Source organism: Kitasatospora sp. NPDC058478 (assembly GCF_042720345.1).
Classification (GTDB): Bacteria; Actinomycetota; Actinomycetes; order Streptomycetales; family Streptomycetaceae; genus Kitasatospora.
The window spans coordinates 1-56,675 of record NZ_JBHXML010000030.1 but is presented as its reverse complement, the minus strand read 5'-3'; the positions used below and the strand labels follow the sequence as shown (position 1 = coordinate 56,675).

The 56,675-nt window shown below is 71.8% G+C and carries 45 protein-coding genes and 2 pseudogenes (1 of these 47 running past the window's edge); 19 read left to right on the top strand and 28 right to left on the bottom strand.

Annotated elements, in window-relative coordinates; all coding sequences use genetic code 11:
* Nucleotides 1–304, bottom strand: the 5' portion of a protein-coding gene (locus ACFWPT_RS18505; RefSeq protein ID WP_380482804.1) for an alkyl/aryl-sulfatase. The gene continues 1,742 nt to the left of window position 1, outside the view; the window shows 304 of its 2,046 coding nt (coding positions 1–304); its start codon is at nt 302–304; its stop codon lies off the left edge, out of view.
* 772 nt (nt 305–1,076) lie between these two features.
* On the opposite strand from ACFWPT_RS18505, the gene ACFWPT_RS18500 reads away from it, so the two are divergent.
* Entirely contained in the window at nt 1,077–2,186 is a 1,110-nt protein-coding gene (locus ACFWPT_RS18500; RefSeq protein WP_380482802.1) for a hypothetical protein, read from the top strand.
* Between the two features lie 205 nt (nt 2,187–2,391).
* Nucleotides 2,392–2,901 carry a hypothetical protein gene (locus tag ACFWPT_RS18495; protein WP_380482800.1) on the top strand — a complete coding sequence of 170 codons (510 nt, stop codon included), beginning with the start codon at nt 2,392–2,394 and terminating at the stop codon, nt 2,899–2,901.
* A gap of 78 nt (nt 2,902–2,979) precedes the next feature.
* On the opposite strand, the gene ACFWPT_RS18490 is transcribed toward ACFWPT_RS18495, so the two are convergent.
* The 6 genes from ACFWPT_RS18490 to ACFWPT_RS18465 form a co-directional block, all read right to left on the bottom strand.
* Nucleotides 2,980–3,879, bottom strand: coding sequence for a Gfo/Idh/MocA family protein (locus ACFWPT_RS18490; RefSeq protein WP_380371513.1), 900 nt, complete (start codon nt 3,877–3,879; stop codon nt 2,980–2,982).
* A 33-nt stretch (nt 3,880–3,912) separates the two neighbouring features.
* Complete coding sequence (locus ACFWPT_RS18485) at nt 3,913–4,581, bottom strand: O-methyltransferase (protein WP_380371515.1); 669 nt, start codon at nt 4,579–4,581, stop codon at nt 3,913–3,915.
* Between the two features lie 108 nt (nt 4,582–4,689).
* Nucleotides 4,690–5,355 carry a DedA family protein gene (locus tag ACFWPT_RS18480; RefSeq protein ID WP_363584801.1) on the bottom strand — a complete coding sequence of 222 codons (666 nt, stop codon included), beginning with the start codon at nt 5,353–5,355 and terminating at the stop codon, nt 4,690–4,692.
* A gap of 202 nt (nt 5,356–5,557) precedes the next feature.
* Nucleotides 5,558–6,370: a class I SAM-dependent methyltransferase gene (locus tag ACFWPT_RS18475; RefSeq protein WP_380482798.1), complete on the bottom strand. Its 813-nt coding sequence runs from the start codon at nt 6,368–6,370 to the stop codon at nt 5,558–5,560.
* Between the two features lie 154 nt (nt 6,371–6,524).
* On the bottom strand, nt 6,525–7,319 hold the full coding sequence (locus ACFWPT_RS18470; protein ID WP_363373491.1) for a fused MFS/spermidine synthase: 795 nt from the start codon (nt 7,317–7,319) through the stop codon (nt 6,525–6,527).
* Between the two features lie 83 nt (nt 7,320–7,402).
* The gene (locus tag ACFWPT_RS18465) at nt 7,403–8,419 is read right to left on the bottom strand and encodes an alpha/beta hydrolase (RefSeq protein WP_380482796.1); all 1,017 of its coding nucleotides are present in this window, start codon (nt 8,417–8,419) and stop codon (nt 7,403–7,405) included.
* A gap of 247 nt (nt 8,420–8,666) precedes the next feature.
* Here ACFWPT_RS18465 and ACFWPT_RS18460 point away from each other — a divergent pair, with 247 nt between their 5' ends.
* Entirely contained in the window at nt 8,667–10,073 is a 1,407-nt protein-coding gene (locus tag ACFWPT_RS18460) for a selenium-binding protein SBP56-related protein (protein WP_063346144.1), read from the top strand.
* Nucleotides 10,074–10,130: 57 nt separating this feature from the next.
* Here the strand turns inward: ACFWPT_RS18460 and ACFWPT_RS18455 are convergent, their stop codons facing one another.
* Nucleotides 10,131–11,408, bottom strand: a complete 1,278-nt coding sequence (locus ACFWPT_RS18455) for a globin domain-containing protein (protein WP_380482793.1) — start codon at nt 11,406–11,408, stop codon at nt 10,131–10,133.
* Between the two features lie 116 nt (nt 11,409–11,524).
* Complete coding sequence (locus ACFWPT_RS18450; RefSeq protein WP_380482791.1) at nt 11,525–12,421, bottom strand: helix-turn-helix domain-containing protein; 897 nt, start codon at nt 12,419–12,421, stop codon at nt 11,525–11,527.
* A gap of 158 nt (nt 12,422–12,579) precedes the next feature.
* Between ACFWPT_RS18450 and ACFWPT_RS18445 the strand changes: the two genes are divergently transcribed.
* A complete protein-coding gene (locus ACFWPT_RS18445; protein ID WP_380482789.1) occupies nt 12,580–13,674 on the top strand; it encodes an NAD(P)-dependent alcohol dehydrogenase in 1,095 nt (364 codons plus the stop codon).
* A 152-nt stretch (nt 13,675–13,826) separates the two neighbouring features.
* Here the strand turns inward: ACFWPT_RS18445 and ACFWPT_RS18440 are convergent, their stop codons facing one another.
* The 3 genes from ACFWPT_RS18440 to ACFWPT_RS18430 all read right to left on the bottom strand — a co-directional run bounded on the left by ACFWPT_RS18440 (nt 13,827) and on the right by ACFWPT_RS18430 (nt 15,905).
* Entirely contained in the window at nt 13,827–14,351 is a 525-nt protein-coding gene (locus ACFWPT_RS18440) for a DUF6114 domain-containing protein (RefSeq protein WP_380371536.1), read from the bottom strand.
* A gap of 2 nt (nt 14,352–14,353) precedes the next feature.
* Entirely contained in the window at nt 14,354–15,010 is a 657-nt protein-coding gene (locus tag ACFWPT_RS18435; protein ID WP_363373305.1) for a DUF6230 family protein, read from the bottom strand.
* A gap of 142 nt (nt 15,011–15,152) precedes the next feature.
* Nucleotides 15,153–15,905: a TetR/AcrR family transcriptional regulator gene (locus ACFWPT_RS18430; RefSeq protein WP_063346149.1), complete on the bottom strand. Its 753-nt coding sequence runs from the start codon at nt 15,903–15,905 to the stop codon at nt 15,153–15,155.
* A 387-nt stretch (nt 15,906–16,292) separates the two neighbouring features.
* Here ACFWPT_RS18430 and ACFWPT_RS18425 point away from each other — a divergent pair, with 387 nt between their 5' ends.
* From ACFWPT_RS18425 to ACFWPT_RS18415, 3 genes are all read left to right on the top strand, one after another.
* Nucleotides 16,293–16,964 (top strand): hypothetical protein, encoded by a 672-nt coding sequence (locus ACFWPT_RS18425; RefSeq protein WP_063346150.1) that lies wholly within the window; start codon nt 16,293–16,295, stop codon nt 16,962–16,964.
* A gap of 263 nt (nt 16,965–17,227) precedes the next feature.
* The gene (locus ACFWPT_RS18420; RefSeq protein WP_380482787.1) at nt 17,228–18,100 is read left to right on the top strand and encodes an AAA family ATPase; all 873 of its coding nucleotides are present in this window, start codon (nt 17,228–17,230) and stop codon (nt 18,098–18,100) included.
* Complete coding sequence (locus ACFWPT_RS18415) at nt 18,097–19,527, top strand: VWA domain-containing protein (RefSeq protein WP_380482785.1); 1,431 nt, start codon at nt 18,097–18,099, stop codon at nt 19,525–19,527. The genes ACFWPT_RS18420 and ACFWPT_RS18415 overlap by 4 nt, the downstream gene beginning before the upstream one ends.
* Nucleotides 19,528–19,568: 41 nt before the next feature.
* Here ACFWPT_RS18415 and ACFWPT_RS18410 read toward each other — a convergent pair whose 3' ends face one another.
* Nucleotides 19,569–20,399: a DUF4328 domain-containing protein gene (locus ACFWPT_RS18410; RefSeq protein WP_380482783.1), complete on the bottom strand. Its 831-nt coding sequence runs from the start codon at nt 20,397–20,399 to the stop codon at nt 19,569–19,571.
* 307 nt (nt 20,400–20,706) lie between these two features.
* A complete protein-coding gene (locus ACFWPT_RS18405; RefSeq protein WP_380482781.1) occupies nt 20,707–21,609 on the bottom strand; it encodes an MBL fold metallo-hydrolase in 903 nt (300 codons plus the stop codon).
* 213 nt (nt 21,610–21,822) lie between these two features.
* Here ACFWPT_RS18405 and ACFWPT_RS18400 point away from each other — a divergent pair.
* The 4 genes and pseudogenes from ACFWPT_RS18400 to ACFWPT_RS18385 all read left to right on the top strand — a co-directional run.
* Nucleotides 21,823–22,038, top strand: a pseudogene (locus ACFWPT_RS18400) (hypothetical protein); the annotation flags it as partial.
* Entirely contained in the window at nt 22,025–23,416 is a 1,392-nt protein-coding gene (locus ACFWPT_RS18395; RefSeq protein WP_380482779.1) for an amidase, read from the top strand. The pseudogene ACFWPT_RS18400 and the gene ACFWPT_RS18395, both read left to right, overlap by 14 nt.
* A gap of 105 nt (nt 23,417–23,521) precedes the next feature.
* Nucleotides 23,522–24,103, top strand: coding sequence for a TetR/AcrR family transcriptional regulator (locus ACFWPT_RS18390; protein WP_380371556.1), 582 nt, complete (start codon nt 23,522–23,524; stop codon nt 24,101–24,103).
* Nucleotides 24,104–24,220: 117 nt separating this feature from the next.
* Nucleotides 24,221–24,421: a hypothetical protein gene (locus tag ACFWPT_RS18385; RefSeq protein ID WP_063346158.1), complete on the top strand. Its 201-nt coding sequence runs from the start codon at nt 24,221–24,223 to the stop codon at nt 24,419–24,421.
* Nucleotides 24,422–24,484: 63 nt separating this feature from the next.
* Here the strand turns inward: ACFWPT_RS18385 and ACFWPT_RS18380 are convergent, their stop codons facing one another.
* From ACFWPT_RS18380 to ACFWPT_RS18370, 3 genes are all read right to left on the bottom strand, one after another.
* Nucleotides 24,485–25,453, bottom strand: coding sequence for an alpha/beta fold hydrolase (locus ACFWPT_RS18380; protein WP_380371559.1), 969 nt, complete (start codon nt 25,451–25,453; stop codon nt 24,485–24,487).
* Nucleotides 25,454–25,609: 156 nt separating this feature from the next.
* The gene (locus tag ACFWPT_RS18375) at nt 25,610–28,990 is read right to left on the bottom strand and encodes a S8 family serine peptidase (protein ID WP_380482777.1); all 3,381 of its coding nucleotides are present in this window, start codon (nt 28,988–28,990) and stop codon (nt 25,610–25,612) included.
* A 558-nt stretch (nt 28,991–29,548) separates the two neighbouring features.
* The gene (locus tag ACFWPT_RS18370; protein WP_380482775.1) at nt 29,549–30,400 is read right to left on the bottom strand and encodes a siderophore-interacting protein; all 852 of its coding nucleotides are present in this window, start codon (nt 30,398–30,400) and stop codon (nt 29,549–29,551) included.
* A gap of 82 nt (nt 30,401–30,482) precedes the next feature.
* Here ACFWPT_RS18370 and ACFWPT_RS18365 point away from each other — a divergent pair, with 82 nt between their 5' ends.
* On the top strand, nt 30,483–31,286 hold the full coding sequence (locus ACFWPT_RS18365; protein ID WP_380482773.1) for a TetR/AcrR family transcriptional regulator: 804 nt from the start codon (nt 30,483–30,485) through the stop codon (nt 31,284–31,286).
* Between the two features lie 31 nt (nt 31,287–31,317).
* Here the strand turns inward: ACFWPT_RS18365 and ACFWPT_RS18360 are convergent, their stop codons facing one another.
* Nucleotides 31,318–31,515 (bottom strand): hypothetical protein, encoded by a 198-nt coding sequence (locus tag ACFWPT_RS18360; protein WP_363373336.1) that lies wholly within the window; start codon nt 31,513–31,515, stop codon nt 31,318–31,320.
* 212 nt (nt 31,516–31,727) lie between these two features.
* Between ACFWPT_RS18360 and ACFWPT_RS18355 the strand changes: the two genes are divergently transcribed.
* The 3 genes from ACFWPT_RS18355 to ACFWPT_RS18345 all read left to right on the top strand — a co-directional run bounded on the left by ACFWPT_RS18355 (nt 31,728) and on the right by ACFWPT_RS18345 (nt 33,986).
* Complete coding sequence (locus tag ACFWPT_RS18355; protein ID WP_380482849.1) at nt 31,728–33,023, top strand: D-alanyl-D-alanine carboxypeptidase family protein; 1,296 nt, start codon at nt 31,728–31,730, stop codon at nt 33,021–33,023.
* Nucleotides 33,024–33,048: 25 nt separating this feature from the next.
* Nucleotides 33,049–33,459: a PPOX class F420-dependent oxidoreductase gene (locus ACFWPT_RS18350; protein ID WP_380482771.1), complete on the top strand. Its 411-nt coding sequence runs from the start codon at nt 33,049–33,051 to the stop codon at nt 33,457–33,459.
* 113 nt (nt 33,460–33,572) lie between these two features.
* Nucleotides 33,573–33,986, top strand: a complete 414-nt coding sequence (locus ACFWPT_RS18345; protein ID WP_380482769.1) for an NTP pyrophosphohydrolase — start codon at nt 33,573–33,575, stop codon at nt 33,984–33,986.
* Between the two features lie 102 nt (nt 33,987–34,088).
* Here ACFWPT_RS18345 and ACFWPT_RS18340 read toward each other — a convergent pair whose 3' ends face one another.
* Nucleotides 34,089–34,526 (bottom strand): hypothetical protein, encoded by a 438-nt coding sequence (locus ACFWPT_RS18340; RefSeq protein WP_380371572.1) that lies wholly within the window; start codon nt 34,524–34,526, stop codon nt 34,089–34,091.
* A 611-nt stretch (nt 34,527–35,137) separates the two neighbouring features.
* Between ACFWPT_RS18340 and ACFWPT_RS18335 the strand changes: the two genes are divergently transcribed.
* On the top strand, nt 35,138–37,477 hold the full coding sequence (locus ACFWPT_RS18335; RefSeq protein WP_380482767.1) for a heavy metal translocating P-type ATPase: 2,340 nt from the start codon (nt 35,138–35,140) through the stop codon (nt 37,475–37,477).
* Between the two features lie 8 nt (nt 37,478–37,485).
* Nucleotides 37,486–37,992, top strand: coding sequence for a copper chaperone PCu(A)C (locus ACFWPT_RS18330; RefSeq protein WP_380482765.1), 507 nt, complete (start codon nt 37,486–37,488; stop codon nt 37,990–37,992).
* 210 nt (nt 37,993–38,202) lie between these two features.
* On the opposite strand, the pseudogene ACFWPT_RS18325 reads toward ACFWPT_RS18330, so the two are convergent.
* The 7 genes and pseudogenes from ACFWPT_RS18325 to ACFWPT_RS18295 all read right to left on the bottom strand — a co-directional run bounded on the left by ACFWPT_RS18325 (nt 38,203) and on the right by ACFWPT_RS18295 (nt 50,140).
* Nucleotides 38,203–38,602, bottom strand: a pseudogene (locus ACFWPT_RS18325) (PIN domain nuclease).
* On the bottom strand, nt 38,599–38,814 hold the full coding sequence (locus ACFWPT_RS18320) for a type II toxin-antitoxin system VapB family antitoxin (protein ID WP_380482763.1): 216 nt from the start codon (nt 38,812–38,814) through the stop codon (nt 38,599–38,601). Before ACFWPT_RS18320 ends, ACFWPT_RS18325 begins: the two are co-directional and overlap by 4 nt.
* Nucleotides 38,815–39,312: 498 nt before the next feature.
* Nucleotides 39,313–40,692, bottom strand: coding sequence for a hypothetical protein (locus ACFWPT_RS18315; protein ID WP_380482847.1), 1,380 nt, complete (start codon nt 40,690–40,692; stop codon nt 39,313–39,315).
* Nucleotides 40,693–40,697: 5 nt separating this feature from the next.
* On the bottom strand, nt 40,698–43,637 hold the full coding sequence (locus ACFWPT_RS18310) for a pPIWI_RE module domain-containing protein (RefSeq protein ID WP_380482761.1): 2,940 nt from the start codon (nt 43,635–43,637) through the stop codon (nt 40,698–40,700).
* On the bottom strand, nt 43,627–47,205 hold the full coding sequence (locus ACFWPT_RS18305; protein ID WP_380482759.1) for a hypothetical protein: 3,579 nt from the start codon (nt 47,203–47,205) through the stop codon (nt 43,627–43,629). Before ACFWPT_RS18305 ends, ACFWPT_RS18310 begins: the two co-directional genes overlap by 11 nt.
* Nucleotides 47,205–48,440: a hypothetical protein gene (locus ACFWPT_RS18300; protein ID WP_380482757.1), complete on the bottom strand. Its 1,236-nt coding sequence runs from the start codon at nt 48,438–48,440 to the stop codon at nt 47,205–47,207. Before ACFWPT_RS18300 ends, ACFWPT_RS18305 begins: the two co-directional genes overlap by 1 nt.
* A complete protein-coding gene (locus tag ACFWPT_RS18295) occupies nt 48,437–50,140 on the bottom strand; it encodes a PD-(D/E)XK nuclease family protein (protein WP_380482755.1) in 1,704 nt (567 codons plus the stop codon). Before ACFWPT_RS18295 ends, ACFWPT_RS18300 begins: the two co-directional genes overlap by 4 nt.
* 137 nt (nt 50,141–50,277) lie before the next feature.
* Between ACFWPT_RS18295 and ACFWPT_RS18290 the strand changes: the two genes are divergently transcribed.
* Together ACFWPT_RS18290 and ACFWPT_RS18285 are read left to right on the top strand one after the other, a co-directional pair.
* On the top strand, nt 50,278–52,242 hold the full coding sequence (locus ACFWPT_RS18290; RefSeq protein WP_380482753.1) for an N-6 DNA methylase: 1,965 nt from the start codon (nt 50,278–50,280) through the stop codon (nt 52,240–52,242).
* Between the two features lie 72 nt (nt 52,243–52,314).
* Complete coding sequence (locus ACFWPT_RS18285; protein ID WP_380482751.1) at nt 52,315–53,604, top strand: serine/threonine protein kinase; 1,290 nt, start codon at nt 52,315–52,317, stop codon at nt 53,602–53,604.
* Between the two features lie 34 nt (nt 53,605–53,638).
* Here ACFWPT_RS18285 and ACFWPT_RS18280 read toward each other — a convergent pair whose 3' ends face one another.
* Entirely contained in the window at nt 53,639–55,618 is a 1,980-nt protein-coding gene (locus tag ACFWPT_RS18280) for a hypothetical protein (protein WP_380482749.1), read from the bottom strand.
* The gene (locus tag ACFWPT_RS18275; RefSeq protein ID WP_380482747.1) at nt 55,608–56,009 is read right to left on the bottom strand and encodes a hypothetical protein; all 402 of its coding nucleotides are present in this window, start codon (nt 56,007–56,009) and stop codon (nt 55,608–55,610) included. Before ACFWPT_RS18275 ends, ACFWPT_RS18280 begins: the two co-directional genes overlap by 11 nt.
* Between the last annotated feature and the right edge of the window lie 666 nt (nt 56,010–56,675).

Below are 56,675 nucleotides of genomic sequence, written 5' to 3'. Positions count from 1 at the left end.
GGCCGACGTTCATGTTCAGCACGGCATTGCGCCACAGGCTCGGATTGGCCGTGTCCGGCGCGGGGGTCTGCTCCGACAGGAACGCCGCGTAGGGGGCCAGGTTCCAGGCATAGGGCTGACCGCTGGGGCTGGGGCCGGGAACGGGGTCGTTCGGGTCCAGGGCCACCAGCAGGCCCTGCTTCGCGAAGTCCGCCTCGGCGTCCTGGCCGGGCGGCGGGAGCGCGACGCCGGCGTTCAGCTGTGCGGTCAGCGGGGTCGCCGGCTGCGGTTCGTCGTACGGGGCGGGAAGAGCGGAGTCGGGCATGGACGCTTCCTCTCGGTGGTGGGGCGGAGCAGCGGCCGGCGGGCGAGCGCGCACGGCGCATCGCCCGCCGGGGGCCGCGGAATCCCGGGACGGTGGAAGACCAGGGGTCGCGACGACTCCCCCAGCGCGTCCCGGCAGGGTTCAGAAAGTACGCAGCCCTCCCCCGCACCGGCAGGGAATCGCCAAGAGCCGGCACCTGCGCCTCCCAGAACCGGACAACCCGTCAGACCGGGGTTTCGGAGAGCTCCGGGCAAGCGCCGCACGGGGCTTACGTCACCACCGCCCCGCGGCCGGACACCACACGGGAGGTCGGGACGAGCGGACGCGCCGGCGAACGGAATCGAACACGAGCGTGTGGGATCACGGGGCCGCGAGCGGAGCACGGTCCACGCAGCCCATCCGGCCGGATCCCGCCGGTGGCCTGATCAGGTACGGCGCCCGGTAGCGACAGCACGCGACCGAGTGACAGTCCGTAGCAGTCTGATCACGACTTTCACGATCACGGACCGGCGCAGCCTCGTCGCCGGACGTGACCGCGACATGGCCGAAGACGTCCCCCGCACTCACCCGCGGGTCCGAGGACATCTCCAGCGACGCGAGCCGCGCGCCGGCCTCGACAACCGCGCAGAGAACAGTCCCGCGCCCGTCTGCGCCGACCCGGCCACAGCGCCCCTCGGATATGGCCCGATCAAAGACCCGGCCGGCACCGGACCCGGCCACCGGGCGCCCGCCCCGTGCCGCAGCCGCTCCGCCGGACCGCCACAATGGCGCCATGAGGATGATCCACACCCTGGCCGGCGCCCTGCTGCTCCTGCTCATCGTCGGCAGCATCCTGCGCACGCTGGTCGTCCCGCGCGGGCTGTACTCGGCGCTGGTCAGCCGGCTCTGGCGGGTGCTGCGGACCGTGCTCCGGCTCTACGCGACGCCGTTCCGCACCTATTACGCGCAGGACCGGGCGCTGACCTGGCTGGCGCCGCTGATCCTGCTCGGCATGCTCGGGGTGTGGCTCAGCGGCATGCTGCTCGCCTACACCCTGCTGCTGCACGGCACGTCCGACCTCAGCTGGTCGGTGGCCATCCGGGAGTCCGGGTCCAGCCTCTTCACCCTCGGCTACGCCAGCGGCGAGCGCCTGCAACTGTCGGCGATCGACTTCATGGCCGCCGCCAGCGGGCCGCTGGTGATCGCCCTCCAGATCGCCTACCTGCCCACCCTCTACGCCGCCTACCAGCGGCGGGAGACCGAGGTGACCCTGCTCCAGTCCCGGGCCGGCGAGCCCGCCTGGGGCCCGGAACTGCTGGCCCGGCAGTCCCTCGTCGACACCGAGACCGCCCTCCCCCAGCTCTACCGGGACTGGGAGCGGCTCGCCGCCGACATCGGCGAGAGCCACTCCAACTACCCGGTGCTGCTGTCCTTCCGCTCCCCGCAGCCGAACCGCAGCTGGGTGGTCGGCCTGATCGCGGTGCTCGACGCGGCCGCCCTCCACCTGGCACTCTGCCCGCGCTCGGCCCCGCCCGAGGCCCGCCTGGTCCTGCGCGCGGGCTTCACCGCGCTGCGCGACATCGGCCGCTCGGTACGGATCGACTTCGACCCGGACCCGGACCCGGACGTCCCGATCCGCCTGACCTACACCGAGTACATCGGCGCCGTCGCCATGATCACGAGCGCCGGTTTCCCCCGTGAGCGCCCGGTCGACGAGGCCTGGCAGCACTTCCACGGCTGGCGCGTCAACTACGAGGCGCTGGCCTACGAACTCGCCCGCCGCGGCGACGCCGTCCCCGCCCTGTGGACCGGCCCGCGCGACTTCCACGCCCCCGTCATCCCCCCGGCCCGCCCCACCGACCGCCGCCCGGGCCCGACCGGCCCCACCCTCCCCGCGGCCTGACCCCACGACCGCGTGGCACCGCACAGCCGTATGGCACCGCGACCGAGACGGATCGAACCATCAGAAGCGCCACCAGGACGGAGTTCACCGAGTGACACCATCGCGAGTACCCGCGTGGTCGGCCGCCGTGCTGACGGCAGCGGGGTTGCTGTGTGGCTGCGGTACCAGTGCGTCGGCCGGTGGCGGCCCTGCTGGTCCCGGGGCCGTGGTCTCCTCGCCGGCGCAGCAGGTGGACGCGCTCTCGCTCGCAGCGCTGCAGGACTTGGCGTCGGCGCTCGGAGAGCAGGGGCGCGGCGGGTTCAAGGACACCTTCGGCGCGCTGAAGCTGGACCCGGCGGCAGGCCGGGTCGTGCTGTTCGCGACGGACGAGCCGCGGGCCAGAGCCCTCGTCTCGGCCGCCGCCCAGGCGCATCCCGGCGTCGAGACGGGACGCGCCGAGATCCGGCACGCGTCCTACGCGCGGGCGACCGTCGACCCTGTCCTCAAGAGGATCGGCGATGCGGCACAGGCCGATTCGCTGCCGTTCCCGGTCTATACGGCGGCCCTGCTGCCGGACGCGTCGGGTATCACGGTCACCACGTCGCATGAAGGCGCAGCGTCGTCAGCACTCAAGAAGGCCGTGGCCGAGCTCGCGGGTACCGTCCCGGTGTCGTACGAGGAGGGCAAACCGGTCCGCAACCTGGACGCCACCGCTCAGATGGTGCCTCCGCCGTGAGCGGGCGCTGGCTCGTCACGTCATGACCCGGGCGGGCCCGTTGCGATGGTCCGCAGCGGGCCCGCCCGGGTGTCACAGCTACACCGCGACCGGTGCGCCCGTGGTCAGGGAGTGTTCGGCGCCGGCCAGGATTTCGACCACGCGCAGGCCGAACTCCGCGTCGCAGGGGTGTGGTTGGCCGGTGGCGGCCGAGGCCTGGAGGGCGTCCAGGGCGCGGTGCAGGGCTGCGGTCGGGCCCTCGCCGCGCTCGGGCAGGTGGGCGATGCCGTGCTCGCCGCGCAGTTCCAGGCCTGCGCCGCCGGCGCCGACCGGCGCGGTGAGGCTGAGCGCCAGGGTGCTGGAGGCGCCGGCGGCGTGCCGCAGCACCAGGTGGACGGTGTCCAGCGGGCCGGCCACCGCCGTGACCTGCGTCGCGTCGCCGAGCACCGGCAGCAGCACCGACAGCGCGTGCGGGCCGACGTCCCACAGCGCGCCCTTCTCCTCGCGCCACGGCGAGGCCGCGTACGGGCTGGTGCTGCCGGGGGCGAACACCGAGCCGAGCCAGTCCGAGCGGCCGGTGAACCAGCCGCCCAGGCCTGCCTGTTGCTCGATCCACGGGATCTGCTCCCCGCCGAAGCGGACGGTGAAGAAGACCACGGAGGCGACCTCGTGGGCCCGGACGGCCTCGGCCACGGCCTGCGCGTCCGGCACGGTCAGCGCGACCGGCTTGTCCAGCAGCAGGTGGCAGCCGGCCTCGGCGGCCCGTACCGCGAGGCCCGCCTGCACGGTCGGCGGCAGCGCGATCGAGACCGCGTCCACCTCGGCGAGCAGCTGGTCGAGGTCCGCGTAGCCGGGGACGCCGTACGCCCCGCCGAGGGCCGTGGCCGCCTCAGGCCGGCGGGCCCAGACGCCGGTGAACTCCAGCCCGGGGTGCTCGGCGAGGACGGGTGCGTGCACCCGCTCCGCCCAGGGGCCGGCGCCCAGCAGTCCGATCCGCACGATGTCTCCGTTCCTCCGTGGTACCTGAAAAATTCAGTTCTGCACGCGGGCCAGCGTGAAGCCGTCGTAGCCCTTGCTGCCGACCGTCTGCACCGACGTCGCGGTGACCCTCGGCTCGGCGGCGATCAGGTCGTGCAGCGCCCGGGTGCCGACCACCGCCGGGTTGGTGCTGTCCGCGTCGGCGACGGCGCCGCCGCGCACCACGTTGTCGACGATGATCAGCGAGCCGGGCCTGGTCAGCTGGAGCGCCCGCCGGAAGTACTCGGGGTTGCTGGGCTTGTCCGCGTCGATGAAGACCAGGTCGAAGGGCTCCACGCCCTGCTCCACCAGCGCGGCCAGCGAGTCGGCAGCCCGGCCGAGCCGCACCTCGGCGACCTTCTCCAGCCCTGCGCGCGCAATGTTCCCCTGGGCGACCTCGGCGTGCTTCGGATCGATCTCCAGGGTGATCAGGGTGCCGTCCGCGGGCAGCGCCCGGGCCAGCCAGATCGCGCTGTACCCGCCGAGCGTGCCGACCTCCAGGATCCGCCGCGCGCCCTGGGTCAGCGCCAGCAGGTGCAGCAGCTTGCCCTGGTTGGGGGCGACGGCGATCTCCGGCAGCCCGGCCGCGTCGGCGGCGGCGGCCGCGGCCTCCAGCGCCGGGTCGTGCCCCACCAACTGCTCGGAGAAGTACGCGTCCACGGCATCCCACGTCGACTGGGTCATCGGGCCCTCCAGTTGTGCATGATCGGCAGGTACCCGCCGATGCTACTCCGAGGGCTCGACAGCCCCGCCGTGCTCAGTGCAGACGCCTCGTCACTGCGCTTACTGCGCTTATTCCGCGACGGGCGCCTTGGCGGCGGTCGCTGCGGCGGCCGCCTCTTCCGCCTCGATCTTGGCGTGGGTCTTGGCGGCCCGGCGCTTCATGAACCAGGCCGAGGCGCCGCCGATCAGCACCGCCGCGGCCAGGCCCGCCCAGGAGAACCGGGACAGCCAGGGCTCGATGCTCTTGCCGACCTTGTAGACCAGCAGCGTCGTGCCGCCGGCCCAGACGATGCCGCCGAGCACGTTGGCGATCAGGAACTTCCAGTACGGCATCTTCAGCGCGCCGGCGAGCGGCCCGGCGAAGATGCGCAGCAGGGCGATGAAGCGGCCGAAGAAGACCGCCCACATCCCCCACTTCTGGAAGGAGCGCTCGGCGGTGGCCAGGTGGGACGGTCCGAAGTGCTTGGGGAACTTCCGTCCGAGCTTCTCGAACAGCGGCTTGCCGCCCTTGCGGCCGATCGAGTAGCCGATCGAGTCGCCGATGATCGCCCCGAGGATCGCGACCACCGCGATCCATTCCGGGCTCACCACACCCTTGACCGCCATCAGGGTGGCCGTGACCAGGGCGATCTCGCCGGGCAGCGGGATGCCCAGCGACTCCAGGCCGATGATCAGGCCGACCAGGGCGTACACCGCGGTCGGTGGGACGCTCTCGATCCAGGCGTCGATGTGCAAGGCCAGTACCTCCGTGGCAGGTCGGAGCCGGCGCGGCCCTCAGCGGTGCCGCACGCCGATTCCGGCAGTTGTCCGATGGCGGCAACGCGGCCGCTTCCCCATAAGGGCAGCCTAACGTGCCGGGCGGCCTGTCCCCCCGGCCGATCACCCGTGGTTACGACGTGCGGTGGTTCCTCATGGTTCCCGCTTGACCAGCCGTTCTTCAAGATCCGGCAAAGCGAAGTGCGACCACGGACGGCCGCGCGTTCACCCGGCGCACGAGCGGCAGCAGGGCGCGGAGCAGGCCCCGCCCGCCCTCCGGGTAGACCTCGCGCACGTCGGTCACCGCCGGGTGCGCGCCGGCCAGCTTGCCGCGCTCGTCCGCGTCCATGCCGAACGGCATCGGCGGCGCCTGGTAGTGCCGGTTCCGCAGCTTGCCCTGGACGGACCGGGCGCTGAACCAGCGCGGCACCGCGTCCAGCACCATCGACCCGCCGGGGAAGCGCTCGGCGCAGGCCGCGATCAGTGCCCGCACCTCCTCCGGCCGCAGGTACATCAGCAGGCCCTCGGCGCAGATCATCACTCCGCGTGCCGGATCCACCTCGTCCATCCAGCCCGGGTCGGTGACCGGGCAGGCGAGGATCCGGCGCCGGTCGTCCGGCGGCAGCAGCCGCTCCCGCAGCGCGGCCGCCTCCGGCAGGTCCACCGACAGCCAGTCCGCCCGGCCGTTGTCGACCCGCCACGATTGGGTCTCCAGGCCGTCCCCGAGGCCGACCACGGTGCCGCGCGGGCAGCGGGTCAGGAAGTCCGCCACCTCACGGTCGAAGCAGGCCGCCCGCAGCGCCTGCAACTGGCTGACCAGCGCGCCCTCCCCGAAGCGCTCCGCGAACGGGAAGTCGATCCGGTCGACCAGCTCGACCGCCTTCGGGTCCTCCAGGACCGTGTCCGGCCGACGCGCCTCCACCGCGCGGTGCCACAGCGTCCACAACGCCGTCTCCGGCACCTCCGCCAACTCCGGCCGCTCCCCGCCGCTCATCGCTCACTCCTTCGGACGTGCTCCGCGCTGGACCTGCTCCGCGCCGGACGTGTTGCGCGCTCGGCGTGCTCCACGATCGACGTGCTCCACGCTCCGGCCTGAACCCGCCGATTCTGACACCCCGGACGCGGGGACGCTCGGGCCGCCGCGCCGCTCAGCCGATGCTGAACGCTCCGTCCGGCGGGGGCGGGGAGTCGGTGGCGTCGGCGTCCGTGACCGGGGCGGTGCGGCCGACCAGGGCGGCCAGGTCGGCGCCGTCGGTGAGGCGGGCCGGGAAGATGTCGCCGGCCAGCAACCGGGTGAGCTCGGCGGCCGGGAGCGGGGCCGTCGAACCGGCGAGCAGGATGTTGCCGTACCGGCGGCCGCGCAGCACCGGGGCCTCGGCGACCAGGCAGGTGTACGGGAACACCGCGCCGACCGTCGCGGCCTGGGCCCGGGCGAAGGCCAGCGGCGGGCCGTCGGCCAGGTTGGCGGCGTAGCAGCCGCCGGGGCGCAGGGCGGCGGCGGCCAGCCGCAGGAACTCCACCGAGGTGAGGTGGGCGGGGGTGCGCGAGCCGTGGAAGACGTCCGCGATCACCAGGTCCCGGGTGCCGGGCGGGGTCTCGGCGAGGGCCGCGCGGGCGTCGCCGACGGTCGCGGTGATGTCCGCGCCGGGCCCCTGCCAGGGCAGGTGCTCGGCGACCAGGTCGAGCAGCGGCCCGTCCACCTCGACCACCCGCTGGCGCGAGCCGGGGCGGGTGGCGGCGAGGTAGCGGGGCAGGGTGAGCGCGCCGCCGCCCAGGTGCAGCACGTCCAGCGGCCGCCCGGCGGGGGCCAGGGCGTCGGCGAGGTGGCCGAGCCTCCGGGTGTACTCGAACTCCAGGTGGGTCGGGTCGGCGAGGTCGACGTAGGACTGCGGGGTGCCGTCCAGGGTGAGCAGCCAGCCGCCGTCCCGGTCGAGGTCCGGCATGAGCTTGGCGAAGCCGAGGTCGGTGTGGCGCCCGACCGGCACCGGCTCGTCCGCCGCCGCCTCGTGCGTCACCGACTCGTCCGTCACGCGCTCTCCCCCACGGCCTGAGCGTCCACGGCCTGGGCGTCCACCGACCGGACGTCCGCCGGCCGGACGTCGAGGTAGGCGGCGAGCCAGCGGTCCAGTTCGGCGAAGGCCCGGGTGCGGGCGGCCTCGCCCGAGAGCACCAGGTCGTGCATGCCGCCCTCGATCCGGACGATGGTGACGTGCCGGCCCAGTCGCGGGCCCTGGCCGGCGATGTCGTCGGCGCGCAGCACGGCGTCCGCGTGGTGCAGGGCGTTGTGCCACTTGGTGGTCGTGATCGACCTGGTCGACGCCATCAGCAGCACCGGCACGTCGATCCCGAGCCCGTGCCGCAGCTGCCGGTGGCCCTGGTGGATGGCGGACAGCCAACCCGCGTACAGCGGGAAGCCCTCGGCGCGCTTGAGGGTGAGGTCGAAGTCCCACTCGCCCTCGTGGTCCTTGTGCAGGCTGTGCGTGTAGTGCGGGTTGAGCGTCGACGGCAGCACGCGGGTGGGCGCCAGCCGTCCGATCGCGGTGACGGCCGGGCCGCCGACGGTCCGCACGGCGGGCGCGGCCGGCATCGACAGGAACGGACTGTTCAGGAACAGCCCCTCCACCAGGCCGCGCCCCGAGCGCCGCCCCGCCCACAGCGCACCGATCAGCCCGCCGGTGGAGTGCCCGTTCAGCAGCAGCCGCCGGTGCCCGTCCACCTCGCGGATGATCCGCACCGCCTCGTCGATCTCCTCGTCGTACTCTGCGAGGTCGCGCACGAAGTTCGGCGACTGGTGCGGGCGCAGGGAGCGGCCGTACTTGCGCAGGTCCAGGGCGTAGAAGGAGAAGCCGAGCGCGGCGAAGTGGTCGGCGAGGTTGGTCTGGAAGAAGTAGTCGTTGTACCCGTGGATGTACAGCACGGCCCGCTCCGCCCCCGGCACCAGCCGGCGCACCAGCGTCGCGCAGACCTCCCCCTCGGCGTCCGGCCGCAGTGTCAGCTCGGCCGTCTCGTAGGGGGCACCCAGGATGTCTTCCCGAAACTCCATCTGCGCCGCACCCGTCCTCATGCTCGACCTGCCGTCCGTCGCAGGTGTTCTTGATCCAGGACCCCGACAATACCGGCCGGTAGCCCGGGGCTGCCTGCCGGGCGCCGCTCTGCCGGGCATCGGTGTGACCCGGCCGTCCGCGCCTCCTGATCGCTCCCCGTGCGCCTGCTGTGCGCCGGTGGTCGTGTGGAACGCTACCCGGACAGATCCAACTCCGGTTGTCACGCAGGCGAGTTGAGGAGAACACATGCCGCAGGCCGGCCACACCGATCCGTCGCTGTACCGTTCGGCCGCCGAGGCGATCGCCGCGCCACCGGAGACGCTGGCGTACGTCGCCGGGTTCGACCGGGCCGGGGAGCGGCCGGACGCGCTGCTCACCGTGGACACCGATCCGGCGTCGGCGAGCTACGGGAAGGTCCTGAACTTCGCCGAACTGCCGACGCTGGGCGACGAGTTGCACCATTTCGGGTGGAACGCCTGCTCCAGCGCGCTGGCACACGCCTGCCACGAGAACCCCGAGCGGCGCTACCTCCTCCTCCCGGGCCTGCGCTCCTCGCGGCTGCACGTGATGGACACCCGGCCCGACCCCGTCCGGCCGCGCCTCGTCAAGACCGTCGAGGCGGCGGAACTCGCCGCCAAGGCCGGCTACTCGCGCCCGCACACCCTGCACTGCGGGCCGGACGGGGTGTTCCTGTCCTGCCTGGGCAGCGGGGACGGGAACGACGGGCCCGGCGGGGTGGCGCTGCTGGACCACACCACCTTCGAGGTGCTGCGCGCCTGGGAGACGGAGCGCGGGCCGCAGCACTTCGCGTACGACGTCTGGTGGCACCTGGGGACGAACGTGGGGGTGACCAGTGAGTGGGGCACGCCCTGGATGGTGGAGGGCGGGGTCGTCCCGGAGCTGCTGCTGGGCCGCAAGTACGGGCACGCGCTGCACTTCTGGGAGCTGGACTCGGGGCGGCACCTGCAACGGATCGACCTCGGCGACCAGTACCAGATGGTGCTGGAGCTGCGCCCGGCGCACGATCCGCAGGCCGAGTGGGGCTTCGCCGGGGTGGTGACCAACGTCGAGGACCTGTCCGCCTCGGTCTGGCTCTGGTACCGGGAGGGCCCGGCGTTCACCGCGCGCAAGGTGATCGAGATCCCCGCCGAGCCCGCCAAGACGGAGGACCTGCCGCCCGCGCTGCAACCGTTCGGCGCGGTGCCGCCGCTGATCACGGACATCAACCTGTCGGTGGACGACCGCTGGCTGTACGTGTCCGCGTGGGGCACCGGCGAGCTGTTCCAGTACGACGTGTCGGACCCGTTCCACCCGCGGCTCGCCGACTCGGTGCGGCTGGGCGGGGTCGTCGCCCGCACCCCGCACCCGGCCGCGCCGGGGCGCCCGCTGAGCGGCGCCCCGCAGATGGTCGAGATCAGCCGGGACGGGCGCCGGCTCTACCTCACCAACTCCCTCTACGGCGCCTGGGACGACCAGTTCTACCCGGACGGCATCGAGCCGTGGATCGTCAAGCTGGACGCCGACACCGAGGCGGGCGGACTGAGCGTCGACGAGCGCTTCTTCCCGCACGGCGCCGACTTCCGGGGCCTGCGGGTGCACCAGACCCACCTCGCGGGCGGCGACGCCTCCTCGGACTCCTACTGCTACCGGTAGGACGTCCGGCAGCGGGGACCCAGCGGCAGGACGTACGACTGCCGGCAGGCCGTACGGCTAGCGGGCGAGCGCCTGGTCGTAGCGGACCTGGGCCAGGGGCAGCCCGGCGGCGAGCAGTTCGGAGCGGACGGAGGCGACCATGCCGGCCGGGCCGCTGACGCAGGCGAGGTGCTCGCGCCAGTCCCCGGCGCCCGCGACGACGTCGGCGAGCCGGCCGGCGGTGACCGGCGTGAGCGCCAACCAGGGTTTGTGCAGGCCGAGTTCGGCGAGGGCGGACCAGTCGTAGAGGTCGCCACGGTCCCGGGCGCCGACGAACAGGTGGACGCGGCGGCCGCGCGGGCGCTGGGCAGCCTGCTGCTCGACGATGGCCTTCATCGGGGCCAGGCCGGTGCCGCCGGCGACCAGCAGCAGGTCGCGGGTGTCGTCCTCGGGCAGCAGGCCGCCGCGCGGCGGGCCGAGGCGCAGCCGGTCGCCGACGGCGGTGCGTTCGACGAGGGCCGCGCTGACCCCGTCCGGCCCGGTGCGCCGGACGTGGAACTCCAACTCGTTGTCGGTGCGCGGCGCGCAGCCCATCGAGTACTGCCGCCAGGTGTGCGGGAGCGTCGGGTGCTCGACCGTGCCGTACTGTCCGGCCCGGTACGGGTAGGGCTCGCCGGTGCGCACGCGCAGGACGGCGAGGTCGGGGCGGCGGCGCTCGTGGCCGGTCACCACGGCGTGCCAGTACGGGGGTTCGGTGAGCACGGAGTCGGCGCCGGCGGTCATCGCCGCGACGGCGAAGCGCAGCATCCGGACCCAGGCCGCTTCCATCTCCTCGGTCCACCGGGCGCCCGCCCGGTGCCGAATCGCCGCACACAGGGCCTCCTCGAAGGCCTCGTAGTGGACCGGCCGGACGCCCAGTTTGCGGTGGTCGCGCCCGAGTTGGCGCAGGGTCGCGGCCAGTTCGGCCGGGTGGTGGAGGTGGTCCACCAGGTGGCGGAGGATCCGTTCCAGGTGGGCCTGCTGGAACTCCATCGAGGCGGGGAAGAGCGGGCGCAGGTAGGGGCGGCGGCGGAACATCACCGCGTAGAGGTGGTCGATCAGTTCGGAGAGCGGGTCGAGCAGGCCGAGGTCGCGCCGGATCAGCCGTTGGTCGGCGGCGCCGTCGTAGCCGTCGTAGCCGTCCGGTCCGCCGGTGCCGCCGTACGCGTCGGCACCGGAGCCGGCCGGGTCGGGCCCGAAGGGCGAGGCGGGGATGAGGAGTTGGCGCCGGAGCCGCATCGCGTGGTGGCGGGCGATCAGCCGGTCGTACTCGGCGGTGGTGCCGCTGGTGGTGTTTCCGCTGGTGGTGGTGTCCATGACCCGCCCAGTCAATCGCCGCCCGGTTACCGGCGAGAAGGGCCGATGGCCCCGATCGGACCCGGGACCATCGACCCCTTGACGGGAGGGTCTGGCCGGAAGGCCTACCAGGGGCGCTACCGGACGGGATCGACCGGGGTCGCCTCGGCAGGCTCGGCGGGCTCCGGGTGGAAGTCGGTGGCCGCCCAACTGGCCAGCAGGCGGAGGGACTCGGCGGAGCTGGAGCCGGGCTCGGCGTGGTAGGTGACGAGCACCTGGTCGACGTCCCCGGCCGGGCGCAGCGTCTCGTACTGGAGGTTGAGCCGGCCGACCACCGGGTGGTGCAGCCGCTTGGTGCCGTGGCCCTTGTCCTGGATGCTGTGGGCGGCCCAGAGGCGGCGGAAGTCGGCGCTCTTGAGGGAGAGTTCGCCGATCAGCGAGGCGAGCCTGGGGTCGTCCGGATCCCGTCCGGCGTCCAGCCGCAGCATGCCGACGACGTCGGTGGCCTTGCCGTCCCAGTCCTCGTAGAGCTCGCGGGAGGCCGGGTCGAGGAAGAGCTGCCAGGCCATGTTGCGCTGCTCGGGCGGCATCGCGGCGAAGTCGCCGAGCAGGGCGGTGCCGAGCCGGTTCCAGCCGATGATGTCCAGGCGCCGGCCGAGGACGTACGCGGGCACGCACTCCATCGCGTCCAGGAGCTGCTGGAGCGCGGGCCGGACCCGCTGCGGGCGGGCGGCGGCCCGGCCGGGGCGGCGGCGGGCGGGCCTGGTGAGCCGGCCGAGGTGCTCGCGCTCGGCGGGGCTGAGCCGCAGCACGCGGGCGATGGCGTCCAGGACGGCGGCGGAGACGCTCTCGCCGTGGCCCTGTTCGAGCCGGGTGTAGTAGGCGGTGCTGACTCCGGCGAGCAGGGCCAGCTCCTCGCGGCGCAGGCCGGGCACCCGCCGCCGGGTGGTGCTGTCCGGCAGGCCCACGTCCTCGGGCCGCAGCCGGGCGCGGCGGGATCGGAGGAACTCGCTGAGTTCGGTGCGCTGGTCCATGCCTGCAGTATGCGGGGGATCCGGGCCGCAGGGGCGGGGGCAAGGGTGATACTGCCGTGCGTACGTTCCGCGGTCGTACGTCCGGGGTCCCTACGTGTGGCCTGCGTACGAAGAGCTCTGGTCTGGCTGGTCGCACCGCACCGGCGCAGGCTGGAAGCATGACGAACTCGACGAACGCAACGACGACGAGCACCACCGAGGGCACCACCCGCACGGTCGCCGCCTACGCCGCGGCGCGGCCCGACTCCCCGCTGGAGAAGACCACCGTCACCCGCCGGGCGGTGGGCGAGCACGACATCGTGATCGACATCAAGTTCTGCGGCATCTGCCACTCCGACATCCACCAGGTCGGCGAGGACTGGGGCACCGGCATCTTCCCGATGGTCCCGGGCCACGAGATCGCCGGCGTGGTCACCGAGGTCGGCCCGGGCGTCACCCGCTGGCAGGCCGGCGACCGGGTCGGCGTGGGCTGCATCGTCGACTCCTGCCGGGAGTGCGACAACTGCCGGGCCGGCCTCCAGCAGTACTGCACCGGCCAGGGCGGCACCGTCTTCACCTACAACAGCGTCGGCCACGACGGCCTGCCGACCCACGGCGGCTACTCCTCGAAGCTGGTCGTCGACGAGGCGTACGCGCTGCGCATCCCCGACAACCTGCCGCTGGACGCCGCCGCGCCGCTGCTGTGCGCCGGCATCACGCTGTACTCGCCGCTCGCGCACTGGGGTGCCGGGCCGGGCAAGAAGGTCGCGATCGTGGGCCTCGGCGGGCTCGGCCACATGGGCGTGAAGCTCGCCCACGCCATGGGCGCGGAGGTCACCGTGCTCAGCCAGTCGCTGCGCAAGCGCGAGGACGGGCTGAAGCTCGGCGCCGACCACTACCGGGCCACCTCCGACCCGGCCACCTTCACCGAGCTCGCGGGCACCTTCGACCTGATCGTCAACACGGTCTCCGCCGACCTCGACCTGAGCGCCTACCTCGGCCTGCTGCGCACCGACGGCACCATGGTGCAGGTCGGCGCGCCGGAGAAGCCGGTCACGGTGAACGCGCACGCGCTGCTCTCCGGCCGCCGTTCGCTGGCCGGCTCGATGATCGGCGGGCTGCCGGCCACCCAGGAGATGCTGGACTTCTGCGGCGAGCACGGCATCACCGCGGAGATCGAGCTGATCCGCGCCGAGCAGGTCAACGAGGCCTACCAGCGGGTGCTGGCCGACGACGTCCGGTTCCGCTTCGTGATCGACGCCGCGACGATCTGACCGTCACGATCTGGCCGTCACGGCCCGACCCCGCACTCCCCCGTGCCCCGACGCCCCGCCCCCTGGTGCTCTCCCATCACCAGGGGGCGGGCGCCGTCGGGGCGCGGGGCGCCGCGGGTCGGACCCCGGCCGGGTCGGCCCCGGGCTGCGGGTCAGACCCCGGCCGGGTCGGCCCCGGCCGTGCCCGCTCGGGACGACCGGCGTTCCTGGCGCCGGTCCTCCCGCCGTTGCCGCCCCCGGCGCAGCGGCTGATCGGGCAGCCAGCCGAAGGTGAGGCAGGCGCCCACCAGTCCGAGCAGCATCCCGATCACGAAGCCGCCCAGGTTGGAGGTGAGCCAGCTCGCCAGCGCGGCGAGCACGGCGAGGACGGAGTAGAACAGCCGCTGAGCCGGGTTGAACAGGATCAGCAGGCCGCACAGCACCATCACCGCCGGCACCAGGTAGCCCGCCAGCCCCTGCATCCCGATGTGCAGGACGACGGGCAGCGGGGCACGCAGGGTGAACAGGATCTCGGCGCCGCCGAACAGCACCAGCAGCCCGCCCCAGAACGGCCGTTGGCCCCGCCAGTCGCGTTTGACCGGTCGGGTGGTGGCGGGAGCGGGGGCGGGAGCCGTCCCCACGGCCCCCTCCGCGACGCCCTCGCCGGAACCGGCCGGCTCCGGTACGGACTCCGTCATGGTCAGCAGCCCTGGGAGCTGAAGCTCAGCCGCAGGTTGGGCAGTTTGAACCCGACGGCGGTGCTCGCGTAGTTGTGCTGCTTGAGGTGCGTCAGCACGACGGTGTCGGCCTGCTGCCCGAAGACGCCCGGGTTGCCCTTGCCCGCGTTGCCGGCCTTGGTGTACGTGCTGGCGTCGCCGCCGATCTCGATGTTGGTGAACTCCGCGTCACCGGACAGCATGTCGGAGTCGGTGGTGAGGTCGGTGGCGGAGACGGGGGTGCCGGCGTCGCCGGCGTGGATCACCAGGTTGACGCCACCGAGGTCCACGCTCTGGCACAGGTTGGTGATCTCGGCCTTCTTGATCGCCGAGACCGCGACCAGTACCTGACCGCCGGTGGAGCCCTGGTTGGGGCTGTCGGGGATCATCGAGTCCAGGCTGCCGAACTGGGCGAAGCCCTTGCCGTCGAGCTTGTCCGCGGTGATCGTGAACGGCATGCCGCTGATGGAGAACTGGGCGGCGAGTACGCCCTGGGCGGTGAGGGCCATCAGGACGGCGCCCGCGGCGACGGCCGGAACGGCCATCCAGGCGCTGCGCTTGAGCCGTACCCGCCCTCTCCTGCTGCCGGTCGGCGTCTCCGGGGTCTCGGCCGCGGCGGCGGCGTCCTCGGACATGGCCATGTGTGCTCCCTGTTGGGTGGGTGGGATGTGCAGGCACTGGCACGGTGCCCTGGCGCGGACAGCGTTCCACGGCCCGACCGGGCCACCCGCCCCTCGGCAGCGGGGCGGGCACGGTCGAGCCGCGCTTTGAGTAACTGGGAAGCTACTGCCCGGTAGTGGCCGGGTCAATACGGGTGCACGAAGGATCTTCACCGATCGGAAACCCGAGCCGGACGGCCGCCTGCGCCGGGCCGAGGAAGGGCGCGAGACAGAACATGCTCAACACCGGAAGGAGTTCCGGAAGTTGAACCGTCCGGCCGGAGTCGATCCGCCGGTAGAGCGCGCTGTAGACCCCGCCCACCACGGCGTCCACCAGCTCCACCACCCGCACACCGACCGGCGGTTGGGGCACCTCGGCGAAGAACGCCCGGAACCGGGTGAGGAGTTGGTCCCGCTCGCGGCGGCCGGCCGGTCCGACCGCCTCGATCTCGATCACCGCCATGGTCGCGAACGCCGGCGTCCCCGCCAGCAGATGGAGCATCGCGCCGAGCGCCTGCCGGATCCCGGCGCACCAGTCGGACTCCGCCGCGAAGGCCGCCGCCATCCGCCGGAGCACCACTCCGGTGCCGTGCCGGTGCGCGGCCAGGAAGGCATCCTCCTTGCCGCTGAACAGCTCGTAGAAGACCGGCCTGGTCACCCCGGCCGCGCGGCAGATGTCGCTGACCGTGGCGTGCTGGTAGCCGCGCGCGGCCACCGTCTGGACCAGCCCGTCGAGCAGCCGCTCGCGCTGGGTCGCGGCCACCACGCCCGGGGGCAGCCGGCTCGGGCCGCGCTTGATGGACCGGGCCGGGTCACGACCGGCCCGCGCGCCCGGCAGCAGGATCACGTCGGCACTTCGGAGGTGTTTCCGTTCCATCACCAACTCCTGTTACCTGTATTGACATTGACGCAACATCGGGTTTACAACACTGACAGGTTTCCAACCGGTGGGCGACCCTGTCACCACCGGACGACCTCCAGGGGCTCCGACGGCCCCGGGCGAACAGCCCGGGCCACGGGACCACGAGCGGACGCAGGCCCGCGGCGGTGGCAGCCGCCGACGTGCACTCCTGCACTCGCAGCGCACGTCCGCACCTTCACACCGCTGTGCCGTACGAGCGGGCCCGTGGCGCCGGGCCCGCCGCACCACGGCCCCGCGAAGCCCCCGGCACGCCATGCCCACGCACCTCCCCCGCCGTGCACGCCACCACACCCGCACCGCGGGCCACCCCCACCCGTCTCCGCACGGAGAGAGGTCACCCTCATGCGCTTTCGCCGTACGCTCGGTACCGCCGCCCTCGCCGCCCTCGCCTTCACCTGCGCCGCCGTCGCACCCGCCCAGGCCGACGGCTCCGCGGTGCTGACCACCGGCAGCAGCAGCGGCCCGGACGTCGCCGTCGGCGACGTCCTCACCGCCAGCCTGGTCTCGGGCACCGCCGCCACCTTCTACAGCAGTGCCAGCGGCACGAGCGGCATCAGCTGCGCCAACTCGGCCTTCTCCGCGACCGTGACGGCCAACCCGGCCGCCCCCGGCAGCGCGGTCGAGCAGCTCAACACCCAGACCTTCGGTTCCTGCTCCTCCAACGTCCTCGGCGTCACCGGCGTCAAGAGCATCACCGTCAACAACCTGCCGTTCACCAACACCGTCGGCGACGGCCCCGGAAACCCGGTCGCCCTCACCCCCGGCGCGGCCGGCGCGATGAAGACCACGGTGGTGCTCAACACCATCCTCGGCAGCATCAACTGCGTCTACCAGACCACCACCGGGATCAACGGCACCACCTCGAACACCGGCAACACCATCGGCTTCTCCTCCCAGCCGTTCAACCTGGTCTCCGGCTCGGGCCTGTGCTTCTCGACCGGCTGGTTCAGCGCCACCTACGGCCCGGTCACCGACACCTCGGTGGCGGGCAGCCCGCTCATCTTCGTCAACTGACGACCCGAGGGGCACGCACCACCTGACGTCGAGTCAGACGTCGTCAACCGACGGCCGAGACCGGCGGGAACAGACGGGCGGTGTACGGCGGCCGTGGTCGCCGTGCACCGCTCCGGCGCGCCCGCGCGCCTGCCAGGTGATCCGGCAGCACGCCACGACCCCGGCCCCGCGCCGCGCCACCCCGCCGAAGCCCCGAGACAGCGAAGTGACCGGCCGGTAGGGTGCTGCCGCACGGACAGGGCGGGCAGGAACGGGGCGGACAGATGAGCGGCGACGGCACGGGGTTCTTCGCATCGGTGGCGGACACCGCCGACCAGCTGGCCGCCACCGGCTACCTGGCCTCGACCGCCGTGGCCACCACCGTCTTCCTCGCCGACCGGCTCGGCAAGCCGCTGCTGGTCGAGGGCCCGGCCGGGGTCGGCAAGACCGAACTCGCCAAGGCGGTGGCCGCGATCGGCCGGGCCCGGCTGGTCCGGCTCCAGTGCTACGAGGGCATCGACGAGGCCCGCGCCCTCTACGAGTGGAACCACGCCAAGCAGCTGCTGCGGATCACCGCCGGCCGCGACGAGGGCTGGGACCAGGCCCGCACCGACATCTTCGGCGAGGAGTTCCTGCTCACCCGCCCGCTGCTCACCGCCATCCGCGGCGACGAGCCCACCGTGCTGCTGATCGACGAGATGGACAAGGCCGACGTCGAGGTGGAGGCGCTGCTGCTGGAGGTGCTCAGCGACTTCCAGGTCACGGTGCCCGAACTCGGCACCATCGCCGCGAGCCGCCGCCCCTTCGTGCTGCTCACCTCCAATGCCACCCGCGAACTGTCCGAGGCGCTGCGCCGACGCTGTCTCTTCCTCCACCTCGACTACCCGGACGCCGAGTTGGAGCGGCAGATCGTCCGGCTCAAGGTGCCCGGCCTGGACGACACGTTGGCCGCCTCGCTGGTCCGGGTGGTCGGCGCGCTGCGCGCGATGGACCTGCGCAAGGCGCCGTCCGTCGCCGAGGCCATCGACTGGGCCCGCACCCTGCTGGCGCTCGGCGCGGACACTCTCGACGAGGCGGTCGTCCAAGAGACCCTCGGGGTGATCCTCAAGCACCAGGACGACATCCGGAAGGCCGCACGGAAGCTCACCGTCGCATGACCACCGCCCCGCCGCCGGCCGACACCGCCGCCCGGCTCACCGGCCTGGTCCGCGCGCTGCGCGGGCACGGCCTGCGGATCGGCCCCGCCGAGACGGTCGACGCGGCCGCCGTCCTCGACGTCCTCGGGCTCGCCGACCGCGAGCAGATGCGGGCCGGCCTGGCCGCCGCGCTGCTGCGCTCGGACACCCAACGGGCCGTCTTCGACGCCACGTTCGACCTGTTCTTCCCGCTCGGCGTCGGCACCCCCGAGGCCGTCCGCGCCGACCCGCCCGCACTCCCGGACGACCCCCGGCCGCCGCGCCCCGGCCGGCCCGACCCGCTGCGCGACGACCTGCGCGAGCGCCTCGCCGCAGTCCTGGCCGCCGACGACCGGGCCGCCCAGGCCCGGCTGGCCGGCGAGGTGGTGGAGGCCCTGGGCCGGTACGGCGCCGGAGCCACGCCGGCCTCGGACGGCTGGTCGGCCCACCAGGCGCTCGGCCGGCTCGCCCCCGAGACGCTGCTCGCCCGGATCCTCGCCGCCCTGCGCGGGCAGGCCACCACCCCGGACCTGTCCGACCGCGTCCTCGCCGACGAGATCCGCCGCCGCATCCAGGACTTCCGCGCCCTGGTCGCCACCGAGACCCGCCGCCGGGTCGCCGAACTGCGCGGCGCCGAGCGGATCGCCGAACGCGCCGTCGCACCCACCGCCGACCGGATCGACTTCCTCGCCGCCGGCCGCGACCAGCTCGCCGAACTGCGCCGCACCGTACACCCGTTGGCCCGCAAGCTGGCCACCCGGCTGGCCGCCCGGCGCCGCCGCGCCGCACGCGGACAGATCGACCTGCGCCGCACCCTGCGCCGCTCGCTGTCCACCGGCGGGGTGCCGCTGCGCCCGGCCTACCGGCTGCGCCGCCCGGCCCGGCCGGAACTGGTGCTGCTGTGCGACGTCTCCGGCTCGGTGGCCGGATTCGCCGACTTCACCATGCTGCTGGTGCAGGCGATGAGCGAACAGTTCAGCAAGGTAAGGGTGTTCGCCTTCGTGAACCGCACCGCCGAGGTCACCGCCCTGCTGGCGCGCGGCGACGCCGACCCGGCCCGGCTCGCCGCCCGGATCCTCACCGAGGCCAAGGTGATGGGCCACCACGGCAACAGCGACTACGGCTCCGCCCTGGGCGAGTTCGCCGAACGGCACCTGGACGCGGTCGGCCCGCGCACCAGCGTGCTGATCCTCGGCGACGCCCGCACCAACCACCGCGACCCGAACCTGGACGCGCTGCGCCGGATCGCCGACCGGGCCCGGCGGGTCCACTGGCTCAACCCCGAGCAGCCCGCCCTCTGGCCGACCGGCGACTCCGCCGCAGCCGCCTACGCGGGCGTCGTGGAGATGCACTCCTGCCGCAACGCCCGCCGCCTCGGCGAACTGATCGCCCGCCTGCTGCCGGTCTAGGGAGCTTCCGAGTCCGTTGCCGTGGCGGCCGAAGCCTGGGCCTACGCCTCGGCCTGAGCCTGGGCCTGCGCCTGCGCCCGGGCCTCCTCGGCCGCCAGCTGCGCGGCCCTGGCGGCCAGCGGGTTGATGTCGGCCCGGCGCGCCGACTGCATGGCCGTCAGCCGCTGGACCACCACGATCGCCGCGACGGCCGCGACCAGGCGCAGCACCGAGCCGGCGGCCTCCACCCGAATGGTCTCGCGCAAGTCCCCCAGGCTGGCGAGCACCGTCACGTCCACGTACTTCATCTTCGAGTTGGCGATCCGGTTGACCACCAGCGCGCCGATCCAGGTGGACCACCACAGGACCAGGACCTTCTCCGACACCGCGCGGCGCCGTCCCTCCGCGTCCAGCGGAGCGCTCGCCCGCCAGCAGTCCACCATCAGCTGCCAGGGGAACCAGAGCAGGACGACCGGGGTGACCCAGGCCCCGATGGTCCAGCCGCGTCCGAGGCGGTGCCCGTTCGGCAGCAGCAGGTCGGCATTCTGGCGGATGCGGTAGAACCAGATGATGAACAGCACGGCGGTGACCATCGTCAGCGGAATGACGGCTTTGTCCAGCCCGTTCGCCAGGGAGTCCAGGGCATCGAATTCGTCAAGGCCGATGTCGCCCGAGCCGTCCACCAACCGGCCCAACAGGACATCGCCCCAGACGTCGGCCACGACCGCCGCCGCCGCCAGCACCGCGTTCAACCCCAGCAGGACGTAGACCGCGACGGCAAGGCCGTTCGCCGGTCGGAGCGCCGCCGCCCAGCCCGGGGCCGCCTCCGCGCAGCCGAAGCAGCGTCGGCTCTCGGTCCCCGCGGGACGCGCCCCACACGCCACACACACCATCAGATCGTCAACTCCTGGAATCGCCGCGTGCTCGGACTCGCACGCCGGTGCCGCCAGCGCCCCGACCGGGGCGGGCGCGCCGACTCTAGGGGATCACCGACGTCCGCTGCCAGCGGGATTTCGCAGCTCAGAGGCGGTATCGCCGGATAAACGACAGATCGCGCAGGAATCGAGCCCCGGGAGCCGACTCCGGCTCACCACCCCCACCCCGCGCGCCCGTCCCGCTCGATCCGGGTGTGCGGTCGACGGGCTCCGGGCGCAGGACCGGTGAAGGGGTGCGAGCGTCCTGGGGAGGTCGAACGCGGCGTCAGGCCGAGGGCGCGGGCAGCAGCCGGTAGGCGTCCCCGTCCGTGAGCACGCGGCCGGCGGTGGGCGGCGCGAAGTGGGTGCCGAGCAGGAGGGTGTCCGTGTCGGCGAGGGAGCCGAGGAGCTTGCGGCGCGAGGCCTCGGACTGCCGCGGGTCGATGTCGACGCAGGCGCCGATGGCGGGGTGGGCGAGCTGAACCGGGTGGTGGATGCAGTCGCCGGTGATCAGCGCCGCCTCGCCCCGGCTGGTCAGTTCGACGGCGACGTGGCCGGGGGTGTGACCGGGGGTGGGGACCAGGCGCAGGCCCGGGGCGATCTCTACGCCCTCGGCCGGGACGTCGACGAGGTCCAGCAACCCGGCCCGCTCGACCGGGATCACGGAGTCGAGGAACATCTGCCTGCGCGCCTCCTCCAGGTCGTACCCGGCCCAGAACTCCCGCTCGGTGCGGGAGGTGAGGTAGCGGGCGTGGGGGAAGGTGGGGACCCACTCGCCGTTCACCTCCCGGGTGTTCCAGCCGACGTGGTCGGCGTGCAGGTGGGTGAGGATCACCAGGTCGACGGAGTCCGGGGGGAAGCCGGCGGCGGTGAGGCGCTCCAGGTAGTCGGTCCGCAGGTGGTGCCAGGCCGGGTTGGCCCGCTCCTTGCCGTTGCCTATGCCGGTGTCGACGAGGACGCGCAGCCCGCCCACGGTGAACGCGAAGCTGTGGCTGTCGAGGTGCAGGACGCCCTCGTGGTCGGCGAAGTGGGGGTGCAGCCAGTCGTGGCCGGTCACCACCTCGGGGGTGGCCTCGGGCAGCAGCCAGGGCCCGGTCGCGGGTGGCAGGAGGGTCTCGTCGATGCGGTGGACGGTGACGCCGCCCACCGTCCAGGCGGGGGCGGGGGCGTCGGACGTGGCGCTGGACATGGGGGCTCCTCCCGTAAACGCAATCCGTTTGCGTTAAGCCATCGTAGGACCTACAGTCTGGCTAACGCAAACGGTTAGCTTTTGCTGCGGGTGCCATCTCGCGCCAGCCCCGATCAGGAGAGAACGCCCATGTCCTCCGCCGACCGCCCCTCAGGCGAACCACCCACCACCGACCTCACGCCACCCACCACCGACCTCACGCCACCCACCACCGACCTCACGCCGCCCGAGGCCGCCCGCTGGGCCGCCCGGGCCGGGCTCCCCCTGCCCGCCGACCGCCACGACGCGGTCGCGGCCACCGCCAACCAGCTGCTCTCCGTCGTCGCTGTCCTGCGGGAGCTGGACTTCGGGGACACCCCGCCCGCGAGCGCCTACCGCGCGGAAAGCGCCCACGACACGGAAGAGGAGCAGCACGATGCAGCCGTATGAGCTCTCCCTCACCGCCGCCGCGGAGGAGATCCGGGCCCGGCGACTGTCCCCCGTCGAACTGGTGGACTCGGTCCTCGACCGCATCGAGCAGGTAGAACCGCACCTCGGCGCCTACGTCGCGGTCACCGCGGAGCGGGCGCGCCGGGCGGCCCGCGAGGCCGAGCAGGAAGCGGCGCGCGGCCTGCACCGGGGGCCGCTGCACGGCGTGCCGATGGGGCTCAAGGACCTGATCGACGTCGCCGGGCTCGCCACCACGGCCAGTTCCCGGGTCCGCGCCGACCACCGCGCGCAGACCGACAGCACGGTCGCCGCCCGTCTGGCCGCGGCCGGCGCGATCCTGGTCGGCAAGACGCACACCCACGAGTTCGCGTACGGCCTGACCACCCCGCAGACCGGCAACGCCTGGGACCGCGAGCGGGTCGCCGGCGGCTCCAGCGGCGGATCCGCCGTCGCCGTCGCCGCGGGCGCCGCGACCTTCGCGCTGGGCACCGACACCGGCGGCTCGATCCGGGTGCCCGCCGCGCTCAACGGGGTCGTCGGCCTCAAGCCGACCTACGGCCTCGTCCCCCGCCACGGCGTCACGTCCCTGTCCTGGTCGCTGGACCACGTCGGCCCGATCGCCCGGACCGTCGAGGACACGGCCCTCGTCCTGGACGCCCTCGCCGGACATGACCCGCGCGACCCCGCCTCGCTGGCCGCCCCCGCCGTGGACCACCGGCCGGGCGCGGGCACGGACCTGGCGGGGCTGCGCGTCGGCGTGCCGCGCAGCTACTACTTCGACCACGTCGACGCGGAGGTGGAGGCCGCCGTCCGGCGCGCCATCGGGCACCTGGACGCACTCGGCGCACGGCTCGTCGACGTCGACATCCCGATGACCCGCTACCTCCAGGCGACTCTGTGGGGGCTGGTGGCACCCGAGGCCGCCGCCTACCACGAGCACTCCCTGCGGGCGGTGCCCGAGCTGTACCAGGCGGACGTACGCGTCCTGCTGGAGGCCGGCGAGCTGATGACCGCCGGGGACTACCTGCGCGCCCAGCGCTCCCGGACGCTCATGCGGCGGGAGTGGGCCCGGATGCTGGAGGAGGTCGACGTGATCGCCGCCCCGACCGTCCCGGTCACCGCGGTACGGGTCGACCAGGAGACCGTCACCTGGCCCGACGGCACGGTCGAGGGCGTCCCCGACGCCTATGTGCGCCTGTCCGCCCCCGCCAACATCACCGGGGTGCCCGCCCTGTCCGTCCCGGTCGGCCGGGACGCGGCGGGCCTGCCGATCGGCATGCAGCTGCTCGGCCGGCCGCTCGGGGAGCGCACGCTGCTGCGGGTCGGCCACGCCTACGAGCGGACGCAGCCCGCGCGGGCGCTCGCGCCGGCGGTCTGAGAACAGCAGGCGGGCCGGACGGCGCCGGCCCGGCCCGGCTCCGAGGCGGGCACCCCGGCACCCCGGCACCCGTAAACGCAAGGATTGTGCTTTAAGGTGTTTATCATGAGTCGCAAACAGATGGTGCGCCCCGGCGGGCGCAGCGCCCGGGTCCAGGCATCGGTGCACACCGCTGTGCGTGAACTCCTCGCCGAGGTGGGCCGCGACGCGCTGACGGTGCCGCTGGTCGCGCAGCGCGCGGGCGTCACCCCGTCGACGGTCTACCGCCGCTGGGGCGACCTCCAGGAGCTGCTGTCCGACGTCGCGGTGGAGCGCCTGCGGCCCGACACGGCGCCGGAGGACCTGGGCGACCTGCGGTCCGACCTGACGGCCTGGGCCGAACAGTTCCTCGACGAGATGGCCTCCCCCTCGGGCCGCGCCTACATCCGCGACGCCCTGCTCGGCGACCCGGACGGCGGCAACGCCGGCCAGTGCTCGGACTACGCGGCCGAACAGGTCGACGCGGTGCTGAGCCGGGCGGGCGGCCGCGGGGAGGACACGCCCGCCGTCGAGGCGGTCATGGACGGCGTCGTCGCCCCCCTGATGTACCGCATCCTCTTCCGCCCGGCCGGCCTCGATCCCGCGTACGCACGCCGGCTCGTGGCCGAACTCCTCGACCCGTACGGGGCCGGTCCGTCGAGCGGATGATCGTTCGCCGGGCGGATGATCGTTCGCCGGGCGAGGACGGGCAGCTCAAGTTATAAGCTGCTGCGGGACGTTCACGAGCCCGGCCGGTGGTCGGGACCTCGCCTGGGAGGAAGCGTCGTGGGGAAGAAGATCCCGGTCCGGACCGGATGCCAGAACTGCTCGCGGTGCACCGGCTCGATCGGCGGCAACGCGGCCCGCAAGACGGTGCGGGGTACCGGGGTGGCGCTCGGTGCGGTGGTCACCGTCGGCCTGAGCCTCCTCTTCATCCGGAGGTGCCGCGCCTGCGACCACCCCATGGGCAGCCACCACCACCACTGATCGCGCCGCCGGACCTCCGCCACCCGGCTCCGACCCGGCACCCGGGCCGGAGCCGGGCGGGCGTCAGGCGTCCAGGTGCTTGAGGAAGTCGAGCAGCGCCTCGTTGACCTCCGCCGGGCGCTCCTGCTGCGTCCAGTGCCCGGTGTCCGGCAGCCGGACGTGGCGGTGCAGCTTGGGCACCCGGCTCAGCAGGTGGGCCAGCACCGCCGGCGGGACGAGCGCGTTCACCATGTCCTGTTCGCCGGCCACGTACAGCGCCGGCACGTCGATCGTCACGCCGTCGAAGGCGGCCATCAGTTCGGCGTTGCGGTCGATGTTCCGGTACCAGTTGAGCCCGCCGGTGAAGGCGTGCTCGCCGTGCAGGGCGTAGTCGGCCGCGAGGGCGTCGATGTCCGCCTCGGTGAGCCAGGCCGGCAGCTGCGCCGGCTCCGGGATGGTGTCCAGCAGGGCCTTGCCCTCCGGGACGACCCACGGCTGCGGCTTCCCCTCGCGGAGCAGGCCACCGCCCAGGATGCGGCGGAAGCTGGACTTCACGTCGGCCGCCAGTTCGGCGTCGGCGCGGCCCGGCTCCTGGAAGTAGATCTGGTAGAAGCCCTCGCCGAAGTTCTCCCGGGACTCCCGCAGCGGCCGCGGCCCGCTGGCCAGCGGCGGCACGCTCAGCCCGGCGACCCCGCGCACCAGGTCCGGCCGCAGCGCGGCGGTGGCCCAGGCGACCGGCGCGCCCCAGTCGTGCCCGACCACGACGGCCCGCTCCTCGCCGAGCGCGCCGATCAGCGCCGTGACGTCGCCGACCAGGTGCAGCAGGGAGTACGCGTCCACCCGCTCGGGCTGCTCGCTGCGGGCGTAGCCGCGCTGGTCGGGGGCGACGACCCGGTAGCCGGCCGCGGCGAGCGGGGCGAACTGGTGGCGCCAGGAGTACCAGCTCTCCGGGAAGCCGTGCAGCAGCAGGACCAACGGGCCCTCGCCCTGTTCCGCGACGTGCAGACGGACACCGTTCACCTCGACGTGGCTGTGCTTGATCGCGTCGTTCAAGTCCCGCTCCCGGTCCGCTGGAAGGGCCGGGGCATCCGCTTCGCCCCGGTCCACCCGGCGCAACACCGGCGGGGCACGGGGCATTCCCGCCGGCCCCGGGCAAACGACCGAGGCCGCCCCGGAACTCCGGGACGGCCTCGGCGTGGTGATGGAAGGTCAGTTCACCGTGTAGCTGTACGGGATCGCCGCGAGCACCGAACCGGTGGTGCCCAGGGTGTTGTTGGCGGTCGCCACCGAGCTGGGGGCGGACACCAGGTACAGCACGCCGTGGACGGTGCTGCCCTTCGGACCGGTCGGAGTGACGGTCACCTGGAGCGAGCCCTTGCCGCCCGACGGGACGGTCACCGGGTTGGCGGCCGGGGCCGAGGCGTTGACCGCCAGGGCGTACGGGTCACCGGTGCTGGAGGTCAGCGCCGGGTCGAACGCCTGGGTGTGCGCGGTCGCGGTGATGGTGGCGGTGCCGGCCGGGGCGCCGGCGGTGCCGAACGGGCCGACCTGCTGCAGGAAGGTGCCCCACACGCCGGGGAGGACCGGCTGCGACGCGCTGCCGTTGTCGGTCACGACCGAGATGGTCGAACCGTCCTGGGCCTTCTTCAGGTCACCGAAGAGGTCCGGCGAGCCGGTGGTGCCGGACAGCTCCAGGTGGGCCGGCGTCGAGGAGGCCGCCACCGCCTTCAGCTGGTCGGTGCCCGGCGGGACGAGGAAGGACGGCACCGCGGAGGTGAGGCTCAGCGGCAGGGTGACCGTCGCGGAGGCGCCCTGCGGCACCAGCGGGAGGTCGGTGCGGCGGTCCAGGCGGCCGTCGGCCGAGATCTTCTGGGTGGCGACGGTGTTGTTGGTGTAGTTCACCTGGACGGTGACCGGCTTGCCGGCCGCCAGCTTGGCGTGCGGGTCGTTCGGCAGGCCGGCGGCGGTGGCGACGTTCTGGTTGAACGCGACGGTGCCGGTGAAGTCCTGGGCGAGCTCCTGGCCGCTGACCGGGCCGAGCACGTTCAGGACGAACCGCCAGCGGCCGGCGGCCGGGTTGACGGTGGTGGCCGAGACGCCGGCGGTGGTGCCGGTCAGGTTGCCCTGCGCGTCGAGCAGGCCGTTGCCCTCGATGTCGATCGGGGTGCCGTTCGGGCTGATCAGCGCGCCCTGCATGAGCAGCTTCGGGTCCTTGGCGACGGTGACGCCGACCCGCAGGTCCTTCTGGCCCTTCGGGACGTCGAAGGCGTACGCGAAGCTCTGCGTCGGCGAGGCGTTGCGGCCGTTGCCACCGGTGATGGTGCCGGTGAAGGTGCCCTTGCCCTGGTTGACCGGGACGAGGCTGCGCAGCACGACCGGAACGCTGGTGGCGGTGCCGTTGGAGCTGGCGACGGTGATCGCCTGGCTGGAGTCGCCACTGGTGCCCGGGGTGGTGAGCTGGACCTTGAGGGTCTTGGTCTCACCCGGCTTCAGGTCCGCGACGCTCGGGCTGACGGCGCCGGCCGGCACCGCGCGCTGGGTGGCGGTGCCCAGCTGGACCGGGCCGTTGTAGCCGGCCTTGCCCGCCGGGGTGTACAGGACGGCGGTCCACTCGCCGGCCACCGGGTGCGGGACGTCCACCAGGCCGAAGTCGGCCGGGGTGGCGCCGCCCTGCGGACGGGTGTTGGTCTCGAAGCGGCCCGACGGGTCGAGCAGCGTCATGCGGACCACGGAGCCGTTGGTGACCGGGCTGGCCGCACCCTGCCAGGCGATCGACGCCGCGAGGCGGTCGGCGCCGGCCGGGACGGTGAACTTGACCTGCTTCTGCACCCAGGTGGCGCCGTTGGTGGCGTACTTGAAGGTGTCGGTGGAGGCCGTGTCCAGCTGGACGGTCTGCTGGTTGCTCGACTGCGGCACGAAGGTGCGGGTCGCGCCGCTGACCGTCTGCGGGGCGGAGCTGGTGTTGGTGACGGTCACGTCGGCGGTGTGGGTCGAGCCGGGGTTGCCGGCGATGTCGACCTGACCGGTGGTGACGACGACGGTCTTGCTGTCCGACGCGCCGGAGCCGGCGTGGTAGCCGCGGGCGGCCTCGACGGCGGCGCGGACGTTCAGCAGGCCGGCGCCCTGCTCCTCGGCCGGGACGCCGAGGTCCTGGGCGGTGCCGGTGATGAACTTCTTCACCAGCGCCGGGGCGGGCGACTGGCCGTTGTGGGTGTCGCGGTAGGCCTGGATGACCAGGGCCGCGGCACCGGTGACGAACGGCGCGGCCTGGCTGGTGCCGCCGAACGACTGGATCGGCGAACCCTGGCCGCTGAAGCCGGTGCAGTCGGTGTACTTGCTGGTGTCGGGCGAGCAGAGCGCCCAGTCCGACTCGCCCGGCGCGACCAGGTCGACCGTGCGGCCGGCCTGGGTGAAGCCGCCCGAGGAGAGCGCGGAGATGCGGTTGTTGCTCCAGGTCTTGTTGGAGAACTGGGCGGCCGCGTAGCCGGTCTGCTGGTAGTTCTGGTTGTCCGTGGAGGCGCCGACCGCGATCACGTTCGGGTCGGTGGCCGGGGTGCCGATGGTGCCGCTGATGCCCGCGTCGCCGGTGGAGACGGAGACGGTGACACCGGCCTTGACGGCCTGGTCGTTGAACAGCGAAATGGTGTCGTGCGCGCCGCTGTCCGGGGTGACGTTGCCGCCGAAGGACTCGTTCAGCACGTCGACCTTGGCGACCGAGACCGCGTAGTCGATGGACTGCAGGATCGACGAGTTCGACATGATCTCGCCGCCGGCCCGCAGGGCGACCAGCGAGGCGTCCGGGGCGAGGCCGCGGATGCGGATGTTGCAGCCGGCCGGCAGACCGCGCGAGGCGTTCACGAACTTCGAGACGTCGTAGACCTGGCGGCCCTGGGCGATGACCGCCGAGGCGTCGCCGAAGGCCTCCGCGCCACCGGTCGGCGCGTTCACGCCGTCGCCCGCGAAGTCCTGGTAGTCGACGACCGCGTGCGAGCCGTCGGCCCGGATGAAGTCCGGGTTGTTCGGGTCGAGGCCGTCCGCGATGTAGGCGACCTTGACGCCCTTGCCGGTGGCCAGGTCGGCCGCGCCGGGCTTGCCGTCGGCGCCGACGGCGTGCGTCGAGTAGAGGCCCTCCGGCTCCAGCAGCGGCTGGGACGGGTCGGACGGGCAGATCGTGTTGGTCGCGTTCTGCTCGGCGCCCTGGCCGTTGCTGCCCGAAACGGCCTGCGGGGCGGCGGCCTTGGCCGACTTGGCGCCGGCCTTGGTGTCCGCGGCGTCCTTCGCGGCCGCGGCCTTGCCGGCGGCCGGCGGCGTGACGGTGACCTGCTCGTCCGCGACGACCGAGGCGACGGCCGGGTCGGCCAGCAGCGCGGCACGCAGCGCGGGGCTCACCGTGGCCGAGAACGCGTTCCCGACCACGAAGCTCTTGATGTCGGTGCCGCCGTTGGCCTTGACCTTGTCCAGCAGCGGCGCCTGGGCGTTCGCGGCCTTCTGCTGACGGGCGCCGAGGTGGCCGCTGTCGGCCGGGGCGTCCGCTATCTGGTCCTTGAGAATCACGATCACCGGCACCGGGGTCCCGTCCGCGGACGCCACGGGGGCGTTCTGCGGGTCCGGGAGCGGAGCTGCGTTGGCACTGGACCCGAAGGTCAGGACCATGGACGCGGCGGTGACCGTGACGGCAGCCGCTAGCTGGGATTTCCGCCAGCCGATCAATGGACATCCTTTCGTCTGATGAGACGTCAGGTTGCGCGGCCCGGCGTACGCGGATCCAGGTCGGACGCGTGGTTGCTCCGGACCGCGCGTCCCGACAGCGGTCGCATTCCAGCGCATCCGACACGACCACGACAAGGGGGGAAATCCCCATTAGAAAGTAAAAAAGACCATCAGAAAGTAAAATTCACGGCAGAAATCGGGCCATGTCCGCCCCTTTTCGCTGACCAGACCCGGTCGGAACTGTCCGATCCCGGTCGGAAAAAATCGGTGGCGAACTCTGGACAGTGGCGGACCACCGCCACCTGGGACACACCGTCAGCACCGCCACACACCCTTCCCCCCGGACCCACTCTGAAACCGGACATGACAGAACGGGCGGGCGGTCACACCGCCGCCCGGTGGCCGGAATCCCCCGGCCACCGGGCGATCAGCACCCGATCAGCCCGCGGCCATTCGCTCCTGGGCGTCCGCCAGATCCTCGGCGGTGGGCACGTCGTCCTGGGTCAGCCGGTGGCGCCAGTACCCGGTGAAGTCGATCGACGGCTTCGGCACGCCGCGCTCCGCCACCAGGTGGCGGCGCAGCGCCCGCACCGCGCCCGCCTCCCCCGCGAGCCAGGCGAACGGCGTGCCGGCCGGCAGCTCGGCGGACCGCACGGCCCCGGCCAGCACGACCCCGGGGGCCGCCCCGCCCCGGGCCAGCCAGTGCACGGCCAGCTCGGCGCGGCTCTCCAGTGGCTGCCGCTCGGCCTCGTCCGCGACCTCGACGAACGCGAGGGCCCGCACCCCGGCGGGCAGCGCCTCGACCAGCGTCGCGATCGCCGGCAGTGCCGACTCGTCCCCCGCCAGCAGCACCCAGTCGGCAGCGGCGGCGGCCTCGGCGAGCGGGACCGGCGGGGCGTACAGCGCCGAGGGGCCGACCATCCCGAGCCGCTGCCCGGGCTCCGCGCGCTCCGCCCAGGCGGCGGCCGGGCCGGTGTCGCCGTGCAGCACGAAGTCGATCTCGACCAGGCGGGTGCCGGGCCGGCGGCGCCGGAGGGTGAAGCTGCGCAGCAGCGGGCGCCGGGCCTCGGGGATCGCCAGGTACGCCTGGTACCAGCTCATCGGGTCGTCGCTCTGCGCGGGCAGTTCGGGCACCGCCTGGCCGGGGCGGGGGAAGCACAGCTTCACCTGCTGGTCGGGCGCCGCGCCCACGGAGTCCGCCAGGGCCTCGGCCTCGAAGGTGACCCGGGCGGTGCGCGGCGTGATCCGGCGGACCTCGACGACCTCGACGAAGGTGACGGGCAGTGTCATCGAAAAACCCCTTCGGTTGATAACCTTACGGCATAAAGAGTTGTCGCGGCCGAGGATACTTTACGCCATAAGGAGTTGCTGCATGGTCGTCTACGCCGGACAGGGCGACGCCCACCGGTCCCTGTCCCTGCTCTGGGGCACACCACCGCAACCGCACACCGGGCGCAGCGGCCCCAAACCGGGCCTCAGCGTCGACGCGATCGTCTCCGCCGGCATCGCGGTCGCCGACGCGGACGGCATGGCCGCGCTCTCGATGCGCGCCGTCGGCGAACGGCTCGGCCGCACCGCCATGGCCCTCTACACCTACGTCCCGGGCAAGGCCGAACTCCTCGACCTGATGCACGACCGGGCACTCGGCGAACTACGGCTGGACGTCGCAGACTTGGACGGCTGGCGCCCCGCCGTCACCTCCTGGGCCGAGGAACTGTACGCCTGCTACCTGCGCCACCCCTGGATCCTCCAGGTCTCGCAGGCCCGCCCGGTGCTCGGACCGGCCGAACTCGCCGCCATGGAAGGCCTGTTGCGCGCCCTGCAACCGGCCGCCCTCGCACCCGCGCGGCTGCACGGCGTCGTCGCGGCGCTCTGGCAGTTCGTCCGCGGCACGGCCGCCGTGGCCGCCGAATCGCGCGGCGCCGCCGCCGCGACCGGCATCGCCGACGAGGACTGGTGGACCACCCGATCCGCCCGACTCGCCGAACTGGCACCGGACTTCACCGACCGCTTCCCCCTGCTCACCGCCCTCCAGGGCGCCGGCGACGGCACGCCGCAGGACCGCGACCGGGCGGCCTTCCGCACCGGGCTCGCCGTCCTGCTCGACGGCGTGGCGGCCTCGGGGGCGGGGGCGGGGGCGGGGGCTGATCAGGGCGTTGATCGGGCTGCGGACTGAGCGCTGATCGGGCCGCTGGTTGAGCCGCTGATCAGCCCCGGCGGGCCGCCGGGATCGCCAGCAGGATGCCGAGCACCAGCAGAGTGGCGTACCCGGCGGTCTCATGGCCGTCCGGGACCAGGAAACGGACGAAGCCGAACAGCCGGAAGCCCCCCAGCCAGTCCGCCGCCAGGCCGGACCCGCCGCCGAGGATCAGCACGAAACCGAGATAGCCGAGCAGCGTCTTCATACCCCGAGCCTAGGCAGCTCCCGGCGCCCGGGAATCCGACTTTCGGCGCGACCCGGGGATGACCAAAGTCGTCCCGGCGCCATCCCCCGGCCGTCCCGGCGCCGTGCCGCCCGGGATCCGGACCTCCGTACCGCCGTACCGCCCGGGATCCGGACGGAGCAGCAGGCGCGGCGGCCCGGCGGCGCCCCGGGTACGTTCGCCGTGTGCAGCAGATGCCACAGCATGTCAGCAGAGTGGCGGCGGCCGCCGCGGTGTCCACCCTGATGCTCGCCGCCGGCGCCCCGACCGCCCCCGGGCAGGACGCCGCCGGTGCGATCGGCGGCGAACGGCTCGGCCAGTCCACCGTCCAGGTCGCTCCGCTGGCCGGGGCGCCCGCGCTGCCGCCCACGTTGACCGGGCGGTCCTGGCTCATCGCCGACGCCGGCACCGGCGAGGTCCTCGCGGCCCACAACGCCCACCTCCAGCTCCCCCCGGCCAGCACCCTGAAGATGCTCTTCGCGGACACCGTGCTGCCCAAGTTCGACCGCACGACGGAGCACAAGGTCACCACGGCCGAACTGGCCAACGTCGGCGCCGGCAGCAGCCTCGTCGGCGTCAAGGAGGACCTGCCGTACCGCGTCGAGGACCTCTGGCGGGGCGTCTTCCTCAGCTCCGGCAACGACGCCGTCCACGTCCTCGCGCACATGAACGGCGGCCTCCAGCAGACCGTCGCCGAGATGCAGGCCCGCGCCCAAGCCCTGCAAGCCCGCGACACCAAGGTGGTCTCCCCCGACGGCTACGACATGGACGGCCAGGTCTCCTCCGCCTACGACCTCACCCTGTTCGCCCGCGCCGGGCTGCGCAACGCCGACTTCCGCTCCTACTGCTCCACCCGCACCGCGCACTTCCCCGGCGGACTCGACAAGCTCACCGGGCAGCGCACCAGCTTCGACATCGCCAACACCGACCGGCTGCTCGGCAAGTACCAGGGCCTGATCGGCGTCAAGAACGGCTACACCACCAACGCGGGCGCCACCTTCACCGGCGCCGCCCAGCGCGGCGGCCGCACCCTGCTGGTGACGGTGATGCACCCCGACACCCAGACCCGGGTCTACGACGAGGCGGCCGAGCTGCTCGACTGGGGCTTCGCGGCGGCCGACAAGGTCCAGCCGGTCGGGCAACTGGTGGAGGACACCGCCGCCGCCCACCCGGCCACCATCACCGGCCGGGCCGGCGCCGCCTCGTCCGCCGTCCCCGCCGCCATCGCCGGCCAGGCGCACCCGCAGGCCGCCCGGGGCAACGACCCCGGCCTCGCCCCGGCCGCCTGGACGGCCATCGCACTCGGCGCCGTCCTCGCCCTGTGGGCCGCCGCGCGCACCGCCGCCCGCCGCCGCGCCGCACTCGCCGCCGACCCGGCCGCGCTCCCCGACCCGGGCGCCACCGCCCTCGGCGGGCACCGCCACCACGGGCTGGCCCGCCGGGCCCGGGCCCTGGTCAGGCACGCCCTGCCGCGCGCCCGGCGGGAATGATCAGGCACGCCCTAGACTTCCGGCCATGACCACGCCCGACCCCGCTCCCTCCGACCGGCTCGCCCGGATCGTCAGCCTCTCCTCCGGGAGCTACCTGCTCGTCACCACCTACAAGAAGGACGGCACCACCGTGCCGACCCCGGTGTGGGTGGTGCGCGACGGCGAGGCGCTCGGCGTCTGGACCGTCGCCGACTCCTGGAAGGTCAAGCGGATCCGCAACCGCGCGGACGTCCTGGTGGGCCCCTGCGACGTCAAGGGCCGGCCGACCGGCGAGCAGTACCCCGCCACCGCCGAGATCCTCTCCCCCGAACGCACCGCCGCCTACCGCACCCTGCTGCGCCAGAAGTACGGCCTGCTCGGCGTGCTCACCCTGCTCGGCAGCCGCCTGCGCCGCGGCGAGCGCGGCACCGTCGGCATCCGGATCACCCTCACCTGACGCACCACCCGGCTGACGGGGCCCCGGTGGGCTCGCCCGGCGGCCCCGCCGGCCCGGTCACTCGCCGGGCCGGCCCTGGGAAAGGCGTGACGAGGAAGGGCGTGGGAGAGGCCATGGAGGACAGGGACGCGATCGGGACCCGGGGCGGGCTGCCGCTGCTGGTGGTGGACGGGGCCAACGTGGTCGGATCGGTGCCCGACGGGTGGTGGCGGGATCGACGGGGCGCCGCCGAGCGGCTGCGGGACGCGCTGGTCGCCGTCGCCGGGCAGGGCCTGCCGGAGCGGCCCGGGCCGCTGGAGGTGGTGCTGGTCGTGGAGGGCGCGGCCCGGGGCGTGGACGGACTGCCCGAGGTGCGGGTGGTCGCGGCGGCCGGCAGCGGTGACGACCGGATCGTCGAGCTGGTCCGGGCGGCCAGGGCCGAAAAGCCGGACCGGGACTGCCTGGTCGTCACCGCCGACCGCGAACTGCGGGCCCGGGTCGGCGCGCTGGGCGCGGCGGTCACCGGGCCGCGCAGCGTGCGGCGTTAGGGCCGGTCCCGTCCAGTCCCGTTCAGTCCCGTTCAGTCCCGTTCAGTGCCGTCGCGCGCGCGGCAGGACCGAACGGGACCCGTTCCGGGACGCGCGGCGGGGTCAGTCCGCCTGAGTGGCGTACATGCCCCAGTGGATCGCCTGGTCGGAGGCGGTCACCGTGAACAGGAGGTCCCGGCCGGGCCGGGCGGGGATCTCCACCGAGCCGGTGCCGGTCGCGCCGACCGGGCACTGGACCGTGAAGTCGGCCGGCGCCAGGCCGGCGACATGGACCTGGACCGAGCCGCCGCCCTGGCAGCCCACCGTCACGGTGAAAGGCTGCGAGGGGTTGACGGAGGCCGTCACCGCGCCGCCGTCGCCGATCCAGTCCGGGATCCAGATCAGGCCCGTCTCCCCCGGGTACGGCAGGATCTCCCCCGTCCCCATACCGCTCTGGACCGCAGCCGGGCCCGGCTGCGCCGAGGCCGTCCCGGCGACCGCCAGTACCCCCGCCAGCGCGGCCGCGCTTGCGGCCAGCATCCGCTTCCCCGTACGTGTCATCGCTACTCCCCGCTGCGTTGACCATCCGTCCGGCCGCACGAGCTCGCGCGGCCGGGCCGGGTGCCGGTCTTCGGCACACGAAGGGATCTTATGACGATCAGATTCGACAGAGGGCGGATTCGCCCGGACCCCGGGCCATGACCCGGGTCACGGGCCGGAACGGCCCCGGGGCCGAACGCGTATGGGCGCCTCCCGGAACCGACCACGGGCACCGGCACCTAGTTGACGGGTAGTAGCCGGGACCCAGCGCATCGGGAGGCGCCGTCCCGGACGTTACCTGGTCACATCGGGTGCGTCATCCGAATTAATCCGGGCCCGGAGCCTGCCGTACGGGTCCCGCCAGGCCCGCGGTGCCAGGGCGCTCCCCGCCGGTTCGGACCGTACGGGAACCAACCGCGCCCGCCGTCCGACTGCTGGGGGGTGAGTGCGAAGTCGCCGGGTGTCCGGCCCTTGAGTGTGCTGGCGGGGTTCGCCCTGCTGCTGGTGGTGGTGTTCGTGGTGGCGTATGCGGTGGGACGGCAGGCGGGCCCGGTGTCTCCCGGGCTGACGCCCGGGGGCGGCGCGTCGCCCGGGGCGCCCGGGATGGGCGGGCACGACATGGGCGGGATGCGATGAGCCCGGTCGCGGGGGCCGACGCCGGGGCCCTGGTGAGCACCGATCTGGCGGTCGGCGGGATGACCTGCGCTGCCTGCGTGGGCCGGGTGGAGAAGCGGCTGGCCCGGATCGACGGAGTGACGGCCGGGGTGAACCTGGCGACCGGTCGGGCCCGGGTGCTGCACCCGGCCGGGGTGCCGGCCGAAGAGCTGGTGGCAGCCGTCGAACGAGCGGGATACACCGCCGAGTTGGCGCCCGCAGGGGCGGGCGTCGGGCTGCCGGACGAGGAGCCGGCGGAGCGCCGGCGACTGCTGGTGACGACGCTGCTGGCCGTCCCGGTGGTGGTGCTGTCGATGGTGCCGTCACTGCAGTTCCCCGGCTGGCAGTGGGTCTGCTTCGCGCTGGCCGTCCCGGTGGTCACCTGGGGGTCGGCCGGGTTCCACCGCCGGGCCTGGCAGGGGCTGCGGCACGCGGCGGCCACCATGGACACCCTGGTCAGCCTGGGGGTGGTGGCGTCCTTCGGCTGGTCCGCGTACGCGCTGGTGTTCGGCGGCGCCGGGGAGGTCGGCATGCGGATGCCGTTCTCGCTGACCGCGGACGGCGGCGGCGCGGCGCACGTCTACCTGGAGGCGGCGGTCGGGGTGCCGCTGTTCGTGCTGGCCGGGCGACTGCTGGAGGGCCGAGTGCGGCGGCGCAGCGGCTCCGCGCTGCGGGCACTGGCCGAACTCGGCGCGAAGCAGGTGTGCGTCCGGGACGGCGGGACCGGCGAAGAGCGCCTGGTACCGATCGAACTGCTGCTGCCAGGGCAGGAGTTCGTGGTGCGGCCGGGCGAACGGGTGGCCACCGACGGGGTGGTGGTCGAGGGCGGTTCGGCGCTCGACCTGAGCCTGCTGACCGGGGAGAGCGTGCCGGTGGAGGTCGGCCCCGGGGACGCGGTGGCCGGCGCGACCGTCAACGTCGGCGGCGCACTGGTGGTACGGGCGACGGCCGTCGGCGCCGACACCCAACTCGCCCGGATCACCGCACTGGTGGCGGACGCCCAGGCCGGCAAGGCCCGGGCGCAGCGCCTCGCCGACGCGGTGGCCGGGGTGTTCGTGCCGTGCGTGCTGGCGGGCGCGGTGTGCGTGCTGGGCTTCTGGCTCGGAGCGGGCGCAGCCCCCCAGGCGGCGGTGACGGCGGCGGTCGCGGTCCTGGTGGTCGCCTGCCCGTGCGCCCTGGGCCTGGCCACCCCGACGGCGCTGCTGGCGGCGACCGGGCGGGGCGCGGAGCTGGGCGTGCTGGTGCGCGGCCCGGAGGTGCTGGAGAGCCTGCGCCGGGTCGACACCGTGGTGCTGGACAAGACCGGGACACTGACCACCGGGCGGATGGAACTGGCGACGGTGACGGTCGCCCAGGGCCTCGACGCAGGGCTCGACGAAGGCCGCCGCGAAGGTCTCGACGCGAGGCTCGACGAAGGGCTCGACTCGGGGCTCGACGAGGGTGCGGTGCTGCGGCTGGCCGGCGCGGTGGAACACCGCTCGGAGCACCCGATCGGGCGGGCCGTGGCGGCGGCCGCGCGGGAGCGCTGCGGTCCGCTGCCTGCGGTGGACGCCTTCGCGGCCGCCACCGGGGTCGGGGTGTCCGGGGTGGTCGAGGGCCGGAGCATACGGGTGGTCCGCCCGGACGGCACGGCGCAGCCGCTGCCCGCCGACCTCGCGGACGCGGTCACCGCCGCCTCGGACACCGGCCGCACGGCCGTGGTGGTCGAGCTGGACGGGCGGGCCGCGGCCGTGCTCACCGTCGGTGACACGCTGCGCTCGGGCAGCTGGCGGGCGCTCCACCGGCTGCGCGGGATGGGGCTGGAGACCGTCCTGTTGACCGGCGACGGCCCGGGCGCGGCCCGGGCGGTGGCGCGCGAGCTGGGCATCGAACGGGTGCACGCCGCGGCCTCGCCGGAGGGCAAGGCCGCGGTGGTGGCCGAGCTGCGGGGCGCCGGGCGGACGGTCGCGGTGGTCGGCGACGGCGTCAACGACGCGGTGGCACTGGCCTCGGCGGACCTCGGGGTGGCGCTGGCCTCGGGCAGCGACGCCGCGATCGGCGCGGCCGGACTGACCCTGGTGCGCGGCGACATCGAGGCGGTGGTGGACGCCGTCCGGCTGGCTCGACGGACCCTCGGCACGATCCGGGCCAACCTGCTGTGGGCCTTCGGCTACAACGTGGTGCTGATCCCGCTGGCGGCCGTCGGCCTGCTCAACCCGATGCTGGCGGCGGTGGCGATGTCGCTCAGCTCGCTGCTGGTGGTCGGCAACAGCCTGCGGCTGCGCACCTGGCAGCCCGGACGGGGCACCTCGACGGCCCGGAAGGGGGCCCGGCGATGAGCGGGGCGATGAGCGCGCTCGGACGGCTGCGGGTGGTCGGCCCGCCGGTGGGCGCGGCGGCGCTGACGCTGGTGCTGCTGACCGGGTGGACGGCGGTCGGCGGGGCCGGGCGGCCCCGGCCGGTGGAGGCCGGCCCGGGCTGGCTGCTGCTGCCGGCGGCAGGCGCGGCCCCGGCCACAGCGGCGTTCTTCACGATCCGCAACCCGGGCGACGTACCGGACGAACTGACGTCCGCCAGCTGGGAGTTCGGCGGCCGGATCACAATCAAGCGACACCTCCACCAGGGCGCCGCAGGCCGCTGGGAGCCGGTGACCGCCCTCCCGATCCCGGGCCGCGGCGAACTGGCAATGGCCCCGGAGGACGCCGACCTGATGATCGCCGACCCCCCGCCCCTACGAGCCGGCCAGTGGGTCGACTTCACCCTCGGCTTCCGCCACAGCCCGGACCTCCACCTCAAGGCCCAAGTCCTCCCCCCGGGCACCCGCCCCCGCCCAACCGAACCGCCGACACCCTGACACTCCCCCCCCCGGGGGGGGGGGGGGGGGGGCGCCCCGCCCCCCCCCCCCGCCCCCCCCCCCCCCGCCGGTACGGCCCCCCGACACCCGTCGAGGCGCGATCCGGCCCCGCCGATGGCCTGTCGGGCGGAGGAAGAGTTGCGAGATTGCGGTTCGAGCAGGACCAGGGCCCTCTTCCGGCTCCCGGTCCTGGACTGGACCGGGCAGGATTCACTTGCCGCTCTCCGGCCCGTACCACTGGAGGGCCTGTCCGGTGACGTTCGCGATGCACTCGAAGTCGCGGTCCCGGTGCAGGAGGGTCAGGCCTTGCAGTTCGGCCGTGGCCGCGACGATCAGGTCCACGGCTCCGGCGCTGCGATGCTGACCTCGCTTGGTCAGCATGCCCTGGACGTGCCAGGCGCGGTCATCGACCGGCACCCAGCCGCATGTCTTCGATCCACTGCGTGCGGTCGGCTGTTGTCCGCGCGCTGTAGAAGAACTCAAGCTCGGTGATGGGGCAGGTTGCGGCCAAGCCCGCCGCTGCGGCCTGCTCCCAGCCCTACTGCTCGGCGTCGCCGCACATGAAACGCGCGAGCGCGCTGGTGTCGATCAGGAATTGCGCCGCGTTCACCGACGGTAGTTCCTCTTGTCCTCGAAGATCTCCAGGTCGAAGGACCCCGCATCGGCCGCGGCACGCAGCCGCGTGAGGGCGAGCGCTCGCCGTCTATTCTCCAGCACCTCGCGTAGAGCGGTGTTGACCGTCTCCTTCTTGGTGCTGGTGCCGAGAGCCTGAGCCACATCGGCGAGCAGCTCGTCGTCCAGATCGATCACGGTCCGGCTCATGGGACACACCTCCTGATATCAACTCGCACCTGAAGTATGTCGCCCCATGTGTCAGGCGGAAGGGCCCCGTGGGCGGCGATGCCCAGCACTGCCGGAGCCCCTGCGCCGTCGGAGCAGGCGAAGGATGGTCCCTCTGAGCACCATCCGCCACCTGTCGGCGACCCTGGGGCTCCACCTGCCCCAGGCGGAGATACGACGATGGCCCCGACCGCTGTGCAGTCCGGGCCATCTGTCGGCGGAGGATGCGAGATTCGAACTCGCGAGGGATTGCTCCCTGACACGCTTTCCAATTCTCCCGAACCCCGTTCACCGAGGTTCACACCCGTTCTGACCTGGACCGGAACGAGCCGTTGGGTAGCTGCCGAACCGGGCCGGACGGGGGGTGAATGAGACCGAAATCGAGACCAAACGAGGTGCCATGTTGGGTCTGGGGGCCGCTCGGGGTCATTGAGGTAACCGCTGGCCGGCGCCGCTCGCCCGTGATCGCGCCCGGTGTCTTCAGCGGCCGGATGCCGCTTGGGAGGGCGGCATGCTGCGCATCAACGTGTGTTTGGTGTCGATGAGCCGGGGCGCGATCTTGAGTTCGATCTCCTCGACGGGATGGACGCGGCCGTGGTTGTCTGCCTCCGCCCGCCAGACCCGGTACTCCGCGTCGGCGTAAGCCGGGTTGATCCCGACTTCCCCTTTGGGGATCGTGCCGTTGAAGGGGATCACGATGTCCATGTGGTTCCAGTAGTTCCACGCCTGCAGGGCCTTGGATTCATCGAAGTAGTGGTAGAAGTCCGGATAGCGACGGAACGTGCGTAGCTGGCGGTGGATGAGGTGACCCAGCAGGGGGCCGAACTGTCGTGAGGCGCTTTCGAAGTTCCAGCGCGCGCGGTGCCAGTCGTCCGGTGTTTGTCCGGGGGTGAAGAGATGGGCCGCGGTGAGGTAGCTGATGCGTTCGATGAGGAAGGTACGGGCGTGCCGCGCGTCGAGCGTCGGATCGAGGCCGGCGAGCAGACATTCGAGATCGTCCAGACGGGGCCGGAACCGAGAGAGGTCGAAGCGGCCGGGTGTTCCGGGGAACACGCCGAACAAGAGCTCCTTATACAACCAATTGTTGAGCTCTCCCCGCTCGGCGAGCCGACACGTCTCCGGCGACCTCGAGTGCAGCATCAGGTACTCGGCCAGTGCTTCGAAGTAGATGTATCCGAGGATGGGGAGATGCTGGATGGCTGCGTCGAGGATGCGGGAGAACTCCTCCTCGCCGGTACACCCACGGTGGGCGATGGAGGCGGCCAGCGACAGGAAGACGGCCGAGTTCTTGATCCGCCCGATGACCGTCTCGTGCAACTGGTGCCGTTCCTCCCTGCTGAGCAGTGACTTCAGGCCGTGGTAGTTGTGGAGGTGGATCGATCCGAGCCGGAGGTAGTCCAGACCCGCCAGCTCACGGTAGGCATGGGGCGGCATGGTGACCTCCAGCACCAGGGGGGTGGGAACCCGGTCCGTCGCGCCGGAGCGGCTCAGCGTGGCAGGTACTTCTTTGGTGAGGATGTACGAGGCCAGGTTGTGCATGCGGAGTCCACCCGCCTCGGGGATCAGGGGCGCACAGTAGATACTGCCGACGAGGCATCCGCCGGAGGGCCGGAGGGCGCCGTCCTGCGTGATGCGCTCGAAGGCGTGGGTGACGTGCAGGAGGTGGATCTTCTCCGCCGTGCGCAGCATGTCGAAGAGGACGTTCGTCTTGAGCAGTTGCCCGTTGGGTGCTTCCTCGCTGAGGCGTGAGCACCATGTGGCCCGTTGTTCCGACAGCGAGCGGTCGGCGTCGGGCGCGTAGGCGGAATGGGGCACGGCGTAGAGCTGGTGGGCGTCGGCCCACATACGGTGGAGATCCATCGCGGTCACCCCTCATCTGTGGTGGACTCGAAGAGGTCGAAGACGAGTTGGACCGACGCGTTGTCCTCCGCTGCCGATTCGTCGCCGGCTCGGTGTACGGGGAGGACGTATTCCTGTGCCTTGCGCGCGAGGTGGAGGGGCAACGGCAGGGCCAGCATGTCGCGGTAGTCCGGTGTCATGCGCAGTTGGTGTGCCAGCCCCGCCCAAGCTTCCGGGTCGTCTCCGGGCTGGCAGCCGACCACGGCGACCTCCAGCAGGACGGGGTTCCAGGCAGGCTTGTCGGTGTCGATGGTCATTCCGGTTTTGCCATCCCTCGTGTAGGGCCGGAAGGCCCAACGGGAGGCCACTACCGAGGACTTCGTCGCCGACGACGATTTGGGGGAGGTACTGGAGAAAACGCGGTTGTCCTCCGCCGCCCTGGGACTCTTCCACAGGCCTTTCGCGATCCCGATCCGTGCGGCTGTCGTCTCGTTTCCGCCCGTCGGGGACTGTTTATCGCAGGCCCACCACTGGGGAGTCTCGTCGCTCGATTGGTTCCGTAGGCGAACGAGTCGCAGACCCGGACCTTGGACGGAGAGGCGTTGTACGGGCTCGCCGTGGATCTGAACACGGTCCTTCTGAACGACGGCGTTCTGCAGCCAGGGCCAGAACCGGCGAGAGTTCTGCGCGTGCACCAGAAGCAGGGTCGGGGTGTCCCGCAGGCTGAAGAGGAGTTCCTGGACGGCCCCGGCGACGTAGGCGCGCTGATCTTCGAGGCGTCCCGTGGCGAGTTGCTCCCCCGGTTCGGCGGTGCCCTGGCTGTCATCCTCCTCAGCGTCGTAGAACAGGTCGTCCGGCCGGTCCTCGTCCGTCGGGCCGGAGTCATCAGGTGTGTCGTCGTCCGACTCCGGAAGCGTGGCCTGTTCGGAGAGCCGCAGGAGGAACTCCGGGTAGGGAAGCCAGGTGCCGTTGAGGTGGTCCCAGCCCATCAAGGCCTGGCCGCCACGCACGTCGGGCCGGATGCGGACGGCCACGGGAACGAGCCCGGATTTTCGGGTGGGGCCGTCCACACGTCGTTTCACGATCCAGAATGCGACGTACTGGATGCCAGCGGGAATCGCGTCACCGAGACTGTGCTCAGGAACGATCCGATGGCCCAACTGGCGGAGGCCGTCTCGCCAGCACGACTTCAGCTTCTCGAACCGAGCCTTGGCCGCCTTCTCCTGATGGTCCGGGCGGCGCTGGGTGACGAGGAACTGGGTGAGCCGACGGACGTCGCTGAATCCCAGGCGCAATGCGAACTTCGGGTCGGCGTCACGCGGTCCGTAGGTCCGCCGGTCCCGGATTTCCACGAGTGCCAGGGTGGGGAGCACCGAGGTGCTGATCGGGTCCGCCCGCCGGGCCACGTCCTCTCGCCGCCGTCCGATCGCCGCGTGGAGGGCCTCCGTCTTCCGCTTCGTCTCTTGGGGGAGGTCCAGCGGGGCCGCCAGTTCCCCAACACGCTCCAGCCGGAGCTCAACGGTGAGTTCGGGAGTCTTCCAGACCAGTGCCTCCGGTCCTGGTTTACCCTCCAGGTTCGTTTCCTCGACGCCCAAGACGGCGGCCAACGCCTTCACTCCGGCGTCCCGGTGAACTGTCGTGTTCCACAGAAACTCCAGCTGGAGCGGCAGCCCGTCGGTCAACTCGGCCAGGCTCCGGCGGAGTTCTACGTCCTCGCGTTGCCGCCGATCCAAGGGCTCCGGATACACTTCAGCGTCGGGCTTCGACGGACGGTACGGGTGTGGATTGACGGGATACCGAGCGGCACGGACCAGGTCGGGGATCCTTGGCAGGCACACCGGTAAGGCGGCCTCGAACCATTCGGTCAGTGGCACCCGGTCACCAGGCATCAACCCGGGCAGGACACCGTGCGAACCCATGTGGGTGCTGTGGACGACGGCCGCGGTCACGCCCTTCGTCCGGTTGAGCCATTCCATCGGCTGGCCGGTCAGCTCCGAAGGCTCCGGCAGCGCTTGGTGGAACGGGACCCGGGATAGGATCCCGTCACTGCCGCCGGCTTCCCAACGGGACTTGCCCAGCCTCCGGTCGTAGCGAACCCGGGCCACCGAGAACCGCTCCGAGACCCAGGAGTCCGGGGAATCGGCGATCCAGGGGGCGTCGGCCAGCAGGTACACGGATGTGGCGCGGGCAGGGGGGAGGTAGAGGCCGTCCTTCCCGGTGCGAGTGGCCCATCTGCGGACACCGGTCCTGACGTGGATCCGGATGGATCCGTCGAAGGGCACGCTCTGGAGGGTGACGGCGATCAGCGCGGAGTACCGCCAGCGGACGCCGTCCTTGTCGAGGTGTTCGTCCGGCGGCCAGGAGATCATCTCCGCGCCTCGTTCGGACGGCCTGCGGGCCACCCCGCGGAACGTGAGCGATCCACCGTCGTACGTGAACGGTTCCAGAGCCAGAGCCTGGTTGATCAACGCATCGGGGAGCAGCTGATAGAGCCGTTCGTCAGGCTGGGCGGTGCCGCCGGGGTGAGTGAGTTTACGTGACAGCATCGCCACATTCCGGCGCTCCCAGGTCAGTTGGCCGAGGTCGAACTCGCCGAGCAGGTGGCGGACCAGCTTTCGGTGGGCGGGCTCGGGTCGGAGGTCGTTCACCCATGCACGGAAGAGAGTGCCGAACACGTCGGAGGGGACCGGGCGGCGGGCGTAGAGCCACGGTTCGTCGCGGCTCACGTCGATCCACCTCGCAACCGAGACCACTTCGGGCGCCAAGGCCTGGAGCAGGTTGTTGAAGCGGCCGATGGGTACCGACCGGCCGAGCTCCGGCCTCCGGAACCCCAGGCGGTACAGGGCGAGGAGGGCCTCACGGATATGTTCGGGCAGGCTGAGCGTGTAGTAGGGGACGCCCCACTGCGCCCCCTCGGGCGGGGCATAAGCGGCTGCCCGGACCAGGTCGTAGGGCTCAACGGCCATGTCGTTCTCCTCGTCGGGTCGTGCGGGAGCGGGTGTCCGACCGGTACGCGGGCATCTCCTTGAGCGCGAGGTACAACGGCTCGTAGAGAGCACGGACGAGTTGGCGGTCTCGGAGCGGCTTGCCTGGGTCGTCCGTCAGGTACGGCTCCAGGACGTGCAGCATGCTGGCCAGCAGGCCGGTGCGGAAGGTGTCGGGGCCGCGTCCGGTGGCCTCGCGCTCCGCGAACTTGGAATCGACAAACACGACGCGGGCCGGTACCCCACCGCGTACCAGTCGGCCGATGACCTGCCACATGACGACGGTCCTGTCCCACGTGAAAGCCTCCTTCTCCTCGTCCGACAGCGACCACCAGGCCATCGGGCGGGTGAGGAGCCGACGCCAGTGCCCGCGGGCCTGACTGCGGAAGGCGCGCCCAGCTGCGTCCAGGTCGCCCGAGGAGTCGACCAGTTCGTCGAAAGGCCCGTCCTTCAGGAGATACCGGGTGACCCAGCTGTTGATGCCCTGCACAGCCAGGTTGATGTCGTGGGGCCTCGGGTGGGGACGGGCGAGGAAGAACACCGAGCCGATGGCGGCCTGCCCGAGGTCATTGAGGATGTTGTGGCCCCGCTCCACGGAGAGGAGCGGGGCGATCAGGACCAAGGCCCCCGTGGTGGCGAAACCTGCGACGTCACCTCGGCGCAGCACCATGGGCTCGTCGTCCGTGTAGGGGAAGTCCGAGGTGTCCGGGGCAGCGCCGCCGAAGGAGACCTCCAGCTCGACGTCGTCGGCGACCAGCCGGCATACCTTCCCTTGCCACCGGGGAATTCCGTGCAGGAACTTCGCCCCGATCCGCGCTTCCTCGTACGAGCCGACGAGGAGCAGCAGGCGCCGCCGGCGGCTGTTGGTGATCAGGTCCAACTCCTGGTCCAGGTCGCTCATCGTCCGGCCGTCACGGGGGCGGGCAAGCCGGTCCAGCATCAGTTCCAGGACTTTCGGCCGTCGGTCCGGGCGGGTCCCCGACAGGTGCAGGGGCTTGCCATCCGGCCCCCTCAGGAAGAGTTTGCGGAACGTCGTCTGCCGGATCGCCTGGCGCTCCCTGGGCGGCGCTTTGAGGATCGCGCCGACCGGTGCCAGCACGTGGGCGCCCGCCGCGGTGCCGGCCCAGCTCGTGCCCGACATCAGCAGGACATGCGGTGGAGCGGTGTCCCCCGGGCCGGTCATTTCGTGGAGTCCGAGGAGCAGGGAGCGGCCGACGCCCGCGCACCGAAAGAACCGGAGGACGGGGCTGCTGGTGCCGGGATCGGCACCGGGTTCCTCCTCGGTCAGGAACTGGAACCCCAGGATGTTACCCATGGGTGATTCGGGTACCAGCGGGCTGAAGTCCATCGGAGGACGTCGCGACAGTTGGTTGTCGGTCGCCTCCAGGTTGAGACGGGACTCGACCTGCGGCCACAGGTCTGTGAGAACGTCGAGGCGGTGCTGGAGCACCGCGAGCAGAAGCATGAACTCCAGCCGGTGGGTGCGGGTCCGGAGGTCGATGCGATTGTCGAGGGGATCCCAGAGCAGGCCGGACAAGGTCGTCTGGGCGCGGCGGTGGGTCTCCTCGTCGTCCAGGGTGTGGAGGAGGTCCTGAGTGAGTCGTACCAGCTCCGCGTGCTCCGGATCGGCGGGTCGGTGGTCGCCCAGAGGGTCGTCGCGGAACTCGTCGAGGAGGGCCGTCACCGCGTCTCGTCGGGCTACCCTCTCCTCCTTGGGGCCACTGTCAGTGGGCTCCTGAGCGTCGGACTCCTCCGGGTCGTCCTCGGCGGCGGTGTCGTTGTCCGGATCGAGGTCGGGTTCCTCGTCCTGGTCGTCCTCCGGCTCGTGTTCCCCGCGGAACCAGTCGTCCACGAGCTTCTGCTGGATCGTCCAGGTGCTGAAGTAGTCGGCCTGTACCCACGAGCTCAGTTTCTCGTGGCGCATGAGCATGGAGTAGATCCGGTTGGTCGCCGCGATCACCAAGGTGAGGGCTGAGGACCAGCGCACGACGTCGGAGTTCGACAGTTGGAGCCGGCCCCGACGGGCCAGTTCGCTCGCGGTGTGGCTCTGCAGACTGTCGAGCCAGGAGTCGGGCGAGCGTCCCACCAGCGTGGCCGAGGGAGCGAACATGGTGTCGAGCTGCATCTGCACCCGGTCGGCCTCGTCGACGACGATCAGGTCGCTGCGCTGGACGGCGGCCTCCAGGAAACGTGCTCGCTCCCGGTTCTGGTGGCTGGGCACTAGTCCGTAGAGGAGGCTTGCCGGGTTAGCCACCCAGATGTCCGCATCGACCAGTTCGCCCGCGCCGCGCTGGCGCGGACAGCCGCCCCAGAGCGGGCACCCGTGTGCCCGGGCGTCGACCGGGTCGTCTGTAGCCGCAGTGGTGTCCCCTGCGGCGGGTTCGAGGCCCTGGACGGACGAGGGGTTCATGGCGGGCGGCTCGACCGGATACAGACTGGTGCAGGGGGCTTCGGAGATCTGCGGTGGTCCCGCCGCCTCCACGCCTCGCAGAGCGTCGAGCGGGCAGGCCGTGCTCAGGTAGGTGAAGTGTTCGGCCTCGTGGGTGAGCAGGCTGCCGGAGCCCTGGGACGAGAGCCGACGATGCATTCGCTGGGCGTTCCTGGCCCGGGTGGAGGTGCCGAGCACAGGGGCGGCCTTGATACCGTGCAACTGGCGCAACAGCTGGACGAGGCTCAGTTGTTCCGCAACGTCGCCAACGACGATGGTGATCTTCCTGCCTTCGCGGGCGAGGTGGATGCTCAGTACGTCACGCAGGGTGCTTTTGCCTGCACCCACCATGCCGACGAGGTGCAGCAGCCCGTCGACGGACAGGCTTCCGCCCTCGACGAACTCCTGACTGACGGAGTCGAGGAGGTCGAACTCCAGCCGGCCCACCCGGTAGTGCCAGGTCTTGTGCTTCTCTTCGATCCCAAGCTCGAGGTCCATCCATGCGGCTGTAGCGAGCAGGTCGTCACGGCTTGCCCCGATCGGGCCCTTCCTGGGCACCGGAATGTGCAGGGTATGGGGATGTGCGTCCAGCACTGGCAGGTAGTCGGGCAGGGAGACGGAGGTCTGGAGCTTTCCCTGGACGAAGCGGTAGGCCTGACCAGGCTCGGCGAGGGGAAGCCGGTCCCGGAAGTAGAACGGCGGCTCACTGGTCAGCGTCTCCTCGTACACGTTCCAGCGGTCCGGCGCCACCGAGGTGGCCACCCGCTGCGGAGGCAGTGCGGGGTCGGTGATGACATAGCCGCGGACCTCCTCGGGGAAGGAGCAGTACTGCTCGAGGGCCCGCTCCCAGGTACGGGGCCGCCTGAACCGCCACATCTGGTGGCGGGCGATCCGGAACACCCGGCGGCGTTTTGGAGTGTCCTGGTGGACGAGGCCGAACGGGTAGCCGCCGAGCAGGGTCCACGCCGACAGAGCGGATTCCCCGGGGCAGAGGCGTTCCAGCAGGTACAGGGCGAGCTCGACCACGCACAGACGGGTCGTATGCCGCCGGCCGGTGCCGGTCGGCCAGGCCAGGTGGATCTGCGGCCTGAGTTTCGCGTACCACGAGGTACGGTCGCGCATCAGAAGAGTCCTTCGGCTGGAAGGGGAGGCCCGCTTGGAGCGTGGCGGCCGGGAACCGCAGCCGACTGTCGGCGTGCGGCCCGTGCGAGGTCGTCGATGCCCACGAGCTCCAGGCGGGCGGAGTTCGGACCAGCTCCGTGGATTCGGAACCTGTTCCGGTACCCGGTGTCCGCGTGGAGCCTGATGCGTGGTACCGCCCAGAAGCAGCGGTCGTACGGCGGGTCCGCGGCGGGTGGCCGGGCTGACGTTCCCAGCAGGGCTGCGCTGGACCAGTCCTTGACCTCCACCGCCCACGACTGGCCGCAGGGGAAGCGGACATGCAGTCCGTAGGTGCCGTAGGAGGGCCACAGTTGCACGACGGCGCCGTACTTCTGTAGCCGTTCCGCCAGTTCCTGTTCCAGGGTTCCCGGCCCGGCGACCCATTGACGAAGTGGACGGATCAGTTGGTGGGTTCCGCCGTCGTTGTCGTCAGCCCGGTACTCCCTGCCCCGTTTGGTCGTACCCCGCAGTCGGCACGTGTCTCGCTCGCAGACGAGACCACCGTGCACCATGGGGTGCAGCAGTGTGCGGCAGTATCCGCAAGCCGTGTAGGTCCTGGTGTTGTGGTCCCGATGACTTGCTGCTGCTGGGATGTAGAGAGCACGCAGCGGGGCTGCCAGGATTTCGAGGCCCGTTCCGTCGTTGGGGAGTGTCGCCAGTTCGCGGCCGGTCAGGACCGGACGGTTGATCAGCAGCTCACGGAAAGCCCGGTAGGTGTCGGGGCTGTCGTCGTCACGACAGAGTTCGGCAGCGTCGTCCATGGCCTGGCGCCCGACCTGCTGCGCGGTGGGGTCGACACCGCTCAACGCCAGTTCGTAGCAGATCTGGGTGGGTTGGCGTGTCTTCCGGTCCACCAGATATGAGTCCGGCGGTGCGATGTCGGACGGGACGGGGAAGGCTAGGTTGTCGATCGGGAACTCCGAGCACCACTCCACCAGCTGGGGGACACTCTCCGGGGGTTCAGCCTTCATGAGCAGGCAGCTAAGGATGACGCCGTCCAGTGCCTGCTGCACCGGGGCGGCGTACGGCAGGGCGAAGGTCCCCGGGTTGGGCACCTCGCTGAGGTGGACGATGGCCGTCGCGATGCTGCGCAGCAGGAGAGCCCCCTGCCGGTCGGGCCACCCCGGCGTGGCAGGGTGCTCGAACAAGACCGTTCGAGTCGGATTGTCGCGTGGTCGCCGCGGGTTCGAGGTCACGGCCGCACTCCCTGCTCGGTCGGCGCGCCGGGCGGCGGGCCAGGTTGGCACCACTCCGCCATGTCGCAGTACCGGCAGTACCGACCGGGCCGGGGCAGCGCAGTCGTGTCGGTGTGCCAGCCGGCCGCCAGGTCGTGGATGACCTGGCGGGCTTCGGCCCTGCGTAGGGGATCCGACGGGTCCACAATCACCAGCCGGGCTCTGTCCGGCCCGAGCAGTTCGAGCTCGACCCGGGAAGTCGTGAGGTCACCCTGATCGCGTTCCATGAGCAGGATGGCAAGGGCCAGTTGGGGCACATCACGAAGCAGATCGGATTCACTCGGACGACGGAACCGTGCATCGGTCTTGATCTCCCGGTAGACCCAGGAGGCGCTGTCCTGGTAGAGCAGGTCGACCTTGGCGGTCACGAGCACGTCGGCGGCGGTGTCGTGCATCATGACGGACTTCTCGTGGATGAGCGTCGTCACCGTGGAGAGCTGGTATGGGCAGTGCCGTACGTGGGCCACCACCATCCGTGACCCGGTGTCCGCTTCTTCCAGGGGCACCGTCCACTTCCCGGCCGACCAGGGGGAGTTGCCGTCCGGCGCGTCCTCCGCCCGGCAGGCGACGCCCGGATGACGCTCATGCTGCTCCTGGATCCAGGCGTGTACGGCCTGGCCTCGGACGACGGCGGGGGTGAGGGAGCGACCGGTCCGGTCCGGCAGCCTCAGCCGACGGAGGCGTTCGCGGGCGGCGCACGCTTCGTCGTGGTCCGGACGCCCCGCGTACGAGCGGCCGTTGGTGACGGACCAGATCCGGCGGGGGCGTGTGGTGTCCTCGATTCCGAGGAGGCCGGTGGTGCGGCGGAGCGCGGGACAGACGGGTACGAGTTTGCAGTCCTCACAGTCGTAGCCGGGGACGAAGTCACCGGAGGAGACCGCGTCGGCGAGCTCCGGCCTCCCGATCCGCTGGTACCTTTCCTCGACTTCCCCAGGCGTCTGCTCGTCTACCAGTCGTCGCGTTCCGTCAAGGCAGCTAACTTCACGGATGCGGACGAGATCGGGCAGCCGTCCCCCGTCTGGGGTGTCGGCTCCGACCGGTTCCGCGTTGTCCTTCCACCGGAACCTGTCTGGAAGTCGGTGCGGAGTCCCGAACGCCAGGACCATGGCGGTCGCGGCCAACTGGCCCTTGTCGGGCTCTTCTTCGGACAGCAGGCCAGCGACCGGGATCCACAGCTCGCGGACGGATCCGTCCGGTGAGGTGTAAGGGCGGCCCCAGGCGCACTGCTCGTAACGGCGCACGCCCCGTTCGTCGGGTGCTTTCAGGGAGGTGACCCGCACCCAGGGGTGGCGTACCGGAATCAGGCCCTGCTCACCGCCGGCCAGGTACTGCGTGACCGCGGTACGGGTCCATACGACGAGGCCAGGGTCCGCCGCCGGGCGGTCGCCATCGGCACGCAGCGCGAGGGCCAGCGCGGTGGCGACCGCTACGTCCTGGTGCTCGATCAGGTCCAGCGCGGCACCCGCCAGAGCCAGGTTGAAACCCTCCCGGGGGTCAGCCTTGTAACCGGGCAGTGACCCCTTCGGAGGCCTGAGTCCGGGGCGGGCCTTGAAAGCGGTCTTGTACCCGCACCGCCGTTCCGGCGTGCGGGCCGATCCTGCGTACACGCGGATCAGGTCGGTGCGGCCGCTGCTGCGGGGCGGGGGTAACCAGCTCGCCATGGTGGCCTCCAGGCCTATAGGGGTTCGCGGGAGCACCATGAGAGCACAGTGTGTGAAGTCAATCAACCACCACGATCGAGTGACTTGACTTCACGATCCACTTGCGCTTCGATCGAATCGAGTAGAGGGAGATAACGATGACGAGTGGTGCGATGGTTACGGCCGCGGAGATCGCGCGTATCGCCGGCGTCGGGCCCGCCGCTGTCAGCAACTGGCGTAGACGGCATCCCGACTTTCCCGGACCCGTGGCGGGGACGGCCGCGAGCCCGCAGTTCTCGCTCGACGAGGTCGTGACCTGGCTCCGAGAACACGGACGGGCCGTGACGGTCTCGCCCCTCGGCGAGCTGTGGCGGCGGATGAGCGCGCTGCGCGACCCCACGCGTCCCGCCGCGGTGCTGGCGTCCACCGGGGCCGTGATCGCGGGCGAGTGGCGGCCAGGCCGCAGCGACGACAGACCCGACCTGCCTCAGGACTTCGTCGACCAGGTGCGGCGGCTCAGTGCCGACCTCGGCGCGTCGGTGCTGTTCGAGGCGCTGCTGGACCGGTGGACCCAAGCCCACGCGCGGCAGGTGGAGGTCACGTCGGCACCCGTTGCGGCCCTGATGGCCGAGGTGGTGGCGGCCGGCAACGGTACGGCCCCGAGGACGGTACTCGATCCCGCGTGCGGGACGGGAGGCCTGCTCAGCGCGATGGCCGATGGCGGAGCCGAGTTCCTGTACGGCCAGGACCTCGACCCCGACCTCGCCGAGGTGACCCGGCTCCGGCTCCGACTCGGGTCCGATGCGGAGTCCGCGCTCGCGGCGGGCGACGCGCTGCTCGACGACGCCTTCTCCGGACACCGCGTCCAGGCCGTCGTGTGCAATCCGCCCTTCGGTCAGCGCTCCTGGGGGCGGAACGAACTGGGCTACGACTCGCGCTGGAGCTACGGCCTTCCTCCGAATGCGGAGCCGGAACTGGCGTGGTTCCAGCACGCGCTGGCCCATCTCGACAGCGACGGGCACGCCGCCATGCTGATGCCCGCAGCGGCTGCCGTGCGGCCGTCCGGGCGGCGCATCCGCGCCGAACTCGTGCGTCGCGGCGCCTTGCGCGCGATCGTCGCGCTGCCTTCCGGGGCCTCGTCCGTCCACGGAATGGGGACCCATCTCTGGCTCGCCGGGCCACCGGACGACAACGGCTCGCCGCAGGTGCTCCTCATCGATGCCGAAAGCGTTCCCGCCTCAGCCGCCGACAAGGCGGACGGGGCTGACGAGTGGCAACTCGTCCACCGCGTCGTGGTGTCCCAGTGGCGGGCATTCCTCGAAGGAGCCGGGTCCGACAGCGAGGTCTGCCGGATACTGCCAGCACATGACCTCCTCGACAACGAGGTCAACCTCACCCCGAGCCGGTACGTCCAGCGGGAGGTCGGAGACGCCGTCGACCTTCGGCAGCTGGAGGAGGACCGCTCGCGTTTCCGGCAGGACCTGATGAAACTGTCGGCCGGTCCGCCGGTCGTGGCGGAAACCGTTGCCGCTCCCCCTGCCCTGGCCTCGCTGGACGACCTCGTACGCACGGGCGCGGTCCGGATGTGGCGCGGCACGTCCAGACGCGATCCCGCGCGGGAGGGGTTGACCGAATACTTGGCCATCACCGTGCAACAGGGAATCTCTCGTACGGAGCCAACGGAGCGGGCCCTCGCCCTGCCCGAGGAAGTGGTCGCCGAGGGAGACGTCCTGCTGTTCACCGGTGGAACCGAGGGAACCCGTCCGGCCGACCCGGTCGAGTACGGGGCCGTGCCCGGCCCCGGAGTCGCAGTGCTCCGACCGGACCCGTCAGTGGTCGACAGTTGGTTCCTGGCGGGGACACTCGCCCACGGTACGAACAGGCGCTACGCGGGAAGCACGTCGAACTCCGGCAGCCGCACGAGGATCGACAGTGCCCGCCTCTCCGTGCCGGTCCAAGGCCTGGACGAACAGCGGAGGATCGGACGGGCCTTCCGGCAGCTGGCCCGATTCAACGAGTCCCTGGACAGATTGGCCGGGGACGGGCGCGACATGGCCCGGCAATTGCTGGACGCCCTGGCCGACGGCTCTGTCAGTCCGGTGGAGCAACCACCCCATCACTGATCGCAGGCACCGGGGCAAGGGGCCGCGGTGTGTCTCCGGAACGTCGACGTACGGCTCGGGAAAATCCCGGGAATGGTGGAATCAGTGCTGAAATCCCGCAGAGGCCTGTTGCTCGCCGGTCGCTACCGTCTGGACGAGTTCCTCAGCCCCGGAGGTATGGGAGAGATCTGGAAGGCGTACGACGAGAGGATGGAACGTGTCATCGTCGTCAAATTCCCTCAGTTGCACTCCGTGGATCCGCAAGGGCAGGAGGACCTGATCAAGCGGTTCGCACAGGAGGTGGTCGCGACCGCCAGGGTCGAGGTGGCGGGGGCCCCACACATCTTCGACTACGGCCAAGAGGACGGTTACCCCTATCTGGTCATGGAGTACATCCGAGGGTTGACCCTGAGGGATTTCATGGCCGAGCACGGCGCGTTGGAGCTGAGTGTGGTGGCCAGCGTGGCGGTGGGAATCTGCCACGTGCTGGCGGAGGCGCACGCATTGGGGATCGTCCATCGGGACATCAAGCCGGAGAATGTCATGCTCACGGAGCGGGAAGGCCTGATCAAGGTCCTGGACTTCGGCATCGCCCGATTCTCGGAGGAGGCCGGCAGAGCCAGGCTCACGAGGACGGGAGACATGCCGGGTACCTTCGCCTACATGGCCCCAGAGCAGTTCAAGGGGCAGGTTGCCACGGTGTCGTCCGATCTTTACTCGCTCGGCGGCGTCATCTATGAGATGGCGGCAGGCCGGCCGGTGTTCAAGGGGACCAGTGTCTTCGACTACCAGCTATGGCACCTGGAGGAGTCGCCGATTCCGCTGGAACGGGTGAATCCCGACCTCCCGCGCGAATTTGTCGAGCTGGTCGACTTGCTCCTGAGCAAGGACCCCGCCGACAGGCCCGGTACTGCGGACGAGGTCAATCGTCGTCTGCGCGGGTATCTGCCGACGAGCGGGAGCCCCGCCCCCGACGGCCTGATCGAGCACGACCCGACCCTGCCGCACCGCAATCCGTGCGCCCCTTTGGAACCGGTGCCCGCTCTGCGGTTGCGCGCCACAAGCATGCCGACGCCCCCGCAGTTCCGGCACCGTAGTGAGGTCCAGGATCTGTGCCGCCAGGCAGGGGAAGTAATGCTTAGCGATCCGGCCCGGGCGGCAACGATGATCAAGGATAGGCTGCGCGATGCGATGAGGCACTACGGGAGGATCGACAACCACGTGCTGGACCTGCGCTTCCGGCTGGCCGTAGCACTGGAGACCGGGGGGCACCGCGACGAGGCCTTCCAGACCTACCAGGAGGCGCATCGCGACACCACCGGGGTGCCTGCACTGGAGAGGTACGCCACGGAGGCTTCGGAAGGAATGCGGCGATGCGGATGAGGTGAGGGACGGCAACGTCGCCCCCGCGCACCCTTTAGCCGATCGTGTCGGTGGGATCCTGCTCTGCCTCTCGCAGCAGCTCCAATTCCATGTGGCGATCCGCCCAGCGGGCGATGTTCCGGTCGATGCGATCGAGGTCGCCGCGCAGGGAGACAACCTCGGCAGGATCCCAGCCCTCTTCCTCGACCTGACTTCTGCCACCGACCTGCTGCGGTACGGCCGCCATGACCTTCACGTTCCGTTGCAGGGAGTTCACGGAATTCCTCACCGACGCCCAGCAGATGGCCGCGGCCGGGTAGCCGGCCGCCGCCTCTGCCAGCGGTTCACCGGTGTAGGCGTGACGTACCAGGCCGTCGGTCAACTCTCTGTCCTTGCCTGCGGCTGTGACGACTCGATGGCCCGACTCCCCGACCTCGTACAGCTTGTCGCCTTGCCGTCCGGCGCGAACGACTTCGTACGCCTGGAGGACACCCCGGTGGCAGGAGAGCATTGCCCGGAGCACGGAGGCGGGGGAGCGGTCGTCCTCGTCCCCGGATCCCCCGAAGACCTCCCGCTGCAAGGCCATCGGCTCTGCCACCGCCATGTGGTAGGCCGCCTTCACTGCGAGTTCCGTCTGGGCGACACCCAGCCGGCCGTCATTACCGCGACCGAGACTGACCTCCTCGAGAGCCCGGTCACGCAGTTGTTCCAGAGTCGGACCTCCTCGGTCGTCGGACTCGATCAGGGGGCCGGCGGGCAAGCCCTCGATTTCGGGTAGCCGATAGGCACGTTGCAAGGCTGCGCGACGGGACCGGATGAAGCCGAGGTCGCCCTCCTTCCCCGCGCGCAACGGTCGAAGGATCAGCTCGACGGCGATGTCGACGCGTTCCTCACGCTTGGGCCTCAGCTTCGCGGTCAGGGACCGGATGCCTTCATTCACCCGGCGGCTGGTTCCGACGCCACCGCCCAACAGGGATCTGACGATGCTCGCGGCCCTGATATCGGGATGGCGGCTGAGCCCCTTGGTGAGCACCTCCTCGGCGGTGACGGTCGCGGAGAACCACCGCTTCTCCGCGTCCGTGATGTGGGCCGCCCCGGTACGTGTCGGTTCGGCGAGGCTGTCCAGGACGGCGTCCGCCTTCGCTTCGTTCTCCACCGCAGGCCCGTAGGGCCTCGGCGGGCGGATGTGCGTCAGCCCGATGAAGTTGCGAACCGCGATGTGGAATCGCTGGCCCGCGTGCGGGTGAGGATCGAAGCCGACCACGACTCGGGCCGGGACAGTGAGGGCACGCAACTTCTGGCGTTCATCCTCGCGAAGGCCGTCCCAGCCCTGTTTCTGCGCGTGCCGGATCCATCGGTTGATCTCCTTCCGATACTTCCGGTCGTCGTGCCCCCATTCGTAGGCCAACCTGCAGGGCGAGTAGTCGAGGAGCGAGTGGACCGCGCTCACACGGCTCGAACCGTCCGCAGCTACCAGCAGAGAGGAGCAGGGGTGTCCGTTGGCGTGCACGACAGTGAGCGCAACCACCGTCAGCGGCTGTAGCACACCTTCCGCGGCGATGTCGTACGCGAGGGGATTCTCCCGAAGCAGACGTTCTTTCGTGTCTTCAAGCAGCTGTGCCAGAAGATCGGGCTTGGGGACGCGGAGTTCCAGTTCGGCGTGGCGGCCGACCAGCGAGCCCGGCTCGGGGGTGGTGGCCACAGCGCTGTCGGTGCCACCGAGCGGGTACTGGCGACGCCCGTATTCCCGGGGGTTGGCGGGATGGGGGATCACTGAGGCGGACCACAGCCGGGTCTCGACGATGAACAGAGTCCCGCCCAGCACTCTCAGCTCTGTGGCTTCGGCCAGTTTGCGCCGCATGTCGTCCGGCCGCACGGCGGATCGCGCCAGTGCGCGGGCCGCGGCGTCGGACAGCCCCCGCGTCGACAAAGCTGTCGCGAGGTTGTTCACCGCTGTCGGTCGTGGCAGTTTGAAGGCTGGCGGGTGCCATCCTGACACTGGCTCGCCCGCTCCGTCGATGGGCTCATCGTCCATGGATTGCTTCCTTGATGCGATCCACGAGAAGCAAGGCCCGTCGTACGCGTCGCCGGTTCTCGCGGCTCTCCGGATTGTCGGACAGCTTGAGTGACAGCCGTGCGGCGTGTTCGCTGAGCGCGGCGCGTACCTGGTACCAGCCTTCGAGGGACAGGGAAACGACGTAGAGCCGCTCGCCGTTCACATTGATGACGTCACAGTGCTCTTCACGTTCCGCGATGCCCGTCCAGTGCCCGGCCAAGCGGCCGAGTGTGATCCCGCAGTCCTGACCGTCATGCGTGGCCCGTTCAGCCGGTGGCCGGCAGTCCCACACGGCCTGTTGTAGAACAGCTGCCACCAGATTCACCTGGGACTGGTCGAGCGGAATGGGGTGGTTGATCGCCTCGGCCAAGAGAGCGCTCCAGAAGTCGACCGATGGGTCCATCGGCGTGCGGCATCCGACTGCCCGGCCGCGATCGGACCGGACAGAGCGAGAGCGCGGACACACCGACCGCCGACCTCCACCCGTGTCGATCGCCGTACGGAAATGCACGGGACCTCTGGTGCCGTCCGGGCCCTTCATCATCCGGCCCGAAGGGGAGACAGCGGATCGTCTCGTGTCCGAGGGAGCACGGCGAGGCAACCGGGCTTCCGGCCTCTACTGACGGCCGGGGCGAGCTCAGCTGCGGTGATGGTAGGCGTCAAACGAGTCGCTCGCGACAGACCGTAGTCGAATCATTGCTTATTGTGCAATTGGCTTGGGTCGTTTCGGGGCAGGTGAAGCCGGCGCTGACCAGCGGCAGGTCCTCGGCTACGGAGCCGAGGACCTGCCGATCTGCTACAAGCTTGCCTCCCGCTCACGCGTGAGCCACCCGGGCTCCTGGGCTCCTGGGCTCCTGGGCTCCTGGGCTCCTGGGCCACCGTCCGGCCCTTGCAAATCTCGAAGGTCATTGCACTCCCCAGCCGGGGTGTTGCAACGATCCCTAGTAGGGCTTTGTTAGGTCCTATGGTGGGGGTCGGGGGTTGGTGCGGGTTGGCCGCATATCGAGCAGGCGCCGGTCCAGGTGGCCAGGAGGGC

Coding starts and splice junctions, on each gene's coding strand:
- ACFWPT_RS18335 (WP_380482767.1), top strand. CDS start 35,138: ATGAGCCCGGTCGCGGGGGCCGACGCCGGGGCCCTGGTGAGCACCGAT.
- ACFWPT_RS18280 (WP_380482749.1), bottom strand. CDS start 55,618: ATGGACGATGAGCCCATCGACGGAGCGGGCGAGCCAGTGTCAGGATGG.
- ACFWPT_RS18310 (WP_380482761.1), bottom strand. CDS start 43,637: ATGGCCGTTGAGCCCTACGACCTGGTCCGGGCAGCCGCTTATGCCCCG.
- ACFWPT_RS18415 (WP_380482785.1), top strand. CDS start 18,097: ATGACCACCGCCCCGCCGCCGGCCGACACCGCCGCCCGGCTCACCGGC.
- ACFWPT_RS18365 (WP_380482773.1), top strand. CDS start 30,483: ATGGTCGTCTACGCCGGACAGGGCGACGCCCACCGGTCCCTGTCCCTG.
- ACFWPT_RS18345 (WP_380482769.1), top strand. CDS start 33,573: ATGGAGGACAGGGACGCGATCGGGACCCGGGGCGGGCTGCCGCTGCTG.
- ACFWPT_RS18475 (WP_380482798.1), bottom strand. CDS start 6,370: ATGAGCGGCGGGGAGCGGCCGGAGTTGGCGGAGGTGCCGGAGACGGCG.
- ACFWPT_RS18500 (WP_380482802.1), top strand. CDS start 1,077: ATGAGGATGATCCACACCCTGGCCGGCGCCCTGCTGCTCCTGCTCATC.
- ACFWPT_RS18445 (WP_380482789.1), top strand. CDS start 12,580: ATGACGAACTCGACGAACGCAACGACGACGAGCACCACCGAGGGCACC.
- ACFWPT_RS18315 (WP_380482847.1), bottom strand. CDS start 40,692: ATGGATCTCCACCGTATGTGGGCCGACGCCCACCAGCTCTACGCCGTG.
- ACFWPT_RS18295 (WP_380482755.1), bottom strand. CDS start 50,140: ATGGCGAGCTGGTTACCCCCGCCCCGCAGCAGCGGCCGCACCGACCTG.
- ACFWPT_RS18460 (WP_063346144.1), top strand. CDS start 8,667: ATGCCGCAGGCCGGCCACACCGATCCGTCGCTGTACCGTTCGGCCGCC.
- ACFWPT_RS18330 (WP_380482765.1), top strand. CDS start 37,486: ATGAGCGCGCTCGGACGGCTGCGGGTGGTCGGCCCGCCGGTGGGCGCG.
- ACFWPT_RS18340 (WP_380371572.1), bottom strand. CDS start 34,526: ATGACACGTACGGGGAAGCGGATGCTGGCCGCAAGCGCGGCCGCGCTG.
- ACFWPT_RS18410 (WP_380482783.1), bottom strand. CDS start 20,399: ATGGTGTGTGTGGCGTGTGGGGCGCGTCCCGCGGGGACCGAGAGCCGA.
- ACFWPT_RS18360 (WP_363373336.1), bottom strand. CDS start 31,515: ATGAAGACGCTGCTCGGCTATCTCGGTTTCGTGCTGATCCTCGGCGGC.
- ACFWPT_RS18450 (WP_380482791.1), bottom strand. CDS start 12,421: ATGGACCAGCGCACCGAACTCAGCGAGTTCCTCCGATCCCGCCGCGCC.
- ACFWPT_RS18440 (WP_380371536.1), bottom strand. CDS start 14,351: ATGACGGAGTCCGTACCGGAGCCGGCCGGTTCCGGCGAGGGCGTCGCG.
- ACFWPT_RS18390 (WP_380371556.1), top strand. CDS start 23,522: ATGAGTCGCAAACAGATGGTGCGCCCCGGCGGGCGCAGCGCCCGGGTC.
- ACFWPT_RS18430 (WP_063346149.1), bottom strand. CDS start 15,905: ATGGAACGGAAACACCTCCGAAGTGCCGACGTGATCCTGCTGCCGGGC.
- ACFWPT_RS18485 (WP_380371515.1), bottom strand. CDS start 4,581: ATGACCCAGTCGACGTGGGATGCCGTGGACGCGTACTTCTCCGAGCAG.
- ACFWPT_RS18370 (WP_380482775.1), bottom strand. CDS start 30,400: ATGACACTGCCCGTCACCTTCGTCGAGGTCGTCGAGGTCCGCCGGATC.
- ACFWPT_RS18405 (WP_380482781.1), bottom strand. CDS start 21,609: ATGTCCAGCGCCACGTCCGACGCCCCCGCCCCCGCCTGGACGGTGGGC.
- ACFWPT_RS18425 (WP_063346150.1), top strand. CDS start 16,293: ATGCGCTTTCGCCGTACGCTCGGTACCGCCGCCCTCGCCGCCCTCGCC.
- ACFWPT_RS18455 (WP_380482793.1), bottom strand. CDS start 11,408: ATGGACACCACCACCAGCGGAAACACCACCAGCGGCACCACCGCCGAG.
- ACFWPT_RS18470 (WP_363373491.1), bottom strand. CDS start 7,319: ATGCCGGACCTCGACCGGGACGGCGGCTGGCTGCTCACCCTGGACGGC.
- ACFWPT_RS18350 (WP_380482771.1), top strand. CDS start 33,049: ATGACCACGCCCGACCCCGCTCCCTCCGACCGGCTCGCCCGGATCGTC.
- ACFWPT_RS18435 (WP_363373305.1), bottom strand. CDS start 15,010: ATGGCCATGTCCGAGGACGCCGCCGCCGCGGCCGAGACCCCGGAGACG.
- ACFWPT_RS18285 (WP_380482751.1), top strand. CDS start 52,315: ATGGTGGAATCAGTGCTGAAATCCCGCAGAGGCCTGTTGCTCGCCGGT.
- ACFWPT_RS18355 (WP_380482849.1), top strand. CDS start 31,728: ATGCCACAGCATGTCAGCAGAGTGGCGGCGGCCGCCGCGGTGTCCACC.
- ACFWPT_RS18320 (WP_380482763.1), bottom strand. CDS start 38,814: ATGAGCCGGACCGTGATCGATCTGGACGACGAGCTGCTCGCCGATGTG.
- ACFWPT_RS18420 (WP_380482787.1), top strand. CDS start 17,228: ATGAGCGGCGACGGCACGGGGTTCTTCGCATCGGTGGCGGACACCGCC.
- ACFWPT_RS18305 (WP_380482759.1), bottom strand. CDS start 47,205: ATGCGCGACCGTACCTCGTGGTACGCGAAACTCAGGCCGCAGATCCAC.
- ACFWPT_RS18395 (WP_380482779.1), top strand. CDS start 22,025: ATGCAGCCGTATGAGCTCTCCCTCACCGCCGCCGCGGAGGAGATCCGG.
- ACFWPT_RS18290 (WP_380482753.1), top strand. CDS start 50,278: ATGACGAGTGGTGCGATGGTTACGGCCGCGGAGATCGCGCGTATCGCC.
- ACFWPT_RS18465 (WP_380482796.1), bottom strand. CDS start 8,419: ATGGAGTTTCGGGAAGACATCCTGGGTGCCCCCTACGAGACGGCCGAG.